The 56,591-nt window shown below is 61.6% G+C and carries 52 protein-coding genes (2 of these 52 cut by a window edge); 33 read left to right on the top strand and 19 right to left on the bottom strand.

Going from position 1 to position 56,591, the window contains the following annotated elements:
* A protein-coding gene (gene cobG, locus ACHPFG_RS03915; protein ID WP_431701650.1) for a precorrin-3B synthase crosses the window boundary here: on the bottom strand, positions 1-287 show its start. The gene continues 1,060 nt to the left of window position 1, outside the view; only the first 287 of its 1,347 coding nucleotides appear in the window; the start codon lies at positions 285-287; its stop codon lies off the left edge, out of view.
* Positions 288-325: 38 nt separating this feature from the next.
* Here cobG and cbiE point away from each other — a divergent pair, with 38 nt between their 5' ends.
* Both cbiE and ACHPFG_RS03905 read left to right on the top strand, forming a co-directional pair.
* Entirely contained in the window at positions 326-1,531 is a 1,206-nt protein-coding gene (gene cbiE / locus ACHPFG_RS03910; RefSeq protein WP_431701649.1) for a precorrin-6y C5,15-methyltransferase (decarboxylating) subunit CbiE, read from the top strand.
* Positions 1,528-2,247 (top strand): cobalt-precorrin-6A reductase, encoded by a 720-nt coding sequence (locus ACHPFG_RS03905; protein WP_431701648.1) that lies wholly within the window; start codon positions 1,528-1,530, stop codon positions 2,245-2,247. The genes cbiE and ACHPFG_RS03905 overlap by 4 nt, the downstream gene beginning before the upstream one ends.
* A gap of 119 nt (positions 2,248-2,366) precedes the next feature.
* On the opposite strand, the gene ACHPFG_RS03900 is transcribed toward ACHPFG_RS03905, so the two are convergent.
* Positions 2,367-2,618 carry a DUF6124 family protein gene (locus ACHPFG_RS03900; protein WP_259244691.1) on the bottom strand — a complete coding sequence of 84 codons (252 nt, stop codon included), beginning with the start codon at positions 2,616-2,618 and terminating at the stop codon, positions 2,367-2,369.
* A gap of 432 nt (positions 2,619-3,050) precedes the next feature.
* Here ACHPFG_RS03900 and ACHPFG_RS03895 point away from each other — a divergent pair, with 432 nt between their 5' ends.
* From ACHPFG_RS03895 to ACHPFG_RS03870, 6 genes are all read left to right on the top strand, one after another.
* Positions 3,051-3,407, top strand: a complete 357-nt coding sequence (locus ACHPFG_RS03895) for a DNA-binding protein (RefSeq protein ID WP_184745368.1) — start codon at positions 3,051-3,053, stop codon at positions 3,405-3,407.
* Between the two features lie 175 nt (positions 3,408-3,582).
* On the top strand, positions 3,583-3,978 hold the full coding sequence (locus tag ACHPFG_RS03890; protein ID WP_339451366.1) for a DUF2946 domain-containing protein: 396 nt from the start codon (positions 3,583-3,585) through the stop codon (positions 3,976-3,978).
* Between the two features lie 47 nt (positions 3,979-4,025).
* Complete coding sequence (locus ACHPFG_RS03885) at positions 4,026-4,508, top strand: copper chaperone PCu(A)C (RefSeq protein WP_259244690.1); 483 nt, start codon at positions 4,026-4,028, stop codon at positions 4,506-4,508.
* Positions 4,509-4,518: 10 nt separating this feature from the next.
* The gene (locus tag ACHPFG_RS03880; protein WP_167655533.1) at positions 4,519-4,920 is read left to right on the top strand and encodes a DUF2946 domain-containing protein; all 402 of its coding nucleotides are present in this window, start codon (positions 4,519-4,521) and stop codon (positions 4,918-4,920) included.
* 93 nt (positions 4,921-5,013) lie between these two features.
* Positions 5,014-7,083: a TonB-dependent copper receptor gene (locus ACHPFG_RS03875; RefSeq protein WP_431701647.1), complete on the top strand. Its 2,070-nt coding sequence runs from the start codon at positions 5,014-5,016 to the stop codon at positions 7,081-7,083.
* A 118-nt stretch (positions 7,084-7,201) separates the two neighbouring features.
* A complete protein-coding gene (locus ACHPFG_RS03870) occupies positions 7,202-8,584 on the top strand; it encodes a PepSY-associated TM helix domain-containing protein (protein WP_431701646.1) in 1,383 nt (460 codons plus the stop codon).
* A gap of 97 nt (positions 8,585-8,681) precedes the next feature.
* On the opposite strand, the gene ACHPFG_RS03865 is transcribed toward ACHPFG_RS03870, so the two are convergent.
* Positions 8,682-16,544: a DUF4329 domain-containing protein gene (locus tag ACHPFG_RS03865; RefSeq protein ID WP_431701645.1), complete on the bottom strand. Its 7,863-nt coding sequence runs from the start codon at positions 16,542-16,544 to the stop codon at positions 8,682-8,684.
* A 319-nt stretch (positions 16,545-16,863) separates the two neighbouring features.
* Here ACHPFG_RS03865 and urtA point away from each other — a divergent pair, with 319 nt between their 5' ends.
* From urtA to ureC, 11 genes are all read left to right on the top strand, one after another.
* Positions 16,864-18,129 (top strand): urea ABC transporter substrate-binding protein, encoded by a 1,266-nt coding sequence (gene urtA, locus ACHPFG_RS03860; RefSeq protein ID WP_259244687.1) that lies wholly within the window; start codon positions 16,864-16,866, stop codon positions 18,127-18,129.
* A 76-nt stretch (positions 18,130-18,205) separates the two neighbouring features.
* A complete protein-coding gene (gene urtB / locus ACHPFG_RS03855; RefSeq protein ID WP_431701644.1) occupies positions 18,206-19,708 on the top strand; it encodes an urea ABC transporter permease subunit UrtB in 1,503 nt (500 codons plus the stop codon).
* Entirely contained in the window at positions 19,708-20,775 is a 1,068-nt protein-coding gene (gene urtC / locus ACHPFG_RS03850; protein WP_131696731.1) for an urea ABC transporter permease subunit UrtC, read from the top strand. Before urtB ends, urtC begins: the two co-directional genes overlap by 1 nt.
* Entirely contained in the window at positions 20,772-21,605 is an 834-nt protein-coding gene (gene urtD, locus ACHPFG_RS03845; RefSeq protein WP_172681489.1) for an urea ABC transporter ATP-binding protein UrtD, read from the top strand. Before urtC ends, urtD begins: the two co-directional genes overlap by 4 nt.
* A 12-nt stretch (positions 21,606-21,617) precedes the next feature.
* Positions 21,618-22,316: an urea ABC transporter ATP-binding subunit UrtE gene (urtE, locus tag ACHPFG_RS03840; RefSeq protein ID WP_027607728.1), complete on the top strand. Its 699-nt coding sequence runs from the start codon at positions 21,618-21,620 to the stop codon at positions 22,314-22,316.
* Positions 22,317-22,349: 33 nt separating this feature from the next.
* Positions 22,350-23,189 carry an urease accessory protein UreD gene (locus ACHPFG_RS03835; RefSeq protein WP_339451370.1) on the top strand — a complete coding sequence of 280 codons (840 nt, stop codon included), beginning with the start codon at positions 22,350-22,352 and terminating at the stop codon, positions 23,187-23,189.
* A 144-nt stretch (positions 23,190-23,333) separates the two neighbouring features.
* The gene (ureA, locus tag ACHPFG_RS03830) at positions 23,334-23,636 is read left to right on the top strand and encodes an urease subunit gamma (RefSeq protein WP_003171437.1); all 303 of its coding nucleotides are present in this window, start codon (positions 23,334-23,336) and stop codon (positions 23,634-23,636) included.
* 9 nt (positions 23,637-23,645) lie between these two features.
* On the top strand, positions 23,646-24,158 hold the full coding sequence (locus ACHPFG_RS03825) for a GNAT family N-acetyltransferase (RefSeq protein ID WP_090400824.1): 513 nt from the start codon (positions 23,646-23,648) through the stop codon (positions 24,156-24,158).
* A gap of 5 nt (positions 24,159-24,163) precedes the next feature.
* The gene (locus ACHPFG_RS03820) at positions 24,164-24,697 is read left to right on the top strand and encodes a GNAT family N-acetyltransferase (RefSeq protein ID WP_431701643.1); all 534 of its coding nucleotides are present in this window, start codon (positions 24,164-24,166) and stop codon (positions 24,695-24,697) included.
* Entirely contained in the window at positions 24,694-24,999 is a 306-nt protein-coding gene (locus ACHPFG_RS03815) for an urease subunit beta (RefSeq protein WP_027607724.1), read from the top strand. Before ACHPFG_RS03820 ends, ACHPFG_RS03815 begins: the two co-directional genes overlap by 4 nt.
* Positions 25,000-25,134: 135 nt before the next feature.
* Positions 25,135-26,835: an urease subunit alpha gene (gene ureC, locus ACHPFG_RS03810; protein WP_431701642.1), complete on the top strand. Its 1,701-nt coding sequence runs from the start codon at positions 25,135-25,137 to the stop codon at positions 26,833-26,835.
* A 46-nt stretch (positions 26,836-26,881) separates the two neighbouring features.
* On the opposite strand, the gene ACHPFG_RS03805 is transcribed toward ureC, so the two are convergent.
* Positions 26,882-27,820, bottom strand: a complete 939-nt coding sequence (locus tag ACHPFG_RS03805) for a DnaJ C-terminal domain-containing protein (RefSeq protein ID WP_431701641.1) — start codon at positions 27,818-27,820, stop codon at positions 26,882-26,884.
* Between the two features lie 238 nt (positions 27,821-28,058).
* On the opposite strand from ACHPFG_RS03805, the gene ACHPFG_RS03800 reads away from it, so the two are divergent.
* Positions 28,059-29,327, top strand: a complete 1,269-nt coding sequence (locus ACHPFG_RS03800; RefSeq protein WP_131696737.1) for an Hsp70 family protein — start codon at positions 28,059-28,061, stop codon at positions 29,325-29,327.
* Between the two features lie 141 nt (positions 29,328-29,468).
* Here ACHPFG_RS03800 and ACHPFG_RS03795 read toward each other — a convergent pair whose 3' ends face one another.
* Both ACHPFG_RS03795 and ACHPFG_RS03790 read right to left on the bottom strand, forming a co-directional pair.
* Entirely contained in the window at positions 29,469-30,482 is a 1,014-nt protein-coding gene (locus tag ACHPFG_RS03795) for an AI-2E family transporter (protein ID WP_431701640.1), read from the bottom strand.
* Positions 30,483-30,658: 176 nt separating this feature from the next.
* The gene (locus ACHPFG_RS03790; protein ID WP_131696739.1) at positions 30,659-30,958 is read right to left on the bottom strand and encodes a PsiF family protein; all 300 of its coding nucleotides are present in this window, start codon (positions 30,956-30,958) and stop codon (positions 30,659-30,661) included.
* A 119-nt stretch (positions 30,959-31,077) separates the two neighbouring features.
* Here ACHPFG_RS03790 and ACHPFG_RS03785 point away from each other — a divergent pair, with 119 nt between their 5' ends.
* Complete coding sequence (locus tag ACHPFG_RS03785) at positions 31,078-31,956, top strand: DMT family transporter (protein ID WP_131696740.1); 879 nt, start codon at positions 31,078-31,080, stop codon at positions 31,954-31,956.
* Here ACHPFG_RS03785 and ACHPFG_RS03780 read toward each other — a convergent pair.
* Positions 31,953-32,843, bottom strand: coding sequence for an esterase/lipase family protein (locus tag ACHPFG_RS03780; protein WP_431701639.1), 891 nt, complete (start codon positions 32,841-32,843; stop codon positions 31,953-31,955). The two genes, ACHPFG_RS03785 and ACHPFG_RS03780, sit on opposite strands and share 4 nt — an antisense overlap.
* A gap of 176 nt (positions 32,844-33,019) precedes the next feature.
* Here ACHPFG_RS03780 and ACHPFG_RS03775 point away from each other — a divergent pair, with 176 nt between their 5' ends.
* Positions 33,020-33,550: a ferritin-like domain-containing protein gene (locus ACHPFG_RS03775; protein WP_027607715.1), complete on the top strand. Its 531-nt coding sequence runs from the start codon at positions 33,020-33,022 to the stop codon at positions 33,548-33,550.
* Positions 33,551-33,678: 128 nt separating this feature from the next.
* On the opposite strand, the gene ACHPFG_RS03770 is transcribed toward ACHPFG_RS03775, so the two are convergent.
* On the bottom strand, positions 33,679-35,748 hold the full coding sequence (locus ACHPFG_RS03770; protein WP_431701638.1) for an AsmA family protein: 2,070 nt from the start codon (positions 35,746-35,748) through the stop codon (positions 33,679-33,681).
* A 358-nt stretch (positions 35,749-36,106) separates the two neighbouring features.
* On the opposite strand from ACHPFG_RS03770, the gene ACHPFG_RS03765 reads away from it, so the two are divergent.
* Together ACHPFG_RS03765 and ACHPFG_RS03760 are read left to right on the top strand one after the other, a co-directional pair.
* On the top strand, positions 36,107-36,478 hold the full coding sequence (locus ACHPFG_RS03765) for a hypothetical protein (RefSeq protein ID WP_431701637.1): 372 nt from the start codon (positions 36,107-36,109) through the stop codon (positions 36,476-36,478).
* A gap of 162 nt (positions 36,479-36,640) precedes the next feature.
* Positions 36,641-37,273, top strand: a complete 633-nt coding sequence (locus tag ACHPFG_RS03760; protein WP_065900186.1) for a TetR family transcriptional regulator — start codon at positions 36,641-36,643, stop codon at positions 37,271-37,273.
* A 4-nt stretch (positions 37,274-37,277) separates the two neighbouring features.
* Here ACHPFG_RS03760 and ACHPFG_RS03755 read toward each other — a convergent pair whose 3' ends face one another.
* Entirely contained in the window at positions 37,278-37,775 is a 498-nt protein-coding gene (locus ACHPFG_RS03755; RefSeq protein ID WP_131696744.1) for a C40 family peptidase, read from the bottom strand.
* A 276-nt stretch (positions 37,776-38,051) separates the two neighbouring features.
* Here ACHPFG_RS03755 and ureE point away from each other — a divergent pair, with 276 nt between their 5' ends.
* From ureE to ACHPFG_RS03730, 5 genes are all read left to right on the top strand, one after another.
* Positions 38,052-38,552 carry an urease accessory protein UreE gene (gene ureE, locus ACHPFG_RS03750; protein ID WP_408014132.1) on the top strand — a complete coding sequence of 167 codons (501 nt, stop codon included), beginning with the start codon at positions 38,052-38,054 and terminating at the stop codon, positions 38,550-38,552.
* Positions 38,549-39,223, top strand: a complete 675-nt coding sequence (locus tag ACHPFG_RS03745) for an urease accessory protein UreF (RefSeq protein ID WP_431701636.1) — start codon at positions 38,549-38,551, stop codon at positions 39,221-39,223. The genes ureE and ACHPFG_RS03745 overlap by 4 nt, the downstream gene beginning before the upstream one ends.
* 37 nt (positions 39,224-39,260) lie before the next feature.
* Complete coding sequence (gene ureG / locus ACHPFG_RS03740) at positions 39,261-39,875, top strand: urease accessory protein UreG (RefSeq protein WP_012721947.1); 615 nt, start codon at positions 39,261-39,263, stop codon at positions 39,873-39,875.
* 22 nt (positions 39,876-39,897) lie between these two features.
* The gene (locus tag ACHPFG_RS03735) at positions 39,898-40,470 is read left to right on the top strand and encodes a HupE/UreJ family protein (RefSeq protein ID WP_131696746.1); all 573 of its coding nucleotides are present in this window, start codon (positions 39,898-39,900) and stop codon (positions 40,468-40,470) included.
* Between the two features lie 125 nt (positions 40,471-40,595).
* On the top strand, positions 40,596-41,717 hold the full coding sequence (locus tag ACHPFG_RS03730; protein WP_131696747.1) for an AGE family epimerase/isomerase: 1,122 nt from the start codon (positions 40,596-40,598) through the stop codon (positions 41,715-41,717).
* A 140-nt stretch (positions 41,718-41,857) separates the two neighbouring features.
* On the opposite strand, the gene ACHPFG_RS03725 is transcribed toward ACHPFG_RS03730, so the two are convergent.
* The 8 genes from ACHPFG_RS03725 to amaB all read right to left on the bottom strand — a co-directional run bounded on the left by ACHPFG_RS03725 (position 41,858) and on the right by amaB (position 51,849).
* The gene (locus ACHPFG_RS03725; RefSeq protein WP_053134501.1) at positions 41,858-42,622 is read right to left on the bottom strand and encodes an SDR family oxidoreductase; all 765 of its coding nucleotides are present in this window, start codon (positions 42,620-42,622) and stop codon (positions 41,858-41,860) included.
* A gap of 801 nt (positions 42,623-43,423) precedes the next feature.
* Positions 43,424-44,140 (bottom strand): ABC transporter ATP-binding protein, encoded by a 717-nt coding sequence (locus ACHPFG_RS03720; protein ID WP_025857339.1) that lies wholly within the window; start codon positions 44,138-44,140, stop codon positions 43,424-43,426.
* Positions 44,137-45,012: an ABC transporter ATP-binding protein gene (locus tag ACHPFG_RS03715; protein ID WP_053134493.1), complete on the bottom strand. Its 876-nt coding sequence runs from the start codon at positions 45,010-45,012 to the stop codon at positions 44,137-44,139. Before ACHPFG_RS03715 ends, ACHPFG_RS03720 begins: the two co-directional genes overlap by 4 nt.
* The gene (livM, locus tag ACHPFG_RS03710) at positions 45,009-46,286 is read right to left on the bottom strand and encodes a high-affinity branched-chain amino acid ABC transporter permease LivM (RefSeq protein ID WP_431701635.1); all 1,278 of its coding nucleotides are present in this window, start codon (positions 46,284-46,286) and stop codon (positions 45,009-45,011) included. Before livM ends, ACHPFG_RS03715 begins: the two co-directional genes overlap by 4 nt.
* Positions 46,287-46,288: 2 nt before the next feature.
* Entirely contained in the window at positions 46,289-47,203 is a 915-nt protein-coding gene (locus ACHPFG_RS03705; protein ID WP_003188099.1) for an ABC transporter permease subunit, read from the bottom strand.
* Positions 47,204-47,386: 183 nt separating this feature from the next.
* Positions 47,387-48,523 (bottom strand): branched-chain amino acid ABC transporter substrate-binding protein, encoded by a 1,137-nt coding sequence (locus tag ACHPFG_RS03700; protein ID WP_027607701.1) that lies wholly within the window; start codon positions 48,521-48,523, stop codon positions 47,387-47,389.
* A gap of 374 nt (positions 48,524-48,897) precedes the next feature.
* On the bottom strand, positions 48,898-50,181 hold the full coding sequence (gene amaA, locus ACHPFG_RS03695) for an L-pipecolate oxidase (RefSeq protein ID WP_431701634.1): 1,284 nt from the start codon (positions 50,179-50,181) through the stop codon (positions 48,898-48,900).
* Between the two features lie 177 nt (positions 50,182-50,358).
* Positions 50,359-51,849 (bottom strand): L-piperidine-6-carboxylate dehydrogenase, encoded by a 1,491-nt coding sequence (amaB, locus tag ACHPFG_RS03690; protein ID WP_431701633.1) that lies wholly within the window; start codon positions 51,847-51,849, stop codon positions 50,359-50,361.
* A 153-nt stretch (positions 51,850-52,002) separates the two neighbouring features.
* Between amaB and ACHPFG_RS03685 the strand changes: the two genes are divergently transcribed.
* From ACHPFG_RS03685 to nadE, 3 genes are all read left to right on the top strand, one after another.
* Positions 52,003-52,893 (top strand): LysR family transcriptional regulator, encoded by an 891-nt coding sequence (locus tag ACHPFG_RS03685; protein WP_131696752.1) that lies wholly within the window; start codon positions 52,003-52,005, stop codon positions 52,891-52,893.
* 205 nt (positions 52,894-53,098) lie between these two features.
* Positions 53,099-54,313 (top strand): nicotinate phosphoribosyltransferase, encoded by a 1,215-nt coding sequence (gene pncB, locus ACHPFG_RS03680; protein WP_116627318.1) that lies wholly within the window; start codon positions 53,099-53,101, stop codon positions 54,311-54,313.
* Between the two features lie 3 nt (positions 54,314-54,316).
* Positions 54,317-55,144: an ammonia-dependent NAD(+) synthetase gene (gene nadE, locus ACHPFG_RS03675; protein WP_131696753.1), complete on the top strand. Its 828-nt coding sequence runs from the start codon at positions 54,317-54,319 to the stop codon at positions 55,142-55,144.
* A gap of 75 nt (positions 55,145-55,219) precedes the next feature.
* On the opposite strand, the gene azu is transcribed toward nadE, so the two are convergent.
* Positions 55,220-55,666 carry an azurin gene (azu, locus tag ACHPFG_RS03670; protein ID WP_340053435.1) on the bottom strand — a complete coding sequence of 149 codons (447 nt, stop codon included), beginning with the start codon at positions 55,664-55,666 and terminating at the stop codon, positions 55,220-55,222.
* A 331-nt stretch (positions 55,667-55,997) separates the two neighbouring features.
* On the opposite strand from azu, the gene ACHPFG_RS03665 reads away from it, so the two are divergent.
* Positions 55,998-56,180, top strand: coding sequence for a hypothetical protein (locus tag ACHPFG_RS03665; RefSeq protein ID WP_092490350.1), 183 nt, complete (start codon positions 55,998-56,000; stop codon positions 56,178-56,180).
* Between the two features lie 31 nt (positions 56,181-56,211).
* Here ACHPFG_RS03665 and ACHPFG_RS03660 read toward each other — a convergent pair whose 3' ends face one another.
* A protein-coding gene (locus ACHPFG_RS03660; RefSeq protein WP_431701632.1) for a transglutaminase family protein crosses the window boundary here: on the bottom strand, positions 56,212-56,591 show its end. 511 nt of this gene lie beyond the right edge of the window; the window shows 380 of its 891 coding nt (coding positions 512-891); the start codon falls outside the window, past its right edge; its stop codon occupies positions 56,212-56,214.

The following is a 56,591-nucleotide window of genomic DNA, read 5'->3' as shown; positions in this document are numbered from 1 at the left end:
TCTTGCTCGGCACCGATCCCACGTATTTGCAGGTTGGCGCGGTTGGTCGCCTCGATCACCCCGCCCGCGTAGGCCTGGGCCGCATCCGCCACGGCATGGGCCTGGGCGGCGCTGATCGAGCCACCGGCCAATTTGATCCGGCAAATGCCGCCATCCAACGCCTGGACGATACGCAGCAACCCCGGACAAGCCGAGGGGCGCAAGGTATTCACAACGGGCGTTGGGTTCACGGGGCTACCGGTTGACGGGTAAAGGCGCGGTATTATGCCTGCTTTGTCCGGCGGCATGAAAAGCCTGCCCGTCGGATGTCGCTCAAGGAATTGATATGTCGCCCTGGCTGACGGTTGTAGGCATCGGTGAAGACGGCTTCAAGGGGCTGGGCAGGAATGCCCGGCATGCCCTGTTGCGCGCTTCGCGGATTATAGGTGGCCAGCGCCAGTTGGACCTGTTGCCGGTGTGTATTCGCGGTGAGCGCCAGGTATGGCCGAGCCCGTTCTCCCTGGAGCCGGTACTGGCGCGGCGTGGCGAACCTGTGTGTGTGCTGGCCAGTGGCGATCCGATGTTCTATGGCGTGGGCGCCAGCCTGGCGCGGCAGGTGGAGGCTGAAGAACTGCTGATTTTGCCGGCGCCGTCGTCGGTGTCATTGGCGGCGGCGCGGTTGGGCTGGCCGTTGCAGGAGGTGGTGACGCTGTCCGTAGTGGCCCGGCCGGCGGCGGCGATCAATGCGCATCTGGCCACAGGTGTGCGTTTATTGGTACTGAGTAATGACGGCGGCAGTCCCGCGTTGATTGCTTCGTTGTTGGCTGAATCCGGGTTTGGGCCCAGCCGATTGACCGTGTTTGAACACCTGGGCGGCGCGGATGAGCGACGCATCGACGGTTTGGCTGAGGATTGGCAACACGCCTCGGTCGCCGATTTGAACCTGGTCGCCATCGACTGCCTGGCTTCCAACGACACACCACGTCTGTCGCGCCTCGCTGGCTTGCCCGATTCCGCCTTCCAGCACGACGGCCAATTGACCAAGCGCGACGTCCGCGCCATGACCCTCGCCCGCCTCGCCCCGATGCCCGGCGAACTGCTGTGGGACGTGGGCGCGGGCAGTGGCTCCATCGGTATCGAATGGATGCGCGCCCATCCGAGCTGCCGCGCATTGGCGATTGAAGCAGACGAAGGCCGCCAGGGCCTTATTGAACACAACCGCGACGCCCTCGGTGTGCCCGGTTTGCAGTTGATTCGTGGCAAAGCCCCGGAAGCGTTGCACGGACTTACAGCACCCGACGCCATCTTCATCGGCGGCGGCGTCACCCGCGACGGCGTACTCGACACCTGCTGGCAACACCTGCGCCCCGGTGGTCGGTTGGTGGCCAATGCCGTCACCCTGCAAAGTGAAATGACCTTGATGAACTGGCGCGCGGAACACGGCGGCGAACTGACGCGCATCCACGTCGCTCAGGCCCAACCGCTGGGTGAATTCGATACGTGGCGGCAGGCGCTTCCAATCACCCTGCTGGAAGCGGTCAAGCCGCGATGAAACGCATCCTGCTGCTGGGCGGTGTGACCGAAGCACTGGCTATCGCGCGCACCTTGGGGTCGGCGCATATCTACAGCCTGGCGGGTGTGGGGCGTGTGCCGACCGATCTCACCTGCCAGGTGCGTGTCGGCGGGTATGGCGGCGCTGAAGGGTTGGCGCAGTTTGTTCGCGACGAACAGGTCAGCCTGATCCTCGACGCGACCCATCCGTATGCGGCGCAGATCAGCCGCAATGCCGCCGAGGCTGCACGGTTGAGCGGTGTGCCGTGTTGGGCATTGCGTCGCCCCGCGTGGCAACCGCAGGCCGGCGATGACTGGCGAGAGGTCAGTGACTGGGCTGAATTGATCGAGGCCTTGAAACCCTTCAAGCGTCCATTGTTCACCTTGGGCCGCGAGCCGTTGCAGCACCTTGATGAAATCCCGCCCGAGCACTTCTGGACGCTGCGCGCGCTGGATGTGTATCCGGGAAATGAGCGGTGTGAAGTGATTGGCGCGCGCGGGCCGTTTCTGCTTGAAGATGAACGCGCGTTGTTTGAACGGCGTGGGATTGATGTGCTGATCAGCAAGAACAGTGGCAGTACCGCCACCGAGCCGAAGCTGGAAGTGGCGCGGGAACGAGGGGTGCCGGTGTTGGTGTTGAAGCGGCCGGTGTTGGCTGTGGTGGATCGGGAGTTCGCCACAGTGGCGGCGGTCTTACAGGCAATCCAATCTCCCTGAACAACGCAGTTCAAATGTGGGAGGGGGCTTGCTCCCGATGGCAGTGTGTCGGTCACTGATTTATTGGCTGATCTACTGCAATCGGGAGCAAGCCCCCTCCCACATTTTGAACTGCGTTGTTAGCTGCCCGCGGCGGACACCTGCCCAACGCCGCGGTGTACCCGATCAGCCAACAACTGCGCCAGTTCGATCAACTGCGCAACGCCAAGCAACTCCTCGCGTTTCGAACCTTCCAGGTCAAACGCCAGGTCGCAACTCAGCGCATTGGCCGAGGCGAGTGTTTCGCTGAGGTTGACCAGCAGGTCTTCGGTGCTGATGCCATCTGTCACGGTGAACAGCCGGACGGGGGGATTTGGAGTGGGTTTGATCATTGTGAAGCTCCTTAATCTAAGTGGAGCTGCCACTGATCGCCGCGATGCGATGGGGGTGGCAGCTGTGCGCAGGTTCGCGGACCGGAGATCAAGGAAGCCGGCATACCCGAAGGTATCCCGCGCACAGCTACCATAGCGCCACACAGTAGACGAAAAAAGCGTCAACTGAAAGGAGGCAATGCTTAATCAATCCGGGCCGCGGCGCCCGTCCGCTGAGTTTTCAGCGGTGTCCGGAGACTAGAAATTGAGTTTCCTACCGGCAACCTCAAAGAGTTGTCGGAAGTTTCTGTGGAACGAATTCATATTCGGGCTGCGCGGCGGATCAAGGAGAATTTACCTACATGCGTAACGGAACCCGCTGACTACCTAGAACCGCATACCCTTGGCGATGATCCTCGACGCTTTGTCCTACGGCGTAAACATGAGGTTCACATGACTAACAAACCCCGTACGCAGCACCTGACTCGACCTGCTGAAAGCACAATTATCGAGCACATAATCGCGAACCCAGAGTTCGCGCACGCGCTAAGCCTTGAGGCCGACGAACTAAAATTGGATGAACCCGAAGTCGCAGCTCGATTAAACCAATGGCTGGAAAAAGCCCAATACCTATCTGACAGAAAGACAACGTTCACAGTTTTCGACGCTGCTGACCATCTCCACACACAAGAAGATATGGATGCTTTCCTTGAGGCCTGTATCGAAGAAGACCCAGGCGATGGCTCATTGATCAAAGTGGCGCGAGCCGACATTGCCCGCGCGACTCGCAGGCTCAACGCCAAGCAATAGCCAAACACAATCCAAAATGTGGGAGGGGCGTTGACTTGAAGATCGGCATCCCCTCGATTCCCCGTCTATCCTCAAACCCAGCACTGCGACACCAAACCACACCACTACTTTTTACTTATCCCCCCCGATCAGGCTAAATACCCGCCTGATCGTTTAACCTTACGGATTGTCCGCCATGGCCCGTCAACGCTTTGCAATTGCCTGGATCGCCTGCCTTGCAGTGCTGTTCAATGCCTTTGCCATGCCGATGGCCAGTGCGATGCAACAATCCAAGGACCCCATGCAGCAATTGCTGTGGGGCAGTTTCTGTTCGTCCAATGGCGCCAGCCTGAAGACCATTGCCCTGGGCAAGCTGGAAATCCCGGCGCCGCAGCAGGACGATCATTCCACCATGCAGCATTGCTGGTGTTGCTCCGGCTCGGCGCCGTTGGTGGCGTTGCCGGGGCATGTGCCGCAGTTGTATCTCACGCGATTTGAGACGGTACAGCGTCAACCACACCCCCCATTGCAAACCCCCACCCCGCGCCAGCAGTGGCCGAGCCTTAACCCCCGCGCCTCTCCAACGGTTTGATCGTCTTCGCAAGTGAACTGCGTTTAGAACCGTTCTGGAGAACTGCCATGCTTAAATCTTCCCTGCTTCTGGCTGCGTTGCTGCTGCCGGTGTTCAGTGCTGCCAATGCCGAAGACTACAAGGCCGGCGACCTGCTGGTCAGCGATCCCTGGTCCCAGGAGTTGCCGCCGAATGCGCCGACCGTCGCCGCGTATTTCGTGATTCATAACACCGGCGCGACCCCGGATCGCCTGCTCAGTGCCGACACGCCGGTGGCGGACAAGGCCGAGCTGCATGAGCATGTGATGCAGGGCGACTTGATGAAGATGCAGCAAGTCCCCAGCGTTGCCGTACCGGCCAAGGGTGACCTGACCTTCGCGCCCATGGCGTATCACGTGATGTTGCTGGGCCTCAAGGACCGCAGCCTGCTGGCCGATGGCAAGCAATTCCCACTGACCCTGACCTTCGAAAAAGCCGGCAAGGTCGAAGTGGAAGTGTCGGTGCAGAAAGCGCCGCCGATGGCCGGTCACGAGCATATGCACGCTCAGTAAGCCAACCTCGATGGGCGCCCCTCGCGCCAGGTTATCTCCACACCGCCGCGTGATGCGCGGCAGTTGGATCAGCCTGTTCGCCATGCTGATGATCTTTATCGGTCCGCTGATTTCCCAAGCGATGCCGATGGATCATCACGCCGGTATGTCGATGAACATGTCCATGGACATGCCCGGCGAGCATGGCGAAGGCCACCACCCTAAAGCCCCCGACGAACATCACGCGCTCTGGTCCAAGTGCGGTTATTGCGACCTGCTGTACAGTTGCCCGGCCCTGCCTGGCAGCGTGTCATTCGTGGCCATCGGTACCCCGCCGCCGGCCAATGCCCTCACCCCCAACCCGCGCCTGGGCCATGCCCGGCAGAGCATTTTCCCCGGCGCGCGCAGCCGCGCCCCGCCCATCGCCTCGTAAGCACCTGACACCGTTACTTCACCCCGGCCGACTTTAGACAGACAGCCGCAGGCTGCTGGCCGTGTTGTTTACGATTGATTGATGGAATTTGTCATGTCCAGGTTTACTGCTGACTCCCGTTTGGGAAGTACTTCTGTGCTCGCTGCCCTATGCGGCGCCCTGCTCGCCCCCCACGCTCAGGCCGATGAGCACGCCGAACATGAGCTGACGCCCACGGTGATCACCGCGATCGCGCCCAGCTCGCCGCTGACCGTGATTACCAACCCCAAAGACCCGCGCCAACCGGTGCCCGCCAGCGATGGCGGCGACTACCTCAAGACCATCCCCGGCTTCGCCCTGGTACGCAACGGCGGCACCAATGGCGACCCGGTGCTGCGCGGCATGTTCGGCTCACGCCTGAACATCCTCACCAACGGCAGCATGATGCTCGGCGCCTGCCCCGGCAGGATGGATGCACCGACCTCGTACATTTCGCCGGAAACCTACGACAAGCTCACCGTGATCAAAGGCCCGCAGACCGTACTCTGGGGCCCTGGCGCGTCGGCCGGCACCGTCCTGTTCGAGCGCGAACCGGAGCACTTCGGTGAACTCGGCACGCGGCTCAATGCCAGTGTATTGGCCGGTTCCAACGGGCGCTTCGACAAGGTCATCGATGCCGCCGCTGGCGGGCCGCTGGGCTATGTGCGGGTGATCGGCAACCAGGCCCATGCCGATGACTACAAGGACGGCAACAACGACACCGTCGCCTCGCGTTACGACAAGTGGAATGGCGACGTTGCCGTCGGCTTCACCCCGGATGCCGACACCCTGCTGGAGCTCACCGCCGGCCGTGGCGACGGCGAAGCGCGTTACGCCGGGCGCGGCATGGACGGCTCGCAGTTCCTGCGCGAAAGCCTGGGCCTGCGCTTCGAGAAATCGAATATCGGCGAAGTGCTGGATAAGGTCGAAGCCCAGGTCTACTACAACTACGCTGACCACGTGATGGACAACTACAGCCTGCGCACGCCCTCGGGCACCGGGATGATGGCCGGGCCCATGGCCTCCAACGTCGATCGCCGCACCCTCGGCGCGCGCATCAAGGCCACCTGGCGTTGGGCCGACGTGCAACTGATCAGCGGCCTGGATGCACAGACCAACGAGCATCGCCAACGCAGTAGCATGGGCATCGACACCTACAAGGATTTGCCCAAGGTCAAGGACGCCAACTTCCACAACTACGGCGTGTTCGGCGAACTCACCTGGTACGCCGCCGACCGTGACCGCCTGATCACCGGCGCACGCCTGGACCGCGCCTCGGCCAAGGACTTCCGCCAGACCACCGGTTCCGGCATGAGCGCACGCGCCAACCCGACCGCCGACGACACCCGCGCCGATACCCTGCCCTCGGGCTTTATGCGCTACGAGCACGACCTGGCCGACAGCCCGACCACGCTCTACGCCGGCCTGGGCCATTCGGAGCGCTTTCCGGATTACTGGGAGTTGTTCTCGCCCAACACCGGTGCAGTCGGTTCGGCCAACGCCTTCGACGGCGTGAAGCCGGAGAAAACCACCCAGCTCGACTTCGGCGCGCAGTACAAAGCCGACAACCTCGAAGCCTGGGCCTCGGGCTACGTCGGCCAGGTGCGTGATTTCATCCTGTTCGACTACCGGCCGGGGATGATGGGCACCACCTCCCAGGCGCGCAATGTGGACGCGCGCATCATGGGCGGCGAACTGGGCGCGGCCTACACGCTGACGCAACACTGGAAAGCCGACGCCACCCTCGCCTACGCCTGGGGCAAGAACAGCAGCGACGGCAAGGCCCTGCCGCAAATGCCGCCGCTGGATGCACGTTTCGGCCTGACCTACAGCGAGGACGACTGGAGCGTCGGCGCCCTGTGGCGGGTGGTGGCGGCGCAAAACCGCATCGACCAGAACAAGGGCAACGTGGTCGGCAAGGACTACGACAAGAGCGGCGGCTTTGGCGTGTTCTCGCTGAATGGTGCGTATCGCATCAACAAAAACTTCAAGGTCAGCACCGGCGTCGACAACCTGTTCGGCAAAGCCTACGCCGAGCACTTGAACCTGGCCGGCAACGCCGGATTCGGCTACCCGGCCAACGACCCGCAGGCCATCAAGGAGCCGGGGCGCACCCTGTGGACCAAGGTGGACATGAGCTTCTAAAAGCATCGGGGGCAAGCCCCCTCCCACAGTTGGAATGCATTCCACATGTGGGAGGGGGCTTGCCCCCCGATGGCGGCCTGACCAACGAGAAAAATTCAAGCTTTGCGGAGCATCCCTGATGACCACTCAAAAAGTTTCCTTCTACAACCTGGCCTGGCGCTGGCACTTCTACGCCGGCCTCTTCGTCGCCCCTTTCATGGTGCTGCTGGCCCTGACCGGCATCATTTACCTGTTCAAACCCCAACTCGACCCGCTGATGTACGGCGACCTGCTCAAGGTGCAAAGCGCCGAGCACGCACTGAGTGCCGACGAACAATTGCAACGCGCCCAGGCGGCCTTTCCCCAGGGCAAGATCAGCAAGTACCTGCCACCCGTCGACGCCACCAGCAGCGCGCAATTCGTGATGCATGACGGCGGGCGCGAAGTGACGGTGTTCGTCGACCCCTATCGCGGCACCGTACTCGGTGAGCAGGATGCGAAAAGAAACCTGCAAGCCATTGCCCGCGCCCTGCACGGCGAGTTGATGATCGGCACCGTCGGCGATCGCCTGGTGGAACTCGCTGCCGGTTGGGGCGTGATGCTGGTGGTGTCCGGCCTGTACCTGTGGTGGCCGCGCGGCAAAACGTCGGCCGGCGTGTTGTGGCCGCGCTTCACAACCCGTGGCCGCGTGTTCTGGCGTGATCTGCACGCCGTCACCGGTTTCTGGGGCGCGGCGTTTTTGCTGGTGATGCTGCTCAGCGGCATGACCTGGACCGGCTTCTGGGGCAAGCAATACGCCGACCTGTGGAACACCTTCCCGGCGGCGATGTGGAACAACGTGCCGCAGTCCGACCAACAGGCGCGCGTGCTCAACACCGCGACGCAACAGACCGTGCCCTGGGCCATGGAAAATACGCCGATGCCGATGTCCGGCGATCATGCCGAACACATGAAGCACGGCGCCATGCACGCCGCTCCCGCAGCCCCCACCGTCAGCCTGCAACACGTGGTTGACCTGGCCACCGCACGCAAGGTCGAGCCCGGCTACAGCATCACCGTCCCCACCACCGCCGAGGGCGTGTTCACTATCGCCGTGTTCGCCGACGACCCGCGCAACGACGCCACGCTGCACGTGGACCAATACACCGGCAAAGTCCTCGCCGATGTGCGCTGGGCGCACTACAACACCGTGGCGCGGGCCACCGAGACCGGCGTAATGCTGCACGAGGGCAAGATGTTCGGCTGGGTGAACCAGCTGATCGTGCTGCTGATCTGCCTTATGATCCTGCTCAGCGCCGTAAGCGGTGTGGTGATCTGGTGGAAGCGCCGTCCCCAGGGCGGCCTGGGTGTTCCGCCGTTGCGTCACGACCTGCCGAAGTGGAAAACCGCGATGGTGATCATGCTCGGGCTGGCGATCATTTTCCCGCTGGTGGGCGCCTCGTTGATCGTGGTCTGGGCACTGGATCGCCTGGTGTTGTCGCGGCTGTTTACGCAACGTCAATCCACCACAGGTTCGACATAAACCGGGTGAGATGCCCTCGCACTGACCACCACGGGGCGACAGCACCCTCTCGCTGTCGCCCCGTGGTCTGTGCTTTATCGGCCTGACGCGCTAACGCTTACAGCTCATCGCGGTCACGAATGCTCAGCGGTTCATCCTCTTCCGGGCCCTCGATTTCCGGGCCATTGGAACGCTCCAGTTGTTGTTCAGACAACTGCCCTTCGTTCATCCAGAAATCATCCTTATCCAGGACAAACAGCTTCCCGACCTTGACCAAGCCCTTCAGAAAAACGCTGGGATACACGTTCGGACCCGCCACCAACACCTGGCTTTCCTGAGGCGAAAAGCTCGGCAGATACTTCAATAACCCACCGCCCAGACACGACAGGTACAGCGCCGCGGGCTGACGAGTGCCGCCCCGTAATACGCGAATGAAATAGCTCACGGACGACGGTGCCACAAAGTTGCGGATCAGGGCTTGGTCCCTGGCTTCACGGCTGTCCGTGACCGGCATGCTGCTGAACAACAGGTGAACGCCTGCAACAGCGTAGCCTGACGGGAAGTCCGGCATGGGTGCAGGTGGCACCGCCGGTTGGACCGCACCCTGGGGCCCGCTGTAGAACAAGCGCAGAATCAGCGACTCGGCAAGCCCTGCGGCGACCGGCAACGTGGCCAGGAACGAAGCCCCCCCGCCATTGGCAAGCACCGCAGAGAGGTACTGCTGACTCTGATAGGGCGACAGTCGGCGCTTGAGGTCACGCACGGCGTCATCGCCGTGGGAAAACACCGGCCCACAGGCCGCCGCCCACGGTGGGACAAAGATCTCGGCTACGCCAGGCTGCCAGAACTGATCGATACGATTGCGCGTGGTCCAGATTCGCCCCGGCACAAGGGTGTCCAACTGGCCGATTGCGATAAGGTCATGCACGTAACTGAGCACCGTCCTCACGCCATCGCGCAACTGCTGCCGAAGCTCGACCAGTCGCCCCCAACTGTCCAGTTGAGCATCGGTGCCCTGGTACTGATACTGAAGCAAGGCTCCGTCCTGGCACGACAGGTAAAACGCCAGTTGCTTGTCCTTCACCCCCTGCAAGGCGAAGCGGATGCCGGTGTCGATATCCGTAGGAGAGAAGAACGCCTGGCGCAGCGGATCACCGACGGGGGCCAGGGTTTCGTTGCTGGCACACAGATAGAAACCCTCCAGCCCATAGTCCTGGGGGAGCAGGCCATGGGGAAAGACTTGCCCAAAGTCACGATAGCTCTGGCGTACCAAGGGCAGGCTGGCCATGTAGCGCCCGTTTTTCTTCGACTTGAAGACGTAGCCGAATTGCAGGTGTTCGCCATGCCTGCGGTGCTCATGGGCATAACGCACCGCATCCTTCTGCTGGGTGAAGATCGGACTGAACGCCGGGTCTGCCAGCGCGTTTCTGATCATCAACGGCTCGACCTGAACCGCAACGAACGCCCCGGTTATCCTGCGTGGGATCCCCCAGGCCTGGCTGCCCTCCACCACGCGCAATACACCGGCATTGCCCAGGCGGGTGACGAACTCGGCGGGGGTCAATTCGCCTGTGCGAATCTGACGTTCGATGCGGTTTTCCAAGCGGTCCCCGCGGATCAGGTTCAGCGGCACCAGGTCCTTTTTCAGTTGTTCTTCCAGGGTGGTATGGCTGCGGGTGTAGCTCAGTACACAACCATCGGAGCCCAACAGGTACTCGCGGACCAGGCTGGCATCCTGGCCCGAGAGGGCCGCAGAAATCACCCGGGTGGACAGCATGTTGCGGTAGAGGCTCTCCTGCCGGGCTTCCAGCGCAAACGGCAGGTCGCGAGGCGAGCTCGAGCGGTAGCGCGCGACAATGGTATGGCCCCCCGGGAAACCGCCGGTACTGACCACTTCGTCAGGGAAAATCCACTTGGGGTCAAAGTCTTCCCGAGGCACTTTCAGGGGTTCGGTGGTCACGAACAAACCATCCGGACGCTTGAGAATCAAGCCGCCCATCAACCCGTTACTCTGGAGCAGCGAGCGCGCATGGCGTGCCGCGTCGTCTTGATCGTGGAACGCCGGGCCCAGACGACGGCGGATGAAATTGGCATACGGTCGCCATTGTTCGGTGCCGGGGCTCACCGCGCCTCGTCGGTCCCAGCACTGGCTGCTGTACAGCACCCGCAGGTCACCGGCGCGGGCGACCAGTGAAATATACCGGCGCGTATCGAACGCGCCATTGCGCAGGCTCATGCCTTCAATCGTCACGCCCTCGTCAGCGCTTGGCGCCTTGAGCAGGGTGGAAGCTTGGGGCTGGTAACGCAACAGGGCACCATCCAGGGTCGACAGGTAGACCGGCAGCGCACCGTTGGTGGACGCGCGGGGCAGGTACCGGGCATCTTCTTCGGCACGCAACAGCACCTCGGGCGTGACAAAAAACTGCGTCAGCCAGGCCTCCAGGGTCGGTAATCCCGAGGGTTGCCATTGCTGTGAATAGAGCAGCCCCACCAGCACGAAATTTTGCACAAAACTTCCACCCCCCAGGTAGCCACTCCCCCTGGAAGCATCGCTCAACCAACGCCCGTTGGTACTCATGGGTAAGAGTTCGCTGACCACGTACTCATCCGCCTGCGGGTGCTTGAGGATGTACGCGGTACACCCTTGGGCATCCAGGTTCCTGCCGTACCCGCGAACATGGGCATTGATCGCGGCCGCGTCCTGGCTGCTGAACACCGCACCCAGCGCCGGGGTTTGCAGCGCAGCGGCGGCGTACTCGAAGTTCGGCGTCCAGTCGTTGTAGACCCTGCCGCGCGGGCCCCACAGGGGGCTCTGCACAAGCACCTGCAGACTGCCCGCATCGGCCAGCCGGGTAACGATGTCCACCGGCTTGAGCGCGCCCGACTCCAGCCGCTCGAAATAGCCATTTTTGCCCGGCTCGCGGGTGGTATTGCTCTGTACCAGCAGCTCCCTGTCCGAGCCACTGGGGGTGTAGCTGATCAGGTTATTGGGCGAACCGCTCAAATAGGCCGGCAACCGCGACTGAATCACCGAGCGGATCTCCACATCCGAGAACAACGTGGTGTTGACCTCCAGGTCGGTCAGCGTCCATTTCAATCGCTGCTGGCGTTCCCGATCACCCGCAGACAGCGCCGCGTGGGAGGCATAGCGCGCATGAATCCGGTAGCCCGCGGGTGGCACCAGTGCCCCATTCCCCACGATGGGTGTCAGCAGGTCGGCGGCGAATCCATCGCCGTGAATGATCATGGGCTCGGTGAACACAAATCGCCCCGTTGTGCCCTTGAGGATATAACCGCCATAGGCGGTTCCCCGGCGAAAGCCGATCTTCTCGTGGGCATGACGTGCGGCATCATCGGCGGTGAGGAACGCGGCACTCAGTGACACTGCAGTCGAGCCCAGTGGTAATGCCTCGCTGTCATGCACCGGCCCCAGCGTGCTCCAGAGCCCGCCTCGCTGAACCACCACCAGGTCGCCGGCACGGGCCACCCGGCGAACAAAATCCCGGGGGGACAGCGAGCCGTCGAGCAACGCCGCTTCATTGCCTTTGTCGGTGACGGTTTGGCCGTCGAGGGTAAACAGCTCATGGGCGGACTCGGCACTCGGGACCTGCCAGTGCAGCAAGGCATTGTCAGCGGTTCGCAGGTAGAGCTTGAGCCCAAGGGAGGCGATCTGGATACCTGTGGTGGCCAGCGACTGCGTCATCACATCCACCAGCAGCGCTGGCGACGCAAAGCGCTTATACAGCCACGCGTCCTCGGGCGGCAGTTTCTGCGGTGCCTGGGCCGAGTTCGCGTAATAGAGCCCCACCAGGCGGTAGTTCGATACCAGCTTCGGCTGGCCGTTTTCACGCACTGGAAACAAGCTGCCCAAGGTGGTGCCCGGAGCCGCCGGCAACGTGGCGATATAACTCGGGGCCGTTCGGTGCTTGAGTACAAACCCCACGGCGGCACGCCCCGATAGATCACGACTGTTCAGGGCGACCAACACAGCGGTGTGCCCCATGCTGGTCTGAGGGCTAAAAAACGGCTGGTCCTGCACCGTGGCCTCACGGCTGACCGGGCTGCCCAGCGTCCAGCCCTTTACCACGCAACCACGAATCCCGCCCCACACTTTGTTGGCGACCACCACCCGCAAGTCTCCGGCTTGCGCCAGGTTCCACACGGCACCTTCAAATGCCGTGAACGGCACCACTGGCTCGGCCCCGGTCATCTGTCGCAATAACACTTGCTCTTCGTTCGAACCACTGCTGGTGTACTTGAGCAACGAGCCGTCAGGCCCGGACAGATAATGCACCGGAGTGAAATCACGGTGGGTCAGGGCAAACACCTGATCGGCATTCGAGAAGAAGCTGGTGAACAGCGCCACCTGGCCCAGGTTGAAGCTGGGATTGTGCTGCTTCACCTCGCCGGTGTCGGCGGGGTGGGAATGATAGAGACCCTGACACTCATAAGAAGCCGGGGCGATGAAGTGCCCCTGATCATCGGTGGCCAGGATGCGCTGGAAGTCGAACCGCACCTCGTCACCCGCAACCGGCACCGTGGCGAAATAGTGGTTATCGCGCTTGAGGATCGCGCCGCCGTACTCCTTGTCCCGCCGCTCGCCAATACTGGTGTGAGCCCAGTAGGCGGCGTCATCGGGCAAGGCAAAGGCGGGGCCGACCTCCGGTTCGGGAATGTTCGAAAAAGGCCGCCAGTTATCCACCACCTCCCCGGCCTGGTCCCAGATCCGGCTGGTACTGAGCACCTGCAGCGTCCCAGCCATTGCCACCTTGTGGACGTAAGCCTGCGGGGTCAGCACACCCGTCAACAGCGCGCTTTCAAATCCGTGATCGTCCACAGTGGTGCCTTGGACGCGATAGAGGCCAGCCTCCTTCTGCGAATAGGAAAACCGGTACGCAAGCACCGCGTCGTCCGGGGCCCGTAGATAAAGACTCACGCCCTGCTCCGCCACTTGCTCACTGGGGATCAGACGCGCCTGCTGCGCCGCCGTCGCCAACCCCAACGCCGGGAAAAAGCTGCGATACAGCCACGGCTGTGCCTCCGGTACCCGGGATCGCGCCGGGGGGGCGTCGCAGTAAAACCCTTCGATGACAAACCCATCAGGCAGTACATAACGACCGTCCTGGTTCCACATCAGAAAGTCCGTCATGGAGAACCGCGGTTGCTGAGTGCCCAGCGCTGGGGTCGCCAGGTATTCCGGCTGGCCACTACGCTTGAGGATCAGGCCGATGCGCCAGGTGTCCTGACTGGCAGGCAAGCCCTCCACGGCAGCCTGGATGGCATCGGTGGGCGCGGTGCATACGGCAGACAGCAGAGGCAGCACACCCGTCGGTGTGTCTTCGAATGCCTGATAGGGTTGCCAGTTTGCCGGCACCACGCCTCGAGAACCGCCCCACAGGGCGCTGGCGGTGACAAAACTCAGTTCCCCCAGCACCTGCATTTTTTTTATGAAACCCTCCAGCGTCCCATCGCTGCCGAAAGGGCCATCGGCAATTTCTCCCAACAGCCACTTGGCGTACTGTTTTTCCGCAAATGTGCCACTGGGTCGATAGCGAATCAGTGAGTCATCCGGCCCGGACACGTACGAAAGCGCGAAGTTTTTTTGCCAGACGATGTCGGCGGCGGCGTCCCACGTGGAGAAAAAATTCAGGTGTGCTTTCACCTGCTGAGGGGAAAAACTCGGATTGCTGCTCGCTACCACGTCATGGTCCGCCGGGTGGGAATGGTAGAGCGCAGCCCGCTGATACCCAGGGATCGACAAGAAGCTGCCATCGGCATGGGTGCTCAACACCTCGCGCACATCGAACTCAAGCTCTTTGCCATGCACCGGTTCGGTGGCGAAAAAATAGCCGCCAGGGTTTTGCAGAATCACCCCGCCGTACTCTCGTTCGCGTCGCGCCCCGATACGTCGGTGGGCCCAGAGCGCCGCGTCATCCGGCGAAATAAACGCCGGACTCAAGGTCGGCAGGGCCACCACCCTGTCGACGCCGCCCGGCCGGGATTTGGGCGGCGGTACTGCCGCAAAGGGTTTCCAGTGTCGGTCGACAACGGCGGCCGCCCCCCATAACCCATTGCCCAGCACAACCCGCAATCGGCTGACCTCTGCCAGCTTGCGTACGACATCGGCGGGCTTGTAGGTACCGTCCGCCAACTGCCTGGAAATCAGGCTGCCTTGGGTCGCCGGCGCAAAAAAACGGGAGAACTCGGCCTGGTCCGGCGCCTGGGGTTCCAGCACGACCAGGCTGTCCACAGCGCCCGAGAGATAGCCCGGCACTTGCAACTGATGAACACGGTATGCCTCGACATCCGAGAAACTCTGGGCGTGGACGCTGATATCGTCCTGAGTCCACCTCATCTTGAACGCGCTATCGAGGTCCGCGGACGACACCGCCCTGTGTGAGCCGAACCAGCCCTGCAATTGGTAACCATCGGGCAGTGCCAGTTGTTTGCTGTAGGTATCCCAGGGAAAGAAACCCTCGAACCCAAAAGGGTTGGCACCCGTTTCCAGCAGTTCGGTCAACACGTAATGCTGGTCGGGATGCTTGAGTATCAGCGCCCCATATTCACGCTCACGCCGCGCGCCCACCTGCGCATGGGCGAACCGCGCCGCCTTGTCGGCCGACGAAAACGATTGGCCCAGCGTTGGTTTTTTGAACGGGAAGGTTGCATAGGGTACCCAGCCACTCTCGACCACACCTTCCACATCCCACAGCGGGCTGGTCTGCTCGACGCTCAACTCACCGGCTTCGGCCACCCGCGCCACAAACTGACGCGGGGTCAACGCCTGCTGAAGGTCTGCCTGCTCAGTACCGAGCAATCGGGTTTCCGCCGGCGAGCCACTGAACCGGTAGCGCAACAGCGCATTGTCCCGGGTGCGCAGGTACAACGAGATACCCAGCACAGACGGCGACGCATGCAGGTAGCGACGGGATGTGGCGATGTAGGCTGCCAGCTCCTCGGGGCTGAAGAACTGCTGGTACAGCCAGGGTTCTACCGTGGGGAACAGCGCCGGCACCGGCCGCGACAAATAGAAGAACCCATGCAGGTGAAAGCCCTCCGGCAACAACGGCCCGCCCGCGAGCAACGGCAGTTGGTTATCGACCGGCAATTGCGCTGCGCTGCTGAGGGAAAAAGCCTGGGTAGCGACGAACTCATCACGCAGCTCATGTTTGAGCACCATTGCCATCTGGTGCACGTTGGGCGTGCGCCTCATGCGGGCCTGCGCAGCATTCAGTGCCCGCGTCACATCAGGGTAGAGCCCGCCACACGCAATCGTCTCACGCCCTGCCTTCAAGGGCAGGTAAGGCTGCCAGAGATGATCGATGACGCCACTGACGCCGCCCCAATCCGCGTTGGCGACCAACAATGACAGGCGCCCCAAAGACGCCACCTTCTTGATGAAACCTTCCAGCGAGCCGTCGTGCCCATCCTCAGGCACGGCGGTGCTGACGTTATCGATCCAATCGACAAACCTGCGCTCGGCTTCGGAGAAGCTGGGCAGGTACTTGAGCAGTACACCATTGGGGCCCGACAGGTAGGCAGCGCCAAACGCGCGCCCTTCATAGTGATTGAAGACAACGTCCCGCTCAGAAAAAAAATTGTTGAAAATACGCACCTGAAGGTCGCGGAACCGTGGGTTCTTCGCCTTCAAATCGGCAAATTGCTCAGGGTGGGAGTGCACCCCTCCCACCAGTTTATAACCCGTCGGGGCGAGAAACTCGTTGCGCGCCCCACGCGCCAGCAGCAATGAAAAATCGAAGGTCACCGCCTTGCCGGGAATCGGCTCGGTGGCAAAGACCTTGTTATCCGCCAAGCGCAGGAGAATGACGCTGCCGTATTCCTTGTCGCGCTTGTTGCCGATGCGCGCGTGCACATAACGCGCGGCATCGTCGGCACTGATAAATGCAGGACTGAGCTTGTACTGAATGCCTCTCACCGCCGAGGCGGCCGCTCGTTTTTCTCTGGGTAAATACTCTTCCATGACACTTCCTTGATCACGCTCATTGTCGGTGCTCACCCGCACCGGGCTTGCAGAACGCCAGCCACCCAACAGCGTCCTCGCTTGGACCACAGCGAGGGCACTGCATAGTTATCCAGTTTTTTGGGGGCACAGCACTCTTTAGGCGCACCGCCTGCACCGCCTATGCGTGCCTGCCCGCTATTGGTGCGCGCACAACCGCTGCCGGGCTTTTTCTCCAGTAAAATCGGGCATTTCGCCATCGGGCACAGCCTTTGCTAGTACCTGTTCAGCGTTCACATCGGCCTATCAAAAAAAACTAAACGTTTACGGAGACCGCACCATGAAGCGTCGCAGCTTGATCAAGGCTTTCACCCTGTCCGCCTCCATTGTCGCCATGGGCATGACCTGGACCGTGCAGGCCGCCGAGACCATCAAGGTCGGCATCCTGCACTCGCTGTCCGGCACCATGGCCATCTCCGAAACGTCCCTCAAAGACATGGCGCTGATGACCATCGACGAGATCAACGCCAAGGGCGGGGTGAATGGCAAGATGCTTGAGCCGGTCGTGGTGGACCCGGCGTCGAACTGGCCGTTGTTCGCGGAAAAAGGCCGGCAGTTGCTGACCCAGGACAAGGTCGCCGTGGTGTTTGGCTGCTGGACCTCGGTGTCGCGCAAATCGGTATTGCCGGTGTTCGAAGAACTCAACGGCCTGCTGTTCTACCCGGTGCAATACGAAGGCGAAGAGATGTCGCCGAACGTGTTCTACACCGGTGCGGCGCCGAACCAGCAGGCGATCCCGGCGGTGGAATACCTGATGAGCGAAGAAGGCGGCAGCGCCAAGCGTTTCTTCCTGCTCGGCACCGACTATGTGTACCCGCGCACCACCAACAAGATCCTGCGCTCGTTCCTGCACTCCAAAGGCGTAGCGGATAAAGATATCGAAGAGGTCTACACCCCATTCGGCCACGCCGATTACCAGACCATTGTTGCCAACATCAAGAAGTTCTCCGCTGGCGGCAAGACAGCGGTGATTTCCACCGTGAACGGCGACTCCAACGTGCCGTTCTACAAAGAGCTGGCCAACCAGGGTTTGAAGGCGACCGACGTACCGGTGGTGGCCTTCTCCGTGGGCGAAGAAGAACTGCGCGGCATCGACACCAAGCCGCTGGTGGGCAACCTGGCGGCCTGGAACTACTTCCAGTCGGTGGAGAACCCGGTGAACACCAAGTTCGTCGCCGACTGGAAAGCCTATGCCAAGAAACACAACCTGCCGGGCGCGGACAAAGCCGTGACCAACGACCCGATGGAAGCCACCTACGTGGGCATCCACATGTGGGCGCAGGCGGCGGAAAAAGCCAAGTCCACCGACGTCGACAAAGTGCGTGAAGCGCTGGCCGGCCAGACCTTCGCCGCGCCGTCGGGCTTCACGTTGACCATGGACAAGACCAACCACCACCTGCACAAGCCGGTGATGATCGGCGAGATCCAGTCCGATGGGCAGTTCTCGGTGGTGTGGCAGACCCAGGAACCGATCCGGGCGCAGCCGTGGAGCCCTTACATTCCGGGCAATGACAAGAAGCCGGACTATGCGGTGAAGAGCAACTAAAGCCCGACCACAGGTCAACTGTGGGAGGGGGCTTGCCCCCTCCCACACTGTCCGCGCATGACTAGGACATTTGTTTATGCCCGCTGCCCTCAATCGCTATCTCCTGGCATTGCTGCTATTGCTGCCTTTGGCGGTACATGCCGGCGACGCCGAAGACTTCCTGGCCGCCAACCCGACACAACAAGCCAAGCTGCTCCAGGACTGGGCCGCCCAGCCCGACCCGGCGCGCATCGAGTTGGTGGACGCCCTGCAACAAGGCCAGCTCACGCTCAACGGTGAAACCAAGACCGTGCGCCTGAACAACCGCCTGCGTGGCCTGATCGATAACGTACAAGCCAGCCAGCAACTGCTCGCCGCCGACCCCAAGGTGCGCCTGGCCGCTGCGCAAACCCTGCAAAAAAGCGCGCAACCTGCGCAACTCAAATTCCTCGACCAGCAGGTCGCCGCCGAAACCAACGAGGACGTGCACACCGCCCTCAGCCTGGCCCTGGCCAACCTGCAACTGGTGGACACCGACCCGGTGGTGCGCCTCGCTGCGGTGCGCCTGCTCGGCAGTACCGGCGACCCGCTGGCCCGCACCCGCCTCGAAGCGCTGCTGGCGCCCGGTGTGGAAACCGACGCCGCCGTGCACACCGCCGCCGAGACCAGCCTGGCCCAGGTCAAACGCAAACTGATGATGGGTGAAATCCTCGGCCAGGCCTTCAGCGGCATGTCCCTGGGATCGATCCTGCTGCTGGCGGCCCTGGGCCTGGCGATCACCTTCGGCCTGCTCGGTGTGATCAACATGGCCCACGGCGAGATGCTGATGCTCGGCGCCTACTCCACCTATGTGGTGCAACTGCTGATGCAGCGCTACGTGCCTGCGGCCATCGAGTTCTACCCGCTGATCGCGCTGCCGGTGGCGTTTTTCGTCACCGCCGCGATCGGCATGGCCCTGGAGCGCACGGTGATTCGTCACCTGTACGGCCGGCCATTGGAAACCCTGCTCGCCACCTGGGGCATCAGCCTGATGCTGATCCAACTGGTGCGCCTGGTGTTTGGTGCGCAGAACGTCGAGGTGGCCAACCCGCAGTGGCTGTCGGGCGGCATTCAGGTGCTGCCCAACCTGGTGCTGCCGTACAACCGCATCGTGATCATCGCTTTCGCGCTGTTTGTGGTGGTGCTGACCTGGCTGCTGCTGAACAAGACCCGCCTGGGGCTCAACGTGCGCGCCGTCACCCAGAACCGCAACATGGCCGCCTGCTGCGGCGTGCCCACCGGGCGTGTGGACATGCTCGCGTTTGGCCTGGGCTCCGGCATCGCCGGGCTTGGCGGGGTGGCGCTGAGCCAGATCGGCAACGTCGGTCCGGACCTGGGCCAGAGCTACATCATCGACTCGTTCCTGGTGGTGGTGCTCGGCGGTGTCGGCCAGTTGGCCGGTAGCGTCATGGCGGCGTTTGGCCTGGGTATCGCCAACAAGATCCTGGAACCACAGATCGGTGCCGTGCTCGGCAAGATCCTGATCCTCGCGCTGATCATTCTGTTTATCCAGAAACGCCCGCAGGGACTCTTCGCACTGAAAGGACGGGTGATCGACTGATGAACCAGCCACTGATGCTTACGGCCGCACAAAAGGCCGGCCCCAAGGTGACGATTGCAGTCGGCGCGGTGGTGCTGCTCCTGCTGCTGGCCCTGCCGTTGTGTTCGCTGCTGTCACCGGACAACCCGCTGCATGTATCGGCCTACACCCTGACATTGGTGGGCAAGATCCTTTGCTACGCCATCGTCGCCCTGGCCTTGGACCTGGTGTGGGGTTATGCGGGGATGCTGTCCCTGGGCCACGGCCTGTTCTTTGCCCTCGGCGGTTATGCCATGGGCATGTACCTGATGCGCCAGGCCTCTGGCGATGAGCTGCCGGCGTTCATGACCTTTTTGTCGTGGACCGAATTGCCCTGGTATTGGGTCGGCACCGAGCACTTCCTCTGGGCGTTGTGCCTGGTGGTATTGGCGCCGGGCGTGCTGGCGCTGGTGTTCGGCTTCTTCGCGTTCCGCTCGCGGATCAAGGGCGTGTATTTCTCGATCATGACCCAGGCGCTGACCTTTGCCGGGATGCTGTTGTTCTTTCGCAACGAGACCGGGTTCGGTGGCAACAACGGCTTCACCAACTTCCGCAGCATCCTCGGCTTTGGCATTACCGAACCAGGCACGCGTGCCGTGCTGTTCGTGGCAACAGTGGGGTTGCTGGTGGCGAGCCTGTACATCGGCTGGCGCCTGGCCCAGAGCAAGTTCGGCCGGGTGCTGACCGCTCTGCGCGATGCCGAGAACCGCCTGATGTTCTGCGGCTACGACCCGCGCGGCTTCAAGCTATTCGTGTGGGTGTTGAGCGCGGTGTTATGCGGCTTGGCAGGTGCGTTGTACGTGCCGCAAGTGGGCATCATCAACCCGAGTGAAATGTCGCCGACCAACTCCATCGAAGCCGCCGTATGGGTGGCCCTGGGCGGGCGTGGCACGCTGATCGGGCCGTTGCTCGGCGCGGGCGTGGTCAATGGCATGAAGAGCTGGTTCACCGTGGCCTTCCCGGAGTACTGGCTGTTCTTCCTCGGGGCGCTGTTCATCATCGTCACCCTGTACCTGCCCAAGGGCGTTATCGGGCTGTTGAAGAAATGAGGAACGTCATGCTCGAACCTATTTTTGATGCAGGCAGCGGCCGTGATGCGATCGGCATTGGCCAGGCCGCAGGCACCGGCCTGAACACCCGCCACGGCACCATCCTGACCCTCGAAGACATCAGCGTCAGCTTCGACGGTTTCAAGGCGCTCAACGACTTGAACCTGTACATCGGCGTCGGCGAATTGCGCTGCATCATCGGCCCCAACGGCGCGGGCAAGACCACGCTGATGGACGTGATCACCGGCAAGACCCGGCCCAGCCACGGCAAGGCCTGGTTTGGCGAAACCCTCGACTTGACCAGCATGAGCGAAGTGCAGATCGCCCAGGCCGGCATCGGCCGCAAGTTCCAGAAACCCACGGTGTTCGAAGCCCTGAGCGTGTTCGAAAACCTGGAGCTGGCGCAGAAGACCGACAAGTCGGTGTGGGCCAGCCTGCGTGCACGCCTGAGCGGTGAGCAAAAGGATCGTATCGATGAAGTGCTCGACACCATCCGCCTCACCGCTTCGGTGCATCGGCCCGCCGGGCTGCTCTCACACGGGCAAAAGCAGTTCCTGGAAATCGGCATGCTGCTGATGCAAGACCCGCAACTGTTGCTGCTGGACGAACCGGTGGCGGGCATGACCGACGCCGAAACCGAATTCACCGCCGAACTGTTCAAGCGCCTGGCGGGCAAGCATTCGTTGATGGTGGTGGAACACGACATGGGTTTTGTCGGCTCGATTGCCGACCACGTGACCGTGTTGCACCAGGGCAGCGTGCTGGCCGAAGGGTCGCTGGAACAGGTGCAGGAAAATGAGCGGGTGATCGAGGTGTATCTCGGTCGCTAAGGAGAACTGAACATGCTGCAAGTCGACAAGCTGCACCAGTACTACGGCGGTAGCCACATCTTGCGTGGGCTGTCCTTCGACGTGAAGATCGGCGAAGTCACCTGCCTGCTCGGCCGTAACGGCGTGGGCAAGACCACCCTGCTCAAATGCCTGATGGGCCTGCTGCCGGCCAAAGAAGGCGCGGTGAATTGGGAAGGCAAGGCCATCACCGGCTTCAAGCCACACCAGCGGGTGCACGCAGGGATCGCCTATGTGCCCCAGGGCCGGGAGATTTTCGGGCGCCTGACGGTGGAAGAAAACCTGCTGATGGGGCTGTCGCGTTTTCCCGGCTCCGAAGCCAAGGAAGTGCCGGCGTTTATCTATGAACTGTTCCCGGTTTTGCTGCAAATGAAGCACCGGCGCGGTGGCGATTTGTCCGGCGGCCAGCAGCAACAGTTGGCCATCGGCCGCGCCCTGGCCAGCCGCCCGCGCCTGTTGATCCTCGATGAGCCCACCGAAGGCATCCAGCCGTCGGTAATCAAGGAGATCGGCGCAGTGATCAAGAAACTCGCGGCGCGTGGCGACATGGCGATCCTGTTGGTGGAGCAGTTCTACGACTTTGCTGCCGAGTTGGCCGACCAGTACCTGGTGATGTCGCGCGGTGAAATCGTGCAGCAGGGCCGCGGTGAAAATATGGAAAGCGAGGGTGTGCGCGGCTTGGTTACCATCTAACCTGTAGCGTCCTGACGATAAGCACAAGAAACCATGAACCTGCCCGTTTCCCCTGCCCTGTTCACGCCCAGCTGGCACGCCGAGCTGGAACTCGGCTATGCGCGTTTCGGCGACACCACGCGCCCGGTGATGCGCCGCCATCTCGGCCCGCTGCGGGTGCAAAAGCACCTGTACGCCGAAGGTCCCGAGGTGTGCCAGCACATCATCGTGCACCCACCTGGCGGGATTGCCGGCGGTGATCGCCTGGACATCCGCGCCCATGTCGCCGAGGGCGCCTGGGCCCAGTTGACCAGCCCCGGCGCAGCCAAGTGGTATCGCGCCAGCGGCCCGGCGTTTCAGCAGTTGGACCTGACCGTGGAAACCGGCGCGACCCTGGAATGGCTGCCCCAGGAGACCATCGTGTTCAGCGCCGCCCAGGCCGAACTCAGCACCCGCATCGACCTGCACGGCGATGCCCGGTTGTTCTACTGGGACGTGATCGCCCTGGGGCGGCCGGCCAGTGGCGAGCGTTTCGACCTGGGGCACTTTCAATCGCACCTGGATATCCGCCGCGACGGCCAGTTGCTCTGGCACGAGCGCCAGCGCATTGTGGGCGCCGACGGTCTGCTCGACTCGCCCATCGGCCTGGACGGCCAACCGGTGTTCGCCACACTGCTGGTGACCGGCGATATAGAACCTGAATTACTCGAACACTGCCGCGCCCTGCCCCACGCCGTGCGCGGCGACCTGACCCAACTGCCCGGCTTGCTGGTCGCCCGCTGCCTGGCCAGCGAAGCGCTGCTGGCGCGGGGATGGTTGATTGATTTATGGAAATTGTTACGCCCCGCCATGTTTGGGCGAGAGGCGGTCGCACCACGAATCTGGAGCACATGAAGATCAACATGTGGGAGGGGGCTTGCTCCCGATAGCGGTGGATCAGTGACAGATGTATTGCCTGACACGGCCCTATCGGGGGCAGCCCCCTCCCACAGGGGATCTGCGGTGTTTTTATGAATGATGTTTGAAGGACCTTGAACCATGGACCTGACCCCACGGGAAAAAGACAAACTGCTGATCTTCACCGCCGGCTTAGTAGCCGAACGGCGCCTGGCGCGCGGTGTGAAGCTCAACTACCCGGAAACCATCGCCTATATCTCCGCCGCCTTGATGGAAGGCGCCCGCGATGGCCGCACCGTGGCCGACCTGATGCACTACGGCACCACCCTGCTCAGCCGTGAACAGGTGATGGAAGGCATCCCGGAAATGATCCCGGATATCCAGGTGGAAGCCACCTTCCCCGACGGCACCAAACTGGTGACTGTCCACCAACCCATCGCGTGAGGCACGGCCATGATTCGTGATGCAACCGAGCAAGACCTGCCGGCGATCCGCGACATCTACAACGACGCGGTACTCAACACCACGGCGATCTGGAATGAGCAACTGGTGGATCTCGGCAACCGCCAGGCCTGGCTCAGTGCACGCCAGGCCCAGGGCTATCCGATTCTGGTGGCGACCGAAAATGAGCAAGTGATCGGCTATGCCTCGTTTGGCGATTGGCGCGCGTTCGAAGGCTACCGCTACAGCGTCGAGCACTCGGTGTATGTACGCAACGACCAGCGCGGCAAAGGCCTTGGCCCACTGCTGATGCAGGCCCTGATCGAACGCGCCAGAACCTGTGGCAAGCATGTGATGGTGGCGGCCATCGAAAGCGGCAACCTGGCGTCGATCCGCCTGCATGAACGCCTGGGGTTCGTCACCACCGGGCAAATGCCCCAAGTGGGCATCAAGTTCGGCCGCTGGCTGGACCTGACCTTTATGCAACTGACATTGAATCCGGGCGCGCAACCGCCCAAGGAGTGAGTTCGATGAATGCCGCGCAACTGCGTCGAGTCAATGCTGAAAGTTTTGCCCACTACCGCCGGGGCCTGATCGAGCTGTTGCTGGATGCGGTCAAGCACGGTGCGTCGGTTGGTTTTATGGCCGACTTCGATGAGGCCCAGGCCCGCGCCTATCTGGAAAGCGTGCAGGCGAGCATTGAAGACACCAGCCTGTTGCTGTGGGTGGTGGTGCGCGATGAGCAGGTGATCGCCAGCGTGCAGTTGGCGCTGTGCCAGAAAGCCAACGGCCTGAACCGCGCCGAAGTGCAAAAGCTGCTGGTGCACAGCAGCGCGCGGCGCCACGGCCTGGGCCAACAATTGATGAACACCCTGGAACTCGCCGCACGCCAGCACAAGCGTGGCCTGCTGTACCTGGACACCGAAGCCGGCTCGCCTGCCGAAGCCTTCTACCAGTCGTTGCGCTACACCAAGCTCGGTGAACTGCCCGACTACTGCCAAAGCCCGGACGGGCGCTACAGCCCGACCGCCATCTACTTCAAGACCCTGGGGCAACCTGCATGATTCCTGGCGAATATCAGATCCAGCCTGGCGAGATCGAACTCAACGTCGGCCGGCGCACCGTCACCCTCAGCGTGGCCAACAGCGGCGACCGGCCGATCCAGGTGGGTTCGCACTACCATTTTTTCGAGACCAATGACGCGCTGACGTTTGACCGTCCATTGAGCCGCGGCATGCGCCTGAATATTCCGGCGGGCACGGCGGTGCGGTTTGAGCCGGGGCAGAGCCGTGAGGTCGAGCTGGTTGATTTGAGCGGCGGGCGGCGGGTATTCGGGTTTGCCGGACGGATCATGGGCGACCTTTAGGGCCTCATCGGGAGCAAGTCGAATCGTCGCACCGCCCCTCCCACATTTTGACCGTGTTCACACATCAAAGGTGGGAGGGGGCTTGCTCCCGATAGCGGTGTCACATTCAACACATTCTTCTCAGGGCACACACCTATGAAAATCAGCCGCCAAGCCTACGCCGACATGTACGGCCCCACCGTCGGTGACAAGGTCCGCCTGGCCGATACCGAGCTGTTCGTCGAAGTCGAGCAGGACTTCACCGTCTATGGCGAAGAAGTGAAATTCGGCGGCGGCAAAGTCATCCGCGACGGCCAGGGCCAGAGCCAATTGCTCGCCCATGAAGTCGTCGACACCCTGATCACCAACGCGCTGATCATCGACCACTGGGGCATCGTCAAAGCCGACGTCGGCTTGAAGAACGGCCGCATTCACGCGATCGGCAAGGCCGGCAACCCGGACATCCAGCCCGGCGTAACCATGGCCATCGGCGCCAGCACCGAAGTGATCGCCGGCGAAGGCATGATCCTCACCGCCGGCGGTATCGACTCCCACGTGCATTTCATCTGCCCGCAGCAGATCGAAGAGGCGCTGACCAGCGGCGTCACCACCATGATCGGCGGCGGCACCGGGCCGGCCACCGGCACCAACGCCACCACCTGCACCTCCGGGCCTTGGCATCTGGCGCGCATGCTGCAGGCCAGCGACTCGTTCCCGATGAACATCGGTTTTACCGGCAAGGGCAACGCGAGCTTGCCCGAGCCGTTGATCGAACAGGTCAAGGCCGGCGCCATCGGCTTGAAGTTGCATGAAGACTGGGGCACCACGCCCGCCAGCATCGACAACTGCCTGAGCGTCGCCGACCAGTACGACGTGCAGGTGGCGATCCACAGCGACACCCTCAACGAATCCGGCTTTGTCGAAACCACCCTCGCCGCGCTCAAGGGCCGCACCATCCACACCTACCACACCGAAGGTGCCGGTGGCGGCCACGCGCCGGACATCATCAAGGCCTGCGGCTTTCCCAACGTGCTGCCCAGCTCCACCAACCCGACGCGGCCGTTCACGCGCAACACCATCGACGAGCACCTGGACATGTTGATGGTCTGCCATCACCTGGACCCAAGCATTGCCGAAGACGTGGCCTTCGCCGAAAGCCGCATCCGCCGCGAGACCATCGCCGCCGAAGACATCCTGCACGACCTCGGCGCGTTCTCGATGATCAGCTCCGACAGCCAGGCCATGGGCCGCGTTGGTGAAGTGATCACCCGCACCTGGCAGACCGCCGACAAGATGAAGAAACAGCGTGGCGCCCTGCCCGGTGACGGCCCCGACAACGATAACTTCCGCGCCAAGCGCTACATCGCCAAGTACACCATCAACCCGGCGATCACCCATGGCATCAGCCATATCGTCGGGTCCATCGAAGTGGGCAAGTGGGCTGACCTGGTACTGTGGCGCCCGGCGTTCTTCGGCATCAAGCCGACCCTGATCCTCAAGGGCGGCGCGATTGCGTCCAGCCTGATGGGCGATGCCAATGCGTCGATCCCCACCCCGCAGCCGGTGCACTACCGCCCGATGTTCGCCAGTTTCGGCAGCTCACTGCATGCCACCAGCCTGACCTTTATCAGCCAGGCAGCCCTGGACGCAGGCTTGCCGCAAGCGCTGGGCCTGAAGAAACAGATTGAGGTGGTGAAAGGGTGTCGCGACGTGCAGAAAACCGACCTGATCCACAACGATTACCTGCCGGATATCGAGGTGGATCCACAGACCTATCAGGTCAAGGCCGACGGGGTGCTGCTGTGGTGTGAGCCGGCGGATGTGTTGCCGATGGCGCAGCGGTATTTCCTGTTCTGACTTGGAACCTGTGGTGAGGGAGCTTGTGCCCTCACCACAAATCCCCTTAGAACTGCTCGCGCGGATTGAACGCGGCTTTCTGCGCCAGCTCCTGCCACAAGGCTTTCACCTCGTCAGTGCCTGCCGGTGGCATCACCGCCTTGAGCTGCACATACAGGAAGCCACGCTGCCCGGCCTTGTTCAACAAGCCATGGCCCTTGGCGCGCATGCGCTGGCCGTTCTGGCTGCCGGCTGGCACCTTGAGGTTGATCTTGCCGGTCAGGGTCGGCACCGCCACTTCCGCGCCCAGCGCCAACTCCCACGGCGCCAGCGGCAGGTTGATGATCAGGTTTTCGCCATCCACCTCGAACTTGGGATGCGGCGCAAACTTGACGATCAGGTACAGGTCACCGTTGGCCCCACCGCCAATACCCGGTGCGCCCTGCCCTTTGAGGCGGATACGCTCACCGTCGGCCACACCGGCGGGGATCTTCACGTTCAGGCTCTTGGTGGTATTGCTGACATGCCGGCCCGAGGCGTCGTATTGCGGCACCTGGAAGCTGATCTGCTTGGACTCGGTGGACAGCGTCTCTTCGAGGAACACCGACAGCTGCATCTCCACGTCCTGGCCCTTGCGCCCGGTCGGACGACGCTGGCCGCCACCAAAGGCATCGCCACGACCGCCAAAGATCGAGCTGAAGAAGTCAGAGAAGTCTTCGGTGCCCTGGCCACCGCCAAAACCGCCACGGCTCTGCCAGCCGGGCGGGCCCTGGAACGGTTGGCCATGCTGGCCGTATTTGCGCAGCTCGTCGTATTCGGCGCGCTTATCGGCGCTTTTAAGCGCTTCATAGGCTTCGGACGCGTCCTTGAACTTGGCTTCGGCGTCTTTTTCCTTGCTCACGTCCGGGTGATATTTGCGCGCGAGCTTGCGATAGGCGGCCTTGATTTCCTTGTCATCGGCCGTCGGCTCGACACCCAGAATCTTGTAGTAGTCTTTGAAATCCATCGGCGGTTCACCATCCTTAATCGAGATCGCACAGCCCGGGGCACAACGTGCGTTGCTTTGCACCTGTAGAGTGTCGTGGCCTGGGGGTGCGTCAAAGTGTTATCGGCGCTTGCCGTATGCACCAGATGTGGGGGCAAATGCTGAACTTTCAAGCACGATTTAACGGATGGTCGGCCTACGCATCCGCCCTCGACTGGCATACACTGCGCGGCCGTTTTTCAACCGGAACCCGATAGACATGAAAAACCCATCCCCAGCCCGTGCCTGCGGTATCGACTTTGGCACGTCCAACTCCACCGTCGGCTGGATCCGCCCCGGCATGGAAACGCTTATCGCGCTGGAGGACGACAAGATCACCCTGCCGTCGGTGGTGTTCTTCAACTTCGAGGAGCGCCGCCCGGTCTACGGTCGCCTGGCCCTGCACGAATACCTGGAAAACTACGAAGGCCGGCTGATGCGCTCGCTCAAGAGCCTGCTGGGTTCCAAGTTGATCAAGCACGACACCAGCGTATTGGGCACGGCGATGCCGTTCACCGACCTGCTGGCGCTGTTTATCGGCCAACTCAAGAGCCGCGCCGAAGCCACCGCCGGCCGCGAATTCGAAGAAGTGGTGCTGGGCCGCCCGGTGTTCTTCGTCGATGACGACCCGATGGCCGACCAGGAAGCCGAAAACACCTTGGTCGACGTGGCGCGCAAGATCGGTTTCAAGGACATCTCGTTCCAGTACGAACCGATTGCCGCCGCGTTCGACTACGAGTCCACCATCGAGAAGGAAGAGCTGGTACTGATCGTCGACATCGGCGGTGGTACGTCCGACTTCTCGCTGGTGCGTCTGTCCCCGGACCGCCGCCACAACGACAACCGCCAGGACGACATCCTCGCCACCGGCGGCGTGCACATCGGCGGGACCGACTTCGACAAGCAACTGTCCCTGGCCGGCATGATGCCGCTGTTCGGCTACGGCAGCCGCATGAAAAGCGGCGCCTACATGCCCACCAGCCACCACATGAACCTGGCGACCTGGCACACCATCAACTCGGTGTACTCGCAGAAATCCCAGCTGGCCCTGGGCAGCATGCGCTACGACATCGAAGACACCGGCGGCATCGACCGCCTGTTCAAGCTGATCGAACAGCGCGCCGGGCACTGGCTGGCCATGGAAGTGGAAGAGACCAAGATCCAACTCACCCATGACGACAGCCGCCACGTCCTGCTGGACCGGGTTGAGCCGGGGTTGAGCGTGGACCTGAGCCGCGCACTGTTCGAGTCGGCCATCGATGGCTTGCTGGAACGCGTGCGCAACAGCGTGACGCAGTTGCTCACCGATGCCTCGGTGTCGGTGGCCCAGGTGGACACGGTGTTCTTTACCGGTGGTTCAAGCGGTATTCCAGCACTGCGCCACAGCATCTCGGCAATGCTGCCGAATGCCCGGCATGTGGAAGGCAATATCTTCGGCAGTATCGGCAGCGGTTTGGCGATTGAAGCCAGCAAGCGCTACGGCTGCTGAGTGTCACCTGAAATACCGTGGCGACTTCATCGGGGGCAAGCCCCCTCCCACACTGACAGTGTTCACAAGTCGACCTATGTAAACACAGTAAATGTGGGAGGGGGCTTGCCCCCGATGGGGCCCGCCCAGGCAACACACGCCTTAAACCATCCCGCCGAGCTTCAGCTCACTCTTCAGATACGCATAGTAAATCGGCCCCGCCACCACCCCCGGCAAACCAAACGCCGCTTCAAACACCAGCATCGCCAGAAGCAACTCCCACGACTTGGCACTGATCTGCCCGCCGACGATGCGCGCGTTGAGGAAGTACTCGACCTTGTGGATCACGATCAAATACCCCAGCGCCGCCACCGCCACCCAGATCGACAGCGACAGCGCGACGATGGTGATCAGGGTGTTGGACATCAGGTTGCCGATCACTGGCAACAGGCCGAGCAGGAAGGTCAGCACGATCAGGGTTTTGGTCAGCGGCAGGTGAATGCCGCACAACGGCAATACCACGGCGAGGAACACGGCGGTAAAGACGGTGTTGAGCGCGGCGATCTTGATCTGTGCAAAAACGATGTTGCGAAACGCCTGGACCAGCAGGTGCAGGCGGTCGAACAGCGCGGCGGCCAGAGGCTTGCGCTTGGTCAGGTCGGGCACGCGCTGCAGGGCGATGATCGCGCCAAGCACCATGCCGATCAGCAGGGTGACGAACATGTGGGCGGCGTCTTTGCCGACCAGTTGCAGTTCGCTCAGGTGCTTGCTCAGCCAGTCGCCGATGGCCACGCGGAATTCGGCGGCGCTGGCGGGCAGGTAGGCATCGAGGAACGGCGGCAGTTGGCCGCGCGCGCGGTCGACTACGCCCATGAATTTATCCAGGGAAGCCCCGGGATTTTCCGCTTCGTGGAGCAGGAAGCTGATGGCGCCGGCGAAGATCAAGGCGAGCACGCTGACGATCAGGGTACCGAGCAAGGCTACCGCCAACCAGCGCGCGCGCCGCCCTTCGATCAACCGTTGCAGTTGGGGAGTGAGCATGTTGACCAGTTCATAGACCAACAGGCCGGCCAGCAGGCTGGGCAGCAATTTCAGCGGCAATACCAGCAGCAACCCGCCGAAAATGATGATGTAGCTGGCCAGCAACAACACATGACGCTGAGAAAACGTTGGCATACAGCCTCAAAACGAACGGCATTAAAGGATGTGTAGGTGCGAGCTTGCTCGCGAAGGTCGCCAACGATAACGCGTTTATTCTGAATAAACGCGGGGTAATTGTGTTCTTCGCGAGCAAGCTCGCTCCTACAGGTGGGCTGTGTGCGAGTGTCGCAGCCTTCTAGGGCCCGGGGCTATCAATTCTTCAGGCAGGTGCTCATGAACGTCTTGCGCGCATCACCGGTCAGCGCCTTGGTTTTCGCCGACGCATTGCAATCCTTCATCTTCTGCTGCTGCGGCGTGAGCGTCTTCGCATCATTGGCCGCCGGGGCCGACAGGCAGGTTTTCATGAATGCCTTGCGCTCGTCGCCCTTGAGCGTCTTGGTGGTGGCTTCGGCATTGCAGGTGGTCATCTTGTTTTGCTGCGCGGTGGCGGCAAAGCCTTGGGAACAGAGCAGCAGGCCTAACATCATCAACGGAACACGCAACATCTTCATGAAGTTTTCTCCCTGTTACCGCGCCGAGGAGCGCAGCCTTCCGAGAGTGTAGCCAAATCCTGTTACACATTCCCGCGAAGAGAGGATAATCCCCGCTCATTCCTCTGTACGGCGATGTCATGCAATACGCGTATCCCTTGCTGGCCATTTTTATCTGGGCCGGCAACACCGTGGTCAACAAACTGGCCGTGGGTTCGATTTTCCCCGCTGAAATCGGCTTTTACCGCTGGTTGCTGGCAGCACTGCTGTTTACACCGTTCATGCTCAAACCGGTCATCGCCAACTGGCCGCTGATCCGCCCCAACCTGGGCAAGATCTGCATCCTCGGCGTGCTGGGCATGGCGGTGTACCAGAGCCTGGCGTACTACGCCGCTTCGCTGACCAGCGCCACCAACATGGGCATCATCCTGTCGTTGATGCCGTTGATGGCCCTGACGGCGGCCATCATCAGCCTGGGCCAGCGCCTGACGTTTGGTGCGCTGACGGGCGCGGTGCTGTCGTTCGCAGGGGTTGTGGTGGTGGTGTCGGCCGGCAGCCTCGGCGCGTTGCTGCAACACGGCGTGAACCTGGGCGACGCGATGATGCTGGTCGCCACCCTGGCGTACGCGGTCTACAGCACCCTGCTGAAAAAATGGCAACTGCGCCTGCCGCCGCTGGTGCTTCTGTATTTACAGGTGCTGGTGGCAGTGGTGGTGCTGTTTCCGCTGTTTCTGTTTTCGGCAAAAGCCGGCCTGGGCTGGGCGAATATTCCACTGGTGCTTTATGCGTGCTTGCTGGCTTCGATGCTCGCACCGCTGGCGTGGATGCACTCGGTAAAGACCCTGGGACCAAGCCGCACAACGCTGTTTTTCAACCTGCTGCCGTTGATCACCGCGTTGATTGCCGCCGTGGTGTTGAAGGAAGAGTTGGCGCTGTATCACCTGGTGGGGGGCTTGCTGACCTTGGGCGGGGTGATTTTGTCCGAGCGCTGGACCACACCGGTGCGCCGCCAGGCTTAAACCCCGGCGGCCTTCAGGCGCTGGGCATGCTCGACGAACAACCGGATCGGCTCGGCGCCCTTGCCTACCAGGCCCATGGACTGGTTGACGATATCGAAGTGGTCCAGGGCGTAGTCATCGCCGATCACCCGCCCCAGGTGCGAGCTGCAGCGCCCGACCATGCCGTCGCACTGGCCCTTCTCGCGCACGAAGCTGCGGGCGAACACTCGGCAACTGCGATTCGTCCCGTCCAGCAGGTTGCGCCCGCGATCGGTCTTGCCCGGTTGCAAGGTGCCGGACCATGAGTAGTAGCGCACGCCATTGACCACCTCCGCCCCGTGCCCGCCCCAGATGTGCGGCAGCCCTTGGGGATACTCGCGGTTGAACAGCGCCACGCCTGCACTGGTCAGGGAGTGGTGGGACGCCTGCAAGTCCGCCTTGAAGCGCGGGCCGCGATAGCCGGTTTCCAGCAGGCTCATCATCGCTGCAACCAGATGAAACAGCGCGCTCATGAGCCGCCCCTTCACGCTGTCGGCCGGATAATGCGCGTGGATATGGTCCGCCAGTTCCGAGCCGTGGTTAGGCCCGGCCACCGACGTCACCGACGCCACCCACTCCGGGCGCTTGGCCGCCGCATAACGGGCGGTCAGCGCGCCCTGGCTATGGCCGATAAGGTTGACCTTGTCGGCGCCGGTCTCAAGGCGAATCCGCTCGATCTGCGCCAGCAACTGCTCGCCACGCACCTCGCTGGAATCCAGCGGCGCCACCTGGATTGGAAACACCTGCGCCCCACCCGCCCGCAGTGCCGGGACAATGCCGTACCAGTAAGGGAAGAACCCCAGGCGCACGAACCCCAGCATGCCGGGCACCAGCACCAAAGGGTAACGCGTGGCTAACAACTGCGACATGTAGCGAACGCCCTGGATCAAGAAAGGATGATGGCAGGCTAGCGCAATTCCGGCGACGCGCTGATGACACGCCTGGCAAATCCAATAAAACTTTTTGCTGCGCCCGTGACTCACAACTGGGAGCGATCACGCCGACAGAGCGTGGCGTAAAACCGGATTAGCCCCAGGAGATTGAGATGACTGAAGCAAACTTGACTGACGTTGCGACCCTGCGCAGCCGCGCCCGCCAAAACGTCGAAAACGGCGCCGTGACCGAGGGCTATGACGCCGACCGCGAAGAGATTATCCGCCTGCTCAACGGCTCCCTGGCCACTGAGCTGGTGTGTGTGCTGCGCTACAAGCGCCACTACTTCATGGCCAGCGGCGTTAAAGCTGCCGTCGCCGCGCAGGAGTTCCTCGAACACGCCACCCAGGAAGCCGAGCACGCCGACAAACTTGCCGAGCGCATCGTGCAGTTGGGCGGCGAGCCGGAGTTCAACCCGGACCTGCTGTCGAAAAACTCCCACGCCCAATACGTGGCCGGTAACAGCTTGAAGGAAATGGTCTACGAAGACCTGGTGGCCGAGCGGATCGCGGTGGACAGCTACCGTGAAATCATCCAGTACATCGGTGATAAGGATCCAACCACGCGTCGTCTGTTTGAAGAGATCCTGGCTCAGGAAGAAGAGCATGCGGACGATATGGCCGACATCCTCGAAAGTCTCTAAGCAGAGCAATTCAAAAAAATGTGGGAGGGGGCTTGCTCCCGATGACGGAGTGTCAGCCACCGGATGCAGTGGCTGAAACGACGCATCGGGGGCAAGCCCCTCCCACATTTGGGTTTGTGTTCTGTCCGCTAGCCTTTCACCGTCTTCGGTGCCTTGCCCTCCTTCATCTGCTGCAACAACGGTGCACACTGGTTCGGCGCATCGGCGCTTGGTGCCACCAGCGCCAACAGACCCGCTGCCGGGCCGGCGATCACACCCAGAGCCACCATACCCGCGCCACGCAGGGCCAGGGGGATGGCTTTTACACCCGCATTGGGCTTGATGAACGGGCCGTTGACGTACAACGGCGAACGCAGGGAAAACAGGCGGAAGCCCTTGGACTCGGGGGTGACGGTCAGGTCGAGCTGTTCGGTGGCCATGTTGGCGGTGCCATCGATATAGATGATCGCGTTCTCGGTATCGAACACAAACAACCGTGTGGTTGCCAGGCCGGTCTTGATCCCGAAGTCCGCCGCCGCGCAGTTGATCTTCACTTCCTTGTCGCCAAACAGGCGGCCCACCACATAGTTGCCCACGTTGAGCCCGGCAATTTCCATCAGGCCACGGCTGATGGCGCCGTCGTTGATCAGCATCTTCAGGTCACCGTTGGAGGTGCCCAACAGCGCCGCGACGGAGTTACCGCGCCCGGAAATATCGGCATCACCGTTGAGTTCACCAAAGCTGGTTTTCATCGGTTCGAAGGTCGGGAACAACTGCTTGAGTTTGAAGTTGCGCGCAGTGAGTTTGGCGCGGCCTTCCATCGGCGTGGTGCGGCCGTTCAAGCGGATCTGCGCATCCAGCTTGCCGCCGGCGACGCCGAATCGCAGCGGTTCCAGGCTCAGTTCGCCGTCGTTGAGCACCAGGTGGGTGTACAGGTCGTTGAAGGGCAATTCGGCACTGTGCACGATGCGTTTGCCGGTGAATTCCACATCGGCATCCATGTCGCGCCAGCGCTCGGTGCGGAACTCCTCCACCGGCAGCACTTTGGTCGCCGGCTGTTTGCTCTCACCGCCACGCGCTTTTTGCTTGGCGTTGGAGTCGGCACCGATCAGGGGGGCAAGGTCGGTCATCAGCAATTGGTTGGACACCAACGCACCGCTGAGCTTGGGACGTGGCTGGCTGGCGACATAGGCGAGGTTGCCGTGAATATCGCTGTTGCCGATCTTGCCGTTGAAGTTTTCGTAGCTGAATGACGCGCCGCTGGCCTCGTGCAACTTGGCGATCAAGTGGCCGTCAGTGGAGTAGGCCGGTGAATCCGGCAAGGTGACGCCGGTCAGCGGGTAGAGGTTACCCAGGCTGCTGCCGGACAGTTTCAGGCGCAGGTCCAGGGCGCCGAGGTTCAGCGGGTCGGTCAAGGTGCCTGCCAGCGCGATGCTGGTATCGGCAATCTTGACCTGGGCTTGCAGCGGAAACGGCTTGGCCGCGTCCTGCAAGGCCAGCAGGCCACCGATCTTGCCGCTGCCGTCGAGCTTCTGCCCGTGGTACTGGCCTTTGACCTTGAGGGCGAACGCATAGTCCTGGGGCGCGGAGCCTTTTTCCAAGGCCTTCCTGGCATCGGCGTCACCGACGATTTCGCCGAACGGGATCGGCTTGCCCAGGGGGTCGATGATCACGTCCAACTGAGTCTTGAGGGTCTGGTCGTCGAGGGTCACGTGGCCCTTGTCGAAACCAATGGCGCCGATGTCCACCACCCAGTTGGAAGGTTCGGCGTCGGGGTCCTTGGGATCGAACTTGAACGTCCAGTTAGCGCGCCCATCGGCCAGGCGCTGCAACTCCGCACTGGGCTCGGTGAGGTCGATACGCGGGATCACCACGCGCTGCACCAGCAACGCCAGCGGCGAAATACGCAACTCGACCTTTTTCAGCGTGACCATCTGCGGTTTTTTCGACCAGTCGGGGTTGCCCAGGGTCAGGTCCTCGGCAATCACATGGGGCCACGGCACCCAGGCGCGCCAGCCGCCCTCATCGGGCTCACGTGCCCACACCACCGCCAGGTTGCCGTTAATGGCAAACGGACGATGCAGCTCTTCGGAAACTTTGGCATTGAGCGGGGGCTTGATGCGGTTCCAGTCGAAGAACACCAGGACCAGCACCACCACAGCGATTAACACAGCGAAGCTGGCGCAGCTCCAAGTGACGATTTTACGAGTGCGCGTCATTGCACAGGACTCCTGAATACGACCGGCTGAACCAACACCTGTAGGACAGCTTACAAAACTACGACTGGCAAACCACACATGGGTTTAACCCAATCTGAGATTTACCCGTAAAAACCTGTGTTCCTGACCGTTTCGACAGATTCGATCATTCACGGCGCACCATTGTTACCCAGATTCGTGTCGAAAATACCCACTTCAGTGCAAAACCGCGTGCTTGAGAGGCCCGATCTAGAGCCTCCCCGGCGAACAATCAATTCTGTTGATTATTACCATTGCGTTTATGAACTTTTATATCGACTTATCGAGAGTAGCATTAGCCCCGTACCCACTTTATCGCCCTCCCAAGGAGCAACCCATCATGAAACGCCAAGTACTCGCTACCGTCCTGTTATCCATCATGGCTTCCAGCGCATTTGCGCTGCCTGCCGCCGAACAGGTTACCCCACAAGTCAAAGCCGACGCCGTTCACTTCAACCAGACCCTGGCCCGCAGCGGTTCGCAAGAAGACGAGAACCGTGACTACGCCAAAGGCGCTGTTGCTGAAAACGGTTCGGAACAAGCCAACAAACGCGCCTACACCGAAGGCCTGACCGAAAACGGCCGTAACCGCCTGGAACAGAAAGGTTTGGTTGAAGGTGGCGCGGAACAAGCCAACGAACGAGCCTACACTGAAGGTGTCGCCGAAGGTGGTGCTGATCGCCTGCAAGAACTGCATCAAGCTCAGAGCTGACCCCGTGGTGGCCCACAAAAAAGCCCGATCTACCGACCGGGCTTTTGACTTTTTGTAGAGCCTGTCACGCAACCTCCTCATCTATCCCCCGCCAAGTTCGACGTCAACGAAGCTGTTTTGCTAGAGTGCGTCGCTGTACTCGCCGACAAAGCCCGCCCGCCCATGCTGCCCCGCGCCGAACAGAAGCAACAGACCCGCCTCGCCCTGATGGACGCTGCCCGCCATCTGATGGAGTGTGGCCGTGGGTTTGGCAGCCTGAGCCTGCGTGAAGTGGCCAAGACCGCAGGCATTGTCCCCACCGGTTTCTATCGCCACTTTGCCGATATGGACCAACTTGGACTTGTATTGGTGAGTGAGGTGGGCCAGACCTTTCGCGCCACCATTCGCCTGGTGCGCCACAACGAATTCGTGATGGGCGGCATTATCGATGCCTCAGTGCGGATTTTTCTCGATGTGGTCTCGGCCAACCGCTCGCAATTCCTGTTCCTGGCCCGTGAGCAATACGGCGGTTGCCTGGCGGTGCGCCAAGCCATCGGAGCCCTGCGTGAAGACATCACCCGCGATCTGGCGGCAGACCTGACGCTGATGCCCAAACTGCAGCACCTGGATGCCGAAGGTTTGCACGTGATGGCGGACCTGATCGTCAAGAGCGTGTTTGCCACCCTCCCCGACATCATCGACCCGCCTGCCCAGGCGTTGCCTGCCCACCTCACGCCCCAGGCGAAAATCACCCAGCAACTGCGCTTTATCTTTATCGGCCTCAAGCACTGGCAAGGCCTGGGCAGCACCGAATAAGCCGTCAACCCGCCGTGTGAAAACGCTTGGCGGTGGTGTAGTGCTTGTTCCAATAGCTGTTGCTCAGTGAATCGATGCGGATGCTTTTGCCGGTGCGCGGTGAATGAATGAATTTACCCTCGCCGATATACAGGCCGACATGGCTGACCTGGCCGCGCCCATTGCCTTTGAAAAACACCGCATCCCCTGGCTTTAAAGCCGTGCGTTGGATGGTCGGGGCCGTTGATCGGTGCATCGCCACCGTGGTGCGCGGTATCTGGATATTGGCTTGGGTCTTGAACAGGTAAACCAGGAAGCTGCTGCAATCGAACCCCTGCTCTGCTGAAGAACCACCCCACTTGTAGGGGGTGCCCAGCAGTTCGTGGGCGCGGTCGATCACATCATTGATAGGGGCCTCCTTAACCGAAACGGTGAAGGTTGAACGTGGCTGCAAATTGGCCGAGGCCGATGAAATGGCCAAAGACAGGCTGACAATAACCAAGCAAAAAAATGACTTGAACATGATGAACGTCGCAGTGGATTAAACACGGCGCATAGCCTAAAGACACGGCACGTAATGTTTTGAACGCCGACTCCTGATCACGCGTAGGACAAATCCGAAAACGCCCGAGACCAGTGCGCACAACAGCAAATCGCACCATTTTGGCCCACTCAAAAACCCTTCCCACGCCCCGTTTAGTAGCACCGTCTTGCCTGCCTACAGGCAATTCCTACGTTTGACCGGGTTGGCAAGCCCCTTGCTCTAGCACTTCCATCGCTCATAGCTGGAAGCTTCCTGATGCTGGTGATCCACCGCCGAATCGCCCCCCAAGCCCTCTGGACCGCTGAGCTGCTGCTGAATTTCGAAGCACGCAGCAAGAGCCGCCTGCGCTGTTTCAGTGCCGACGGCGAAGACGTCGGCCTGTTTCTGGAGCGCGGCCAGCCGCCGTTGCACGATGGCGAATTCCTACAAGCCGAAGACGGACGTGTCGTACGCGTGTGCGCACGCCCTGAACACCTGCTGCACGTCACCTGCAGCAACGCCTTTGAACTGACCCGCGCCGCCTACCACCTCGGCAACCGCCATGTGGCCTTGCAAGTGGGGGATGGCTGGTTGCGTCTGCTCGATGACTACGTGCTCAAGGCCATGCTTGAGCAACTGGGCGCCCACACCGAAACCATCGAAGCGCCGTTCCAACCGGAACACGGCGCCTACGGCGGTGGCCACCATCACTCCCGTCATGGCGATGAAGATTTCAACTACCCGCCCAAGCTGCATCAGTTCGGCGTGCGTCTATGAACCCAGCCTGGGCGCTGTTGCGTCTGGCCAGTCCGCAATTGCCGATTGGCGGCTACAGCTATTCCCAAGGTTTGGAAATGGCCGTGGAGAACGGCCGCGTCAACGATGCAGCCAGTGCTCGCCGCTGGATCAGCGACCAATTGCTGCTCAACCTTGCACGCTTCGAAGCCCCGCTGTTGCTCGCCCATTGCCGCGCTGCCGCAGAGCAGGACTGGCCAGCGTTGGCGCAGCTGTGCGAAGCGCATCAAGCCAGCCGCGAAACCCGGGAGCTGTATCAGGAAAGTCGGCAGATGGGTTATTCCCTGCAGCAGTTGCTCAATGGCCTGCCGGAACTGGACAGCGACGCCCGCAGCTTCCTGGAGCAACGCAGCGAACCGCACTTGGCCTTGGGCTGGGCACTGGCCGCGCGCGCCTGGGCGATCAGCGCCGACGACGCCCTCGCCGCCTGGCTCTGGAGCTGGCTGGAAAACCAATTGGCCGTGCTGATGAAAACCCTGCCCCTGGGCCAACAAGCCGCGCAACGCCTCACCAGCGAGCTGCTGCCCCTGCTGCAACAAGCCCAGCAGGACGCCGCCCGCATCGACCCCCACCATTTCGGCAGCGCCGCCTTCGGCCTGTCCCTGGCGAGCATGGCCCACGAGCGCCAGTACAGCCGCCTGTTCCGTTCCTAGGGCTTTAAATTTTGGGCCTTTTATTTTGGAGAATCAGATGAACACACAACCCCTGCGCGTTGGCATCGGCGGCCCGGTCGGCTCCGGCAAGACCGCCCTGACCCTGGCCCTGTGCCTCGCGCTGCGCGATCGCTACAACCTGGCGGTGGTCACCAACGACATCTACACCCGCGAAGACGCCGACTTCCTGGTGCGCAACCAGGCCCTGGCGCCGGAGCGCATCATCGGCGTGGAAACCGGCGGCTGCCCACACACGGCGATTCGCGAGGACGCCTCGATCAATCTGGAAGCGGTGGACCAACTCAACCGCCGCTTTCCCGGCCTGGACCTGATCCTGGTGGAATCCGGTGGCGACAATCTGTCGGCCACCTTCAGCCCGGAGCTGTCGGACCTGACCATTTATGTGATCGATGTGTCCGCCGGCGACAAGCTGCCGCGCAAAGGCGGGCCGGGTATCTGCAAATCCGACCTGCTGGTGATCAACAAGATCGACCTGGCGCCGCTGGTCGGCGCCTCGCTGGAGCTGATGAACAGCGACACCCAGCGCATGCGCAACGGCAAGCCTTTCGTGTTCAGCAACCAGAAAACCGGGGTAGGCCTGGAAGAAATCGTCGCCTTTATCGAACGCCAAGGCCTGCTGACCGCCGCCTGATCAACCCATAAGGAACCTGTTTATGAACCTCAACAAACTCCTCGCAGCCGCCGCCCTGCTGCTCACGCCCGCCCTGGCCTTCGCTCACCCTGGCCACGGCGACAACGGCCTGGTGGCCGGTATCAGCCACCCGCTGGGCGGCCTCGACCACCTGCTGGCCATGGTTGCGGTGGGTCTGTGGGCCGCTCAGCAAAAAGGCGCCGCGCGCTGGGCCCTGCCGTGCACCTTTGTCGGCACCATGCTGATCGGCGGCATCCTCGGTTTTGAAGGTCTGCAATTGCCCGCGCTGGAAAGCGGGATTGCCGCCTCGGTGCTGGCCCTGGGCCTGGCGGTGGCACTGGCGGTGCGTCCGCCGTTGTTCATGGCCATGGGTGCGACAGCGTTGTTTGCGCTGTTCCATGGTGTGGCCCATGGCTTGGAGTTGCCGGAGATGTCGAGCCCTTGGGCGTATGCCGCAGGGTTTGTCGGCGCCACCGCGGCACTGCACGCCGCCGGGTATGCGCTGGTGCGCTGGCTGCCCGCTGCGGCGGCTCCGTTGGTGCGGATTGCCGGAGCGGCTTCGGCGGCGACTGGGGTGTGGTTGCTCGCCAGCTAACAGTCGCAAGCTACAAGCTGCAAGTAAACGCCGAACCGCTCTTACTTGCAGCTTGCCGCTCACAACTTAACGCTGCCCCTCTGCTACCATGCGCGCCTACACCCCTGCCGTGACGACGCCAGCCGATGCCCATCGCTCCAAGCTCCGCCCCTCAGCCTTCATTGAATGCCGTGCTCACGCACTTCCACACCCTGATCGTGCCGCTCTGGCAGGGCCCGGGCTGGAATGCCGAATTGGCGTTGCCCTATGAGGCGCTGGACGCCGATCACCGCCCACTGCCCCCGCAACGCTACCGCGCCATGGCCTGCGCGCGGCAGTTGTACCTGTTTGCCAGCCTGATCGGCGAGCCAGGCGCGGCCTTCGCTGAAGCGCGCGCGGCCGTGCTGTTCCGCTCCCTGCAACGGCATTTCCACGATGCGGAACACGGCGGCTGGTTCTACAGCATCGACCCCGCCGGCCAGCCCCTGGACAAGCGCAAAGACCTCTACACCCACGCCTTTATCATCTTTGCCTGCGCCCATTACTGGGCCAAGGTGCGTGAGCCGCTGGTGGAATCGGTGCTCAACGCCGCCCTGGAAGTAGTCGCCCAGCGCTTCGCCACCGAGGATGGCCTGTACGAGGCGGTGTTGGAACGCAACTGGTCGTCCCTCCAGTCCGGCCCGCTGCAAAACCCGTTGATGCACCTGGCCGAAGCGTTCCTCGCTACCCTCGCGGTGCGCGAGGATGCCCCTGTGCAAGCGGCCCTGCTGGCCTTGGCGACGGCCATGCAGCAGCGTTTCATCGACCGCCAGCACGGCGTGATGATGGAAAAACCGCTGGGCGCTGTGGATAACTGGTTTGAGCCGGGGCACCAGTTCGAGTGGTTCTTTTTGCTCGAATCGTCGCCCGTGCTGCGCGGCACGCCGCTGCATGCGTCACTGACGCGGGCGTTTGCCTACGCAGAGCACAAGGGTGTGGATAACGCGTCCGGAGCGGTCAGCGGCATGTTGGCACTCGACGGCAGCGTGCGCGACGGCACCCAGCGTATCTGGGCCCAGGCGGAATACCTGCGGGCACTGACCTTGCGGCCTGGCAGTGAGGCGGTGCTGCAGCGCCAACTGCTCGCGCTGCAACAGCATTTCCTGCATGAGAAAGGCTGGCATGAATGCCTGGATGCCAAGGGTGCGGTGAGCCGGCGGGATATGCCTTCTACCACCCCCTATCATTTGGCAACCTGCTACCAGGGGCTGATCCAGCATCTTGGGTGACCTGCAGGGCCTCATCGGGAGCAAGCCCCCTCCCACATTTGACCGTATTCACAAATGTGAATGTGTGAACACGACCCAATGTGGGAGGGGCGGTGCGACGATTCGACTTGCTCCTGATGGCAGCAACTCGGTCTAAAGCCTTACTTGGCCCCACGCTCAATCGCAAACCCAGCCCAGGTCTGGCTCACCGGCATCAGCTCCAGTCGGTTGATGTTGACGTGCGCCGGGGTGTTCAGCACCCAGAAGATGGTGTCGGCGATGTCCTGCGGCTGGATCGGCTCGGCGCCGGCGTAGGTGGCATCGTAGCGCGCCTGGTCACCGCCGAAGCGCACCAGGGAGAACTCACTTTCACACAGGCCCGGCTCGATGTTGGTCACACGCACGCCGGTACCTTGCAGGTCACAGCGCAGGTTCAGGGAGAACTGCTTCACGAACGCTTTGGAACCGCCATACACATGGCTGCCCGGGTACGGGTAGCTGCCAGCGATGGAGCCCAGGTTGATGATCCCGGCACCACGGCCGTGGGCGATCAGGCGCGGCAGCAGCAGGCTGGTGGTGGTCAGCAGGCCTTTGATGTTGGTGTCGACCATGGTTTCCCAATCGTCGAGGTCGCACTTGGGCGCAGGGTCGGTGCCCACGGCCAGGCCGGCGTTGTTGATCAGCCCGCGCAAGGTGGCGAACGATGGCGGCAGGTTGGCGATCGCGTCTTCCATGCCTTTGCGATCCCGTACGTCCACCACCAGGCCGTGCACTTCGGTCTGCTTGGAAAGCTCTTCGACCAGGGCATTCAAACGCTCGGCACGACGACCGGTGAGCACCAGTTTCCAGCCGGCTTCGGCAAACCGACGGGCGCAGGCTTCGCCGAAACCTGAAGTAGCGCCAGTAATAAACAGCGTGTTGGACATGGTGTTCTCCTTGCGGGCATCGGGAAAAAAATCAGCCAGCAGAATGCCCTTACGCTGCGGTTGCGGCAACCGCTATGCACATAACGTCGCGCACACCTGATCACTTTTTAACCATAGTTATAAAAGCCTTATAAACCGTGGCTTGCAGCCATATGCGCGCAGGTTATCCACAGCTGCGCCCACAGTCTTTGGGGGCAAGTGCAAAACGCTTCAGGCCGCTGTGTACAAGGCTTTCAGGCAGTTTTAGAAAGTTTTTTGCTTGACCTGGACACAGGCGTATGTAGGCCTATGGGCAGCGGGGGGAAACGAACGATGGCTCCAGGCCAGTCATTCCGGCCTCTGCGGCCGTCTTTCCAGAGTTTAATCACAGACTTATCCACAGGCTGGCGGGACATATTTCAGTCATATACCTGTGTCTTTAAACAGGTTGACAAACCCCTCGATCGGCCGCGAAAAAGCCGCTGATCAAAAAACAACCACACAGCTGAAAGCCACGTTTTTAAAGGCGTTCAGCCAGCTACTCCCACGTTACCCACAGCCGGTTCCACAGTGGATGGGGACAAGTCAAAACTGTGACAAAACAGGGATTTGCGGCGGCTATATGTCGCGCTTTGGAGGGTGGCTGGATTTGTTTTCCACAATTTGGGATCGGCCTTGTGGATCACACAAAACAAATGTGGGAGGGGCTTGCCCCCGATAGCTATTTGTCAGTCAGTACTTCTGAAACTGACAGAACGCCATCGGGGGCAAGTCGAATCGTCGCACCGCCCCTCCCACAGGGGCACTGCGTCGTTACTTAGATCAGTGGCCGCCGAGGTAGGCGTTGCGCACTTCCTCGTTCACCAGCAGTTCCTTGCCGGTACCCGTCAGGCGAATCTCTCCGTTGACCATCACATAGGCCCGGTCCGACAACCGCAGCGCGTGGTTGGCGTTCTGCTCCACCAGGAAGATGGTCATCCCGGTGGAGGCCAGCTCGCGCAGGGTGGAAAAGATCTGCTTCACCACAATCGGCGCCAGGCCCAGGCTCGGTTCGTCCAGCAGCAACAGCTTGGGCCGGCTCATCAGCGCGCGGGCGATGGCGAGCATTTGCTGCTCGCCGCCGGACATGGTCATGGCCCGCTGGTTACGCCGTTCCTTGAGCCGTGGGAACAGCTCGAACATGCGTTGCATGTCTTCCTGGGCGAACTTGTCGCCAATCGGGATGGTACCCATCAGCAGGTTTTCCTCGACGGTCATGTCGGGGAACACCCGCCGTCCTTCCGGCGACTGCGCAATGCCGTTGGAGGCAATGTAGTGGGACGACTTGTGGGTAATGTCGACGCCGTTGTAGATGATCTGCCCCGACTCGGCCCGTGGCTGGCCGAAGATCGACATCAGCAGCGTGGATTTACCCGCGCCGTTGGAGCCGATCAAGCTGACGGTTTCGCCTTCGTTGATGTGCAGCGAGACTTTTTTCAGGGCCTGGATCGGGCCGTAGAACACGTCCAGGTCCTTCATTTCGAGGATAGGTGCACTCATACCAGCTCCTCTTCGTCTGCGCCCAGGTAGGCGGCAATCACTTTGGGGTCGTTGCGGATCGCTTCCGGCCCGCCTTCGGCGATCACGTTGCCGTGGTCCAGCACCACAATGTGGTCGGAAATACTCATCACCATGCCCATGTCGTGTTCGATCAGCACCACCGTGAGGTCATGTTCGTCGCGCAACAGGCGAATCATCGCGCTGAGGGCTTCGGTTTCCTGGGGGTTGAGGCCCGCTGCGGGCTCGTCCAGGCAGATGATCTGCGGCCGGGTGCACATGGCGCGGGCGATTTCCAGGCGGCGCTGCTGGCCGTAGGAAAGCTCACCAGCCAGGCGGTTGGCGCAGTCCACCAGGTCCACCACTTCGAGCCAGTAGAACGCGTGGTCGAGGGCATCGCTTTCGGCTTTGCGGTAGCCCTTGGTGTTGAGGATGCCCGCCAGCATGTTGCGGTTGACCCACATGTGCTGGGCCACCAGCAGGTTTTCCAGCACCGACATTTCCTTGAACAGGCGAATGTTCTGGAAGGTCCGCGCCAGGCCGGCGCGGTTAACCAGGTGGGTGCCACCGAACATCTTGTAGTACACCCGGCTGAAGAAGCTTTTCGGCGATACGAAGTCGACCGCCTTGAAGCGCTCGCCGAGCAGCTGGATCACATTGGTCTGCTTGCCGCGGATGTTCAGTTCGATCTTGCCGCCGCTGGCTTTGTAGAAGCCGGTGAGGCAGTTGAACACGGTGGTCTTGCCCGCGCCGTTGGGGCCGATCAGGGCGAAGATCGAGTTGCGTTCGACCTTGAGGCTCACATCGCTCAGGGCCTTGATGCCACCGAAGTGCATCATCAGGTGTTCCACAGAGAGGACGACTTCCTTGCTCATGGCGCCACTCCTTTACGTGGGGTCACACCGGTACGGCTGATCCGGATCAGGCCGCGCGGTCGCCAGATCATCATCACCACCATCAACACGCCAAACAGCAGCACGCGGTATTCGCTGAAGCTGCGCAGCAGTTCAGGGGCGACGGTCAATACGAACGCCGCGATCACCACGCCGACCGTCGAGCCCATGCCGCCCAACACCACGATGGCCAGGATCAGCGCCGACTCGAAGAAGGTGAACGAGGATGGGTTGACGAAGCCCTGGTAACTGGCAAAGAACACCCCGGCCAAACCGGCAGTGGACGCGCCAATGGTGAAGGCCGAGAGCTTGACCAGCACGTGGTTCAGGCCCATGGAGCGGCAGGCGATCTCATCTTCGCGCAAGGCTTCCCAGGCGCGGCCGACCGGCATGCGGGTCAGGCGGTGCTTGATGTACAGCACGGCCAGCACCACCAGGAACAGCACGATGTAGATGAACATGAACTTGATGTTGGGGTTGTAATCGATGCCGAAGAACTCGTGGAACGGAATCCCGCCCTCCTTTGCCTTGCGCCCGAACTCCAGGCCCAGGAAGGTCGGCGAAGGCACCGGCATACCGTTGGGGCCGCCGGTGAACGACAGCCAGTTGTTGAGGACCAGGCGAATGATTTCACCGAAGCCCAGGGTCACGATGGCCAGGTAGTCACCGTGCATTCGCAACACCGGGAAGCCGAGTATGCACCCCGCCAGCGCCGCGGCGATGGCTGCCAGCGGCAACACGCTCCAGAAGCCCAGGCCGAGGTATTGATAACCCAGCGCCAGGCCGTAGGCACCGATGGCGTAGAACGCCACGTAACCCAGGTCGAGCAGCCCGGCCAGGCCGACCACGATGTTCAGGCCCAGGCCCAGCAACACGTAGATCAGCCCGAGGATCACTACGGTCAGCAGGTACTTGTTGGCGAAGATCGGGAACACGATGGCGATCACGATCAGCGCCGGGATGATCCAGCGCAGCCGCGACTTGTAGTCCGGTGGCAGTACATGAACGCCGGAGCCGCTGCTCTCGAAGCCTTGCAGAACCTTCAGGCCCTTGGGGGTTTGCAGGAACAGGCTGAGGGCAAAGCGCCCGGCCATCACGATGGCGACCAACGTGGCCACGCGCGCAGGTTCCAGGTTGAAGCTGTAGCCGTCGAGGACCACGCCGACGATCGGACCGAACACGATCAGCGAAATAAGGCCGGCGAGGACCGTATCGACCACACTTTTCTTGATATCGATGGGTTTGGCAGCAGACATGTTTACACCTTCGCCACAAGTGGGCGACCAAGCAGGCCCTGAGGACGGAAAATCAGAATCACCACCAGCAGGGAGAAACTGAACACGTCTTTGTAGTCAGAGTTGATCAACCCTGAGAACAACGACTCGGAAATACCCAGGATGATCCCGCCCAGCATCGCCCCAGGCAGGGAGCCGATGCCGCCGAGTACCGCTGCGGTAAACGCCTTGATGCCGATGATGAAGCCGGCATAGAAGTCGAACGTGCCGTAATTGAGGGTGATCAGCACGCCGGCCAGGGCCGCCATGGCAGCACCGATGACAAATACGTAGGAAATGACGCGGTCGGTGTTGATCCCCAGGATCGAAGCCATCTTGCGGTCTTGCTGGGTAGCGCGGCACATGCGGCCGAGCTTGGTGTACTTGATGATGTAGGTCAGCAAGGCCATGCCGGCGAATGCCGCGACCAGGATGAACACTTTGGTGTACGTAAGCTGCACGAAGCCTGTGCCGATATCGACACGCCAGGCCCCGGCCAACAGGGTTGGAATACCTTGTTGCTTGGCGCCCTGGGCGATCTGCGCGTAGTTCTGCAGGATCAGGGAAATCCCGATGGCGCTGATCAGCGGAGCCAGTCGGGTGGAGTTGCGCAGCGGTTTGTAGGCGACCCGTTCGATAACCCAACCGTACACGCCGGTGACGACCACGGTGAAGATCAGGGTGCCGAGAATGAGCAGCGGGAAGGATTCGATGCCGAAGTAAGCCAGCAGTGCCAGACTGATCGCCGCGAGGTAAGCGGAAATCATATAAACCTCGCCGTGGGCGAAGTTGATCATGCCAATGATGCCATAGACCATTGTGTAGCCGATGGCGATCAGGCCATAGACCGACCCGAGGGTCAGGCCGTTGACCAGTTGCTGCAGGAAAATACCATCCATAACGCAATCTCACGCGGTGAGCACCTGCACACCAGCCGGTGTGCGGCGCTTCTGGAGGAAAAGACAGATCTCAATAACAACACTGTCCCAATGCGGGAGGGGGCTCGCCCCCGATAGCGGCGTGTCAGTCAACAATTGTTCATCTGACCCACCGCATCGGGAGCAAGCCCCCTCCCACATGGATTACTTCTGCTTTTCCAGCTGGTGGTATTTGCCGTCTTTATCCCACTGGTAAACCACGTAGTCGGAGACTTTCAGGTCACCCTTCGCGTCCCAGGTCTTCTCGCCCATCACGGTTTTGACCGGGTGCGCTTTCAGCCATTTGGCCGCGTCTTCGCCCTTGTTGGACTTGGCGCCATTGAAGCCGGCGGCCAGGGCCTGCAGCGAAGCGTAGGCGTACAGGGTGTAGCCCTCAGGCTCGTAGCCAGCCTTGCGGAACTCTTCCACGACGGCCTTGCTGTCAGGCAGCAGGCGCGGGTCGGCACCAAAGGTCATGTAGACGCCATCGACGTATTGCGCGCCGCCAGCGGTGGCCACCAGTTCATCGGTCACCACGCCGTCATCGGACATGAACTTGACGTCTTTCAGGCCGGCTTCACGAATCTGGCGAACCAATGGACCGGCTTCCGGGTGCAGGCCACCGAAGTACACGACGTCGGCGCCCAGGGAGCGGATTTTGGTGACCAGGGCACTGAAGTCTTTCTCGCCACGGGTCAGGCCTTCTTCCAGCACTGGCTTGACGCCGCGCTTGGTCAACTGGGCAGCGGTGGCGTCGGCCAGGCCTTTGCCGTAGGTGTCCTTGTCGTTGATGACGGCGACTTTCTTGCCCTTGAGCACATCGACGATGTAGTCGCCGGCGACGATGCCTTGCTGGTCGTCACGGCCGCACATACGGAACATGGCGCCCAGGCCGCGTTCGGTGACTTGTGGGTTGGTAGAGCCTGGGGTGATCGCGATGATGCCGGCTTCGTCGTAGACCTCGGAGGCCGGGATGGTGTTCGACGAGCAGAAGTGCCCGACCACGCCAATCACTTTGTCCTGGTCCGCCAGGCGGTTGGCCACGGCCACGGCCTGTTTCGGCTCACAGGCATCGTCGCCTGCCACCAGCACAACTTTCTCGCCGTTGATGCCGCCAGCCTTGTTGATCACCTCGGCTGCCGCCTGGGCACCCTTCATGTACTGCTCACCGAACGACGCGTTGGCGCCGGTCATCGGCCCCGCAACGCCAATCTTCACATCAGCTTGAACAAACGTAGAAACACCCAGCGCCGCTGCAACGGCGAGGGCCAGAAAACCTTTCTTGTAAAACGTCTGGGACATGAGTGGTGCTCCGATATTTTTGATTTTTGGCACTACAACTTGCGTTCAAACTTTTCACTGAAAGCCCAGAGCAAGCCTCGTGCCATTACGTTTTTATTCTTCAAAAAGACACGGTGTCATTGTTATTACAGGCCTTTCGGCTCCGCTCGCCAGGACGTGCAACCCTCTGGCATCAATAGGTGCAACCCACGGACCGAAAAAGTACAACCCTGACGGGTCGCACCTGTAACCAAAGCAATAAACGACAGTTCCTACAGCTGTAACAGGCTGCGTAACGGAACTGCACATTTACAGTGCGCGATTGCTACGACCTGCACCAATACAGATTAGTAGCCGGCTAAGAAAATGCAGGCTTCTGAGCGGTATTTCAGTGATCAGATCACGATCCTCAGGCATTGCCCGGCGTGATACAGCGAAAATCCGGCTTCATACAGGCAGCTGCGCAGGCCCACCCCAGCCAGCGGTTGCATGGGTGCAAACGGAATCGGCAACGCCTGGGGATTCTGGTGACACAAATAGTCGGCAAACGCCTTGCCGACCACGCTGCCGGTGGTCACGCCGCGCCCGTTATAGCCCGTTACCGCCACCAGGCCGGGGGCTGGCTCGAAGAGGCGCATCAGGTGATCGGGGGTGAAGGCGATGCAGCCGGTCCAGGTGAACTCCCATTGCACCGATTTGAGGTACGGGAAGTAATGCTGTTGCACCCGATCGGCCCAGGCCTTGAGGAACCACGCCGGTTTCTGGTTGCCGTTGCCCAGGCTGCCGAGCAACAGGCGGCCATCGGCATCGCGGCGAATGCTGCTCAACACCTGGCGTGTGTCCCATGAGCCTTGGCCGCCGGGCAGAATCTGCTCGGCGGCAGCGTCGGTCAGCGGTGCGGAGGCGACCTGGTAATAGTAGCCAGGGAAAAAATTGCGTCGCAGCTCGGTCCACTCACCTTCGGTGTAGGCGTTGGAGGCGATGACCACTTGTGCAGCCTGCACCGAACCGCTGGTGGTCTGAACTGACCAGCTCGCACCTTGGCGCTCCAACCGGGTGACCGGCGAATGGTCGAACAACTGCCCGCCGAGGCCCACGGCAGCATTCGCCAGGCCACTGGTGTAGGCCATCGGGTTCAAGGTGCCGGCACGCCGATCCAGCAAGGCGGCGGCGATTTTCTTCGTGCCGGTGGCGTGTTCGCAGGCCTGGCCGGTGAGCAATTCCACCGGCGCGCCACGGCGCTTCCATTGTTCTTCACGACTGCGCAAATCCGCCTCGCCACGGGCGTTATGCGCCATGTGCAAGGTGCCCTCGCGGCGCAATTGGCAATCGATGGTGTATTTGTCGATCAGCCTGAACACCAGCGACGGTGCCGCGCCGAGCATGCGGTTGAGCTGGCTGCCCACTGCTTCGCCGAAACCGGCTTCGATCTCGTCCGGGGGGATCCACAGGCCGGCATTCACCAACCCGACGTTGCGCCCCGAACCACCGTGACCGGTGCGATGAGCCTCCAGCACGGCGACGCTTTTACCCTGTTCCAGCAAGTGAATGGCGGCCGACAATCCGGTGATGCCGGCGCCGATCACGCACACATCCACCTTGACCTCGCCCGCCAGCGCCGCACGCTCCGGTCGGCCGGGGGTTAGGTGTTCCCACAAACATGTTTCGCGCAATGCCATTGCCAGACTCCGATGAGACCTAACAAACATCTAAATTCAGTTTTGACTTGGTAATCCAATCAACTGTGGGAGCGGGCTTGCTCGCGAAAGCGGTGGATCAGTCAACAGATATACAGCTGATCCATCGCATTCGCGAGCAAGCCCGCTCCCACATTTTTTCCGCGTTCCGGCAGGTATTTAGTCGAAGGTAATACCCTGCGCCAGCGGCAATTCCAGCGAGTAGTTCACGGTATTGGTCTGGCGGCGCATATACCCGCGCCATGCATCCGAACCTGACTCACGACCGCCACCGGTCTCTTTCTCACCGCCAAACGCGCCGCCAATCTCCGCGCCGCTCGGGCCGATGTTGACGTTGGCGATCCCACAGTCACTGCCCACTGCCGACATGAATTGCTCGGCCTCGCGCACGTCAGTGGTGAAGATGCACGACGACAGGCCTTGGGGCACGGCGTTGTTCAGGCGCAGGGCTTCGGCAAAGTCCTTGTAGCCGATCACGTACAGAATCGGCGCAAAGGTTTCAGTGCACACCACATCGCTCTGCTCAGGCATTTCCACGATGGCCGGCGATACGTAGTAGGCGTTGGGGAACGTGTCTTCCAGTTGGCGCTTGCCGCCGAACACCTTGCCGCCTTCGCTCAAGGCCTGCTCCAGGGCGTCCTGCATGTTGTCGAAGCCATGCTTGTCGATCAGCGGGCCGATCAGGTTGCCTTCCAGCGGGTGGCCGATGCGCACTTTGGAATAGGCGGCCTTGAGGCGGGTGACGATTTCTTCCTTGACCGACTCGTGGGCGATCAGCCGACGCAGGGTGGTGCAACGCTGGCCGGCGGTGCCGACGGCGCTGAACAGGATGGCGCGTACGGCCATGTCCAGGTCGGCGCTCGGGCCGAGGATCATGGCGTTGTTGCCGCCCAGTTCGAGGATGCTGCGGGCAAACCGCGCGGCAACTTTCGGCGCCACTTCGCGGCCCATGCGGGTGCTGCCGGTGGCGCTGATCAGCGCCACGCGGGGGTCATCCACCAGCGCAGCACCGGCGTCGCGGCCGCCGATGATCACCTGGCTCAAGTACTCGGGGGCGTCCTTGAAGTTCTTCAACACGCGCTCGAACAACGCCTGGCAGGCCAGGGCGGTGAGCGGGGTCTTTTCCGAAGGTTTCCAGATCACCGCGTTGCCGCATACCAGCGCCAGCGTGGTGTTCCACGCCCACACGGCCACCGGGAAGTTGAAGGCGCTGATCACCCCGACCACGCCCAGCGGGTGCCAGGTTTCACGCATGTGGTGGCCTGGGCGCTCGGAGGCGATGGTCAAGCCGTACAACTGGCGGGACAAACCCACGGCGAAATCGCAGATGTCGATCATTTCCTGCACTTCACCCAGGCCTTCCTGGGTGATCTTGCCGGCTTCCCAGGACACCAGCTCGCCCAGATCGGCCTTGTATTCGCGCAGTACATCGCCGAACTGGCGCACCAACTCGCCGCGACGCGGTGCCGGCACGTTGCGCCAGGCCTCGAATGCATGCTCGGCGCGACTGACCTGTTGCTCCACCTCGGCGGCACCTTCCCAGTGCACACTGCCGATACGGCTGCCATCAATCGGCGAATGCACGGGTTGTTTACCCGCCTGGTACAGCGCCGGGTTTACCCCGAGACGATCAAGCAATGCGGCAACCATGGGTCACTCCTTTAATCTTCGAACAAAAAATCGCACCGCGGCACGCACGGCGATCCAGGCCTTATTTGTAGCTGGCCCAAGACTTGCCAACAAACGACGATTAGGCGAGATATCATTCCGTTTATTCATGCAAAGAATAAAAAGAGGCGTGCCGTGCTGAACAGAAGACATTTGCCCTCGATCACCGCCCTGCAGTGTTTCGAGGCCGCCACCCGCCACTTGAGCTTCACCCGCGCCGCCGAGGAGCTGAACCTCACGCAAAGCGCAGTGAGCAAACAGGTCGCGCAGCTGGAAGAACTGCTCCAGCACCTGCTGTTCCGCCGCGTACGCCGCCGCTTGCAGATGACCCCGGCGGGCGACCTGTACCTGGTGGAAGTGCGCAAGATCCTCACGCAGGTGGAGATGTCGACCCACTACCTGCGCTCCTACGGCGGCGAGACCGAAGTGTTGCGCGTGTCCACGCCCTACACATTTGGCGCCCGCTGGCTGGTGCCGCGCCTCAAGGGCTGGCGCCTGCGCCACCCGCAGATCCACCTGGACCTGTGCAACGAACAGGAGCCGGACGAACTGCTGCAAGGCAAGGCCGACATGGCCTTCTACTTCGGCCAGGGCTCGCGCCCCGGCACCGAGAGCCTGAAACTGTTCAGCGAAGAGCTGGTGCCGGTGTGCGCCCCGGAAAGCCTGCCGGCGCAGCCGTTCACCGACCCCACGCAACTGAGCGACCTGGTGCTGCTGCAAAACGCCTCGCGCCCCCAGGGCTGGCATGACTGGTTTGCCGATCAGGGGTATCACACCGAGCACAGCTACCACGGCCCGCGTTTCGACACCTTTTATATGTGCATTCGTGCGGCGCAGGTGGGCTGTGGCGTGGCGCTGCTGCCGCGCTTCCTGGTGGAAGAGGAACTGGCCGACGGCAAGCTGGTGATCCCCTGGCAGCATGCGATGCCGAGCCAGGACGCGTATTACCTGGCCTATCCGGAGCATTCGGCGGAAGTGCCCAAGGTGCGGGAGTTTGTGAAGTGGATGATGGAGCAGGTTCTTTAGTGCCTGGAATACCGCTATCGGGGCAAGCCCCCTCCCACATTTGAAACACATTCCAAGCGTGGGAGGGGGCTTGCCCCCGATGACGCCAGTGGCCTCACTGAAAAAATCACTGGCAAAACCCCACAGGTCTATGCGCCACTAGCCCCCTTCCTTAATTGTGCGTGAAGGCCGGCGCCCATCGCCGACCCGTCTGGAGATTCCCGTTATGAGCGAGAGTGTGTTTGCCGATCGCATCGTGCAGAACCTGCTCGACACCGACTTCTACAAGCTGACCATGATGCAGGCGGTGCTGCACAACTACCCCAATGTGGAAGTTGAATGGGAGTTTCGTTGCCGTAACAGCGAAGACCTGCGCCCGTACCTGGCGGAGATCCGCTACCAGATCGAGCGCCTTGCCGAGTTGAGCCTGAGTCCGGACCAACTGGGCTTCCTGGAACGCATCAGCTTTATGAAGCCGGATTTTTTGCGTTTCCTTGGGCTGTTTCGCTTCAACCTGCGCTATGTGCAGACCGGCATCGAGAACGGCGAGCTGTTTATCCGCCTGCGCGGGCCGTGGCTGCATGTAATCCTCTTCGAAGTGCCGATGCTCGCGATCGTCAGCGAGGTGCGCAACCGCTACCGCTACCAGACCGTGATCCTCGAACAGGCCCGCGAGCAGCTGTACCGCAAGTTCGACTGGCTGACCGCCAACGCCAGCAGCGAAGAGCTGTCCGAGCTGCAAGTGGCCGACTTCGGCACGCGCCGGCGCTTCTCGTACCGCGTGCAGGAAGAAGTGGTCAGCGTGCTCAAGCATGACTTCCCCGGGCGCTTCGTCGGCACCAGCAACGTGCACCTGGCCCGCGAATTCGATATGAAGCCGCTGGGCACCATGGCCCACGAATGGATCATGGCCCACCAGCAACTCGGCCCGCGCCTGATCGACAGCCAGATCGCCGCCCTCGACTGCTGGGTTCGCGAATACCGGGGCCTGCTCGGTATCGCCCTGACCGATTGCATCACCACCGACGCTTTCCTCGGCGACTTCGACTTGTACTTCGCCAAGCTGTTCGATGGCCTGCGCCATGACTCCGGCGACCCGGTACAGTGGGCGGAAAAAGCCATTGCCCACTACCATAAGTTGGGCATCGAGCCGATGAGCAAGACCTTGGTGTTCTCCGACAGCCTGTCGCTGCCCAAGGCCCTGGAAATATTCCGGGCGCTGCGTGGTCGCATTAACGTGAGCTTCGGCATCGGCACCAACCTGACCTGCGATATTCCAGGGGTGGAACCGATGAGCATCGTGCTTAAAATGACCGCCTGCAATGGCCAGCCCGTCGCGAAGATCTCCGATGAAGCGGGCAAGACCCACTGCACCGACCCGAATTTTGTCGCCTATTTGCGTCACGTTTTCAAAGTACCTGCCCTTTCCAGCAAGGAGTGAATCATGCAAGCCGTACAGCGTGAGATTGCGCAGCAGCTCAAGGTCCAAGCACCGTTCAAGGACCAGGCCGCCCTCGAGGCCGAAGTTGCCCGGCGCGTGGCGTTTATTCAGGACTGCCTGCGCAATTCCGGGCTCAAGACATTGGTGCTGGGCATCAGCGGCGGTGTCGACTCCCTGACCGCAGGCCTTCTGGCCCAACGGGCGATACAGGAACTGCGCGCCAGCACCGGCGACGAGGCCTACCGCTTTATCGCCGTACGCCTGCCCTACGAAACCCAGTTCGATGAAATCGATGCCCAGGCGTCGGTGGATTTTATCGACCCGGACGAGCGCCACACCGTGAACATCGGCCCGGCGGTGAAATCCCTGGCCAATGAAGTGGCGGCGTTTGAAGGCAAGGCAGCGGTGTCCCGCGACTTCGTGCTCGGCAACACCAAGGCGCGCATGCGCATGGTGGCGCAGTACACCATCGCCGGCGCGGCCAGCGGCCTGGTGATCGGCACCGACCATGCGGCGGAAGCGGTGATGGGCTTTTTCACCAAGTTCGGTGATGGCGCATGCGACTTGGCACCGTTGAGCGGGCTGGTGAAAAATCAGGTACGCGCCATCGCGCGGTTCTTTGGAGCGCCGGAGTCGTTGGTGGAGAAGGTGCCGACGGCCGACTTGGAAGACCTGTCGCCGGGCAAGCCGGATGAGGCGTCACATGGCGTGACCTATGCCGAGATCGATGCGTTCCTGCACGGTGAGCCGGTGCGCGAGGAAGCGTTCCGGATTATTTGCGAGACGTACCGCAAGACCGAACACAAGCGGGTGATGCCGTTTGCGCCGTGAGGTGGGCCAGATAGTGGTGTGTTGATTGGCAGGCAGTCATCGGGGGGCAAGCCCCCGATGAACGATAACGCGGTCTTACTTGACGACCACAGTGCCTTTCATCATCGAGATGTGGCCCGGGAACGAGCAGAAGAATGCGTAATCCGTACCGGCGGCCAGTTTCGATACATCGAAGGTCACCGAATCCTTCTCGCCGGCGCCAATGATCTTGGTGTGGGCGATGATGCGGTCGTCACCCTCTTTCAGGTAGTTCTTGTCGATGCCAGCGCCCATGCCGTCAGTGGCAACCGGCTGCATGTTGGCGGCGCTGGTCAGCACCCAGTTATGACCCATGACGTTTTTCGGCAAGCTGCCGGAGTGAGTCAACTCGACGGTGAACGTCTTGCAGCTCTTGTCGATCGTGATTTCCTTGGTGTTGAAGGACATCTGATCGGTGGAGTCGACGGTGACCTTGCACTCTGCAGCAAGCAACTGGCCGCTAGCCAGCGTCAGCAGGGAAACAGCAACGAGTTTGGCGAACATGTGAATCTCCAAGGCAGGGTTTAAAAACGCGTATTGCGACAAGGGTGCCTCAAGCAGGCTGAAATTCTTATGATCTGAATCAACAGATTGTATACAACTTTAGGCTATCAGACTTATCGACACAATCTACCAGCTAAAGTCGCAGCACCTGCCTATGATCGGCCCATCACCCACTGGAGTCCGAGCCATGCACCTCAACCAACTGTTCAATGGCCTTCTGGCCGCGTACGCCTGCGGTAAGTGAAGGCCAAGCGCCCCTTGAAGCTGCTACCATGACGTCCCAAGGCAGCTGCGCGCCGCCACCCTCACCTTCGACCCTAGAGGATCGCCCATGGCCAAACCTAATTACTCCTTCGCCAAACGTCAGAGAGACTTGGCCAAGGAACAGAAGAAAGAGGAAAAGCTGCAACGCAAAAAAGCCGCTGTAGATGAAGAAGCCGGCGCACTCAACCCGGATGCTGATGGTGAAGTAACGAGCGACGAGACTGAAACACCAAAAGATCCAGCTGAATAATTATTTACTGTAGGAGCGAGCAAGCTCGCTCCTACACCAGCGGCATCACCGTCACCCGCACCTCAGGGTCATGGCTCCCTCCCCCCAGAATCACCCCACGCAACGGCGACACATCGGAGAAATCCCGGCCCCAGGCCAAGGTGATGTGCTCCAGTGCCGGCTGCACATTGTTCGTCGGATCGAAATCCACCCAGCCCGATACCGGGCAATACACCGAGACCCACGCGTGGGACGCGTCGGCGCCGATCAGCCGTGGCTGGCCGGGCGGTGGCTGGGTGAGCAGGTAGCCGCTGATGTAACGCGCCGCCAGGCCGCGCGAGCGCAGGCAGGCGAGCATCAGGTGGGCGAAGTCCTGGCACACGCCGCGGCGGCGCTCCAGCACTTCCACCAGTGGCGTGGCAACCTGGGTGG

Origin of the sequence: Pseudomonas sp. BR20, from assembly GCF_050780135.1 — a bacterium.
Lineage (GTDB): Bacteria > Pseudomonadota > Gammaproteobacteria > Pseudomonadales > Pseudomonadaceae > Aquipseudomonas.
This window is presented reverse-complemented; position numbering and strand designations above follow the sequence as displayed.

Excerpts from the sequence above, each read along its gene's own strand:
- cbiE (WP_431701649.1), top strand. The coding sequence starts at position 326 with ATGTCGCCCTGGCTGACGGTTGTAGGCATCGGTGAAGACGGCTTCAAG.
- ACHPFG_RS03905 (WP_431701648.1), top strand. The coding sequence starts at position 1,528 with ATGAAACGCATCCTGCTGCTGGGCGGTGTGACCGAAGCACTGGCTATC.
- ACHPFG_RS03900 (WP_259244691.1), bottom strand. The coding sequence starts at position 2,618 with ATGATCAAACCCACTCCAAATCCCCCCGTCCGGCTGTTCACCGTGACA.
- ACHPFG_RS03895 (WP_184745368.1), top strand. The coding sequence starts at position 3,051 with ATGACTAACAAACCCCGTACGCAGCACCTGACTCGACCTGCTGAAAGC.
- ACHPFG_RS03890 (WP_339451366.1), top strand. The coding sequence starts at position 3,583 with ATGGCCCGTCAACGCTTTGCAATTGCCTGGATCGCCTGCCTTGCAGTG.
- ACHPFG_RS03885 (WP_259244690.1), top strand. The coding sequence starts at position 4,026 with ATGCTTAAATCTTCCCTGCTTCTGGCTGCGTTGCTGCTGCCGGTGTTC.
- ACHPFG_RS03880 (WP_167655533.1), top strand. The coding sequence starts at position 4,519 with ATGGGCGCCCCTCGCGCCAGGTTATCTCCACACCGCCGCGTGATGCGC.
- ACHPFG_RS03875 (WP_431701647.1), top strand. The coding sequence starts at position 5,014 with ATGTCCAGGTTTACTGCTGACTCCCGTTTGGGAAGTACTTCTGTGCTC.
- ACHPFG_RS03870 (WP_431701646.1), top strand. The coding sequence starts at position 7,202 with ATGACCACTCAAAAAGTTTCCTTCTACAACCTGGCCTGGCGCTGGCAC.
- ACHPFG_RS03865 (WP_431701645.1), bottom strand. The coding sequence starts at position 16,544 with ATGGAAGAGTATTTACCCAGAGAAAAACGAGCGGCCGCCTCGGCGGTG.
- urtA (WP_259244687.1), top strand. The coding sequence starts at position 16,864 with ATGAAGCGTCGCAGCTTGATCAAGGCTTTCACCCTGTCCGCCTCCATT.
- urtB (WP_431701644.1), top strand. The coding sequence starts at position 18,206 with ATGCCCGCTGCCCTCAATCGCTATCTCCTGGCATTGCTGCTATTGCTG.
- urtC (WP_131696731.1), top strand. The coding sequence starts at position 19,708 with ATGAACCAGCCACTGATGCTTACGGCCGCACAAAAGGCCGGCCCCAAG.
- urtD (WP_172681489.1), top strand. The coding sequence starts at position 20,772 with ATGAGGAACGTCATGCTCGAACCTATTTTTGATGCAGGCAGCGGCCGT.
- urtE (WP_027607728.1), top strand. The coding sequence starts at position 21,618 with ATGCTGCAAGTCGACAAGCTGCACCAGTACTACGGCGGTAGCCACATC.
- ACHPFG_RS03835 (WP_339451370.1), top strand. The coding sequence starts at position 22,350 with ATGAACCTGCCCGTTTCCCCTGCCCTGTTCACGCCCAGCTGGCACGCC.
- ureA (WP_003171437.1), top strand. The coding sequence starts at position 23,334 with ATGGACCTGACCCCACGGGAAAAAGACAAACTGCTGATCTTCACCGCC.
- ACHPFG_RS03825 (WP_090400824.1), top strand. The coding sequence starts at position 23,646 with ATGATTCGTGATGCAACCGAGCAAGACCTGCCGGCGATCCGCGACATC.
- ACHPFG_RS03820 (WP_431701643.1), top strand. The coding sequence starts at position 24,164 with ATGAATGCCGCGCAACTGCGTCGAGTCAATGCTGAAAGTTTTGCCCAC.
- ACHPFG_RS03815 (WP_027607724.1), top strand. The coding sequence starts at position 24,694 with ATGATTCCTGGCGAATATCAGATCCAGCCTGGCGAGATCGAACTCAAC.
- ureC (WP_431701642.1), top strand. The coding sequence starts at position 25,135 with ATGAAAATCAGCCGCCAAGCCTACGCCGACATGTACGGCCCCACCGTC.
- ACHPFG_RS03805 (WP_431701641.1), bottom strand. The coding sequence starts at position 27,820 with ATGGATTTCAAAGACTACTACAAGATTCTGGGTGTCGAGCCGACGGCC.
- ACHPFG_RS03800 (WP_131696737.1), top strand. The coding sequence starts at position 28,059 with ATGAAAAACCCATCCCCAGCCCGTGCCTGCGGTATCGACTTTGGCACG.
- ACHPFG_RS03795 (WP_431701640.1), bottom strand. The coding sequence starts at position 30,482 with ATGCCAACGTTTTCTCAGCGTCATGTGTTGTTGCTGGCCAGCTACATC.
- ACHPFG_RS03790 (WP_131696739.1), bottom strand. The coding sequence starts at position 30,958 with ATGAAGATGTTGCGTGTTCCGTTGATGATGTTAGGCCTGCTGCTCTGT.
- ACHPFG_RS03785 (WP_131696740.1), top strand. The coding sequence starts at position 31,078 with ATGCAATACGCGTATCCCTTGCTGGCCATTTTTATCTGGGCCGGCAAC.
- ACHPFG_RS03780 (WP_431701639.1), bottom strand. The coding sequence starts at position 32,843 with ATGTCGCAGTTGTTAGCCACGCGTTACCCTTTGGTGCTGGTGCCCGGC.
- ACHPFG_RS03775 (WP_027607715.1), top strand. The coding sequence starts at position 33,020 with ATGACTGAAGCAAACTTGACTGACGTTGCGACCCTGCGCAGCCGCGCC.
- ACHPFG_RS03770 (WP_431701638.1), bottom strand. The coding sequence starts at position 35,748 with ATGACGCGCACTCGTAAAATCGTCACTTGGAGCTGCGCCAGCTTCGCT.
- ACHPFG_RS03765 (WP_431701637.1), top strand. The coding sequence starts at position 36,107 with ATGAAACGCCAAGTACTCGCTACCGTCCTGTTATCCATCATGGCTTCC.
- ACHPFG_RS03760 (WP_065900186.1), top strand. The coding sequence starts at position 36,641 with ATGCTGCCCCGCGCCGAACAGAAGCAACAGACCCGCCTCGCCCTGATG.
- ACHPFG_RS03755 (WP_131696744.1), bottom strand. The coding sequence starts at position 37,775 with ATGTTCAAGTCATTTTTTTGCTTGGTTATTGTCAGCCTGTCTTTGGCC.
- ureE (WP_408014132.1), top strand. The coding sequence starts at position 38,052 with ATGCTGGTGATCCACCGCCGAATCGCCCCCCAAGCCCTCTGGACCGCT.
- ACHPFG_RS03745 (WP_431701636.1), top strand. The coding sequence starts at position 38,549 with ATGAACCCAGCCTGGGCGCTGTTGCGTCTGGCCAGTCCGCAATTGCCG.
- ureG (WP_012721947.1), top strand. The coding sequence starts at position 39,261 with ATGAACACACAACCCCTGCGCGTTGGCATCGGCGGCCCGGTCGGCTCC.
- ACHPFG_RS03735 (WP_131696746.1), top strand. The coding sequence starts at position 39,898 with ATGAACCTCAACAAACTCCTCGCAGCCGCCGCCCTGCTGCTCACGCCC.
- ACHPFG_RS03730 (WP_131696747.1), top strand. The coding sequence starts at position 40,596 with ATGCCCATCGCTCCAAGCTCCGCCCCTCAGCCTTCATTGAATGCCGTG.
- ACHPFG_RS03725 (WP_053134501.1), bottom strand. The coding sequence starts at position 42,622 with ATGTCCAACACGCTGTTTATTACTGGCGCTACTTCAGGTTTCGGCGAA.
- ACHPFG_RS03720 (WP_025857339.1), bottom strand. The coding sequence starts at position 44,140 with ATGAGTGCACCTATCCTCGAAATGAAGGACCTGGACGTGTTCTACGGC.
- ACHPFG_RS03715 (WP_053134493.1), bottom strand. The coding sequence starts at position 45,012 with ATGAGCAAGGAAGTCGTCCTCTCTGTGGAACACCTGATGATGCACTTC.
- livM (WP_431701635.1), bottom strand. The coding sequence starts at position 46,286 with ATGTCTGCTGCCAAACCCATCGATATCAAGAAAAGTGTGGTCGATACG.
- ACHPFG_RS03705 (WP_003188099.1), bottom strand. The coding sequence starts at position 47,203 with ATGGATGGTATTTTCCTGCAGCAACTGGTCAACGGCCTGACCCTCGGG.
- ACHPFG_RS03700 (WP_027607701.1), bottom strand. The coding sequence starts at position 48,523 with ATGTCCCAGACGTTTTACAAGAAAGGTTTTCTGGCCCTCGCCGTTGCA.
- amaA (WP_431701634.1), bottom strand. The coding sequence starts at position 50,181 with ATGGCATTGCGCGAAACATGTTTGTGGGAACACCTAACCCCCGGCCGA.
- amaB (WP_431701633.1), bottom strand. The coding sequence starts at position 51,849 with ATGGTTGCCGCATTGCTTGATCGTCTCGGGGTAAACCCGGCGCTGTAC.
- pncB (WP_116627318.1), top strand. The coding sequence starts at position 53,099 with ATGAGCGAGAGTGTGTTTGCCGATCGCATCGTGCAGAACCTGCTCGAC.
- nadE (WP_131696753.1), top strand. The coding sequence starts at position 54,317 with ATGCAAGCCGTACAGCGTGAGATTGCGCAGCAGCTCAAGGTCCAAGCA.
- azu (WP_340053435.1), bottom strand. The coding sequence starts at position 55,666 with ATGTTCGCCAAACTCGTTGCTGTTTCCCTGCTGACGCTGGCTAGCGGC.
- ACHPFG_RS03665 (WP_092490350.1), top strand. The coding sequence starts at position 55,998 with ATGGCCAAACCTAATTACTCCTTCGCCAAACGTCAGAGAGACTTGGCC.